The sequence below is a fragment of the Dokdonella sp. genome, from assembly GCF_051958935.1.
GTDB lineage: Bacteria > Pseudomonadota > Gammaproteobacteria > Xanthomonadales > Rhodanobacteraceae > Dokdonella_A.
Map to the genome: position 1 here is coordinate 1 of NZ_JBQCFP010000104.1, position 41,077 is coordinate 41,077.

The window sequence follows — 41,077 nt, forward strand, 5'->3', positions numbered from 1 at the left end:
TCGCCGCGGTCGAGCGCTTCTGCGACGGCCTCACGCGCTTCCTCATGACCGTGTCCTGGGGTGGCTACGAATCGCTCGCGTTCCCGGTGTGCGCGGTGTTCCCGCGCGACGCGGCGATGCGGCCGCCGCAGGGCGTGCCGCTCAACCTCGTGCGCCTCTCGATCGGCCTGGAAGAAGCCGACGTGCTCATCGCCGACCTCGACGCGGCACTGCAGCGCTTGTAGCGGCGACGCCGTGCCTACACGCCGAAAAGGCGCCAGCAGAGCGCGAACGTGGCGCCTGCGAACGCGAATAGCAGCAGCGATATCAGCTTGAGCAGCCGCGCCGTGCGAAGCGCCGCGTCGCCGGTGCGCACGGGCGTGTCGCGCAGCACGCGCGCCCCCGCGACCGGCCAGCGTTGCTGCGCCGCGGCGGCCCGCGCGCGAAGCAGCGCATGGATCGCGAGTGCGAGGAGACACGTCGAACCGATCGCCGCGGCGATGCCGATCCAGTGGCGCATCTGCACGACGAGCGCCTGCGTCGAGACGGCGGCGGCGCGCTCGGTCAGCCAGCGTTCCCCGAAGAACACGCACGCCGCCGCTGCGGGCACCGCGAGGGCCAGCACGATCGCGGTGGTTCGGCGCAGGCGTACGTCGGCGCGCTGGATCTCTCTCGTCATGCCACCCCCGGGAAGTGCGCGCACTATAGCGAGCGTCGCGGCCGCGCGATGCGCCGTCCGTCGCCGAATCGCCGCGCTGGTCGCGGCTGCTATCCTTGCGCGATGGACATCCGCCCTTCGCTCGCCGCGCTGCTCGCGCTCACGCTCGCTGCCTGCCACAGCCTCGGCCGCCCCTCTCCCGGCGCCGCTTCGGCGATCGCTTCGCCGATGCCGGGCACATACGACAACCACGAACAAGTCTGGAGCGCACGCGAGAATCCGTCGCTGATCGCGCCGCCACACGTGCTCGTCGCCATCGCCGATGCGCCGCGCGAAGGCTGGATGGTCTGGGATGTGCGCCTCGATGCGGCGACGCCGCTCGAGGCCACGTGGGCACTGCGCGAGACGGCGGATTCTGACGGCAGCATCACTTGGCTGCCGTACCGCACGACGGTCGCGCAGCCGGCGCGCGGCAAGGACTTCGACGCTGCGCAATGGGCGCCACTGGACGCATGCGCGCTGCGCGGCCGCAGCGGCGCACACGGCCTGCAGCTCGCCGCGGACGCGAACGCGTGCGCCGTGCTCGCGCCCGGTATCGGCACGGGCGCGGCGCTGTTGCCGCTCGGCGTCGAGCGCAGCGGTGAATGGCTGAAGCTGCGCCTGTACGTGGACCAGGCACGCGGCGCCGATGCGCGCGAAGAACTCCGGCGCGTCCATCGCTTCGCCGGCTGGGCCGCGCTCAACGGCGCCGGCCCGACCGCGGCTGCCGACAGCAGCGACTGGCACATGGATCGCAAGGTGGCCCTCGGCAGCGAGGGCGGCCGCTACGCGCTCGCCTATCGCGACGGGCGGCCGTCGGGCTATTCGCTCCTGCTCGAGCGCCTGACCTATCGCGACGGCAATGTGCCGGTGCTGAAGCTCTCGGTGGTCGACGACGCGGGTGGCCGCACGCTCGCCTATGCGTGGGCGAACCCCGAAGCGACGCGCATCGGCATCAACCTCGGCTGGGTGCAGGTCGGCCTGGAGCTCGGCGATGACGAACGCTGAAGCGGCCGCGACCACGATCAGTTGGGCGGACTTCGAAAAGGTGCTGATCGTCGCGGGCACGGTCACGCGCGTGGAGGCATTTCCCGAAGCGCGCTCGCCGGCCTGGAAGATCTGGGTCGATTTCGGCCCCTGGGGCGAGAAGAAGACCAGCGCGCGCGTCGCGCATCTCTACACGGCCGCGGACCTCGTCGGGCGCCAGGTGGTCGGCGTGATCAATTTCCCCGAGAAGCAGATCGGGCCGTTCCGCTCGCAGTTCCTGCTCACCGGCTTCCCGACCGAGGCTGGCGTCGTGTTGACCGCGATCGAGCGCCCCGTGCCGAACGGTACGCGCCTGGCTTGAGCGCGCGCCGGCGGAACCGGCAAACCGTATTTCCTCGATCATTCCTTCTCCGTCGAGGATTCGACCAAGGTGATGCGCGAATTGCAGAAGGCCGGCACGCGGCTGGCGGTGGAAGTGCGCTTCGTAGAACGGATGACCGATGGCCACCATAGTTCCGAACGCGGGCTGGTGCGCACGACGATGACCGAGGCGGGCAAGGACGCGCGCACGCGCTACAGCCGCTTCCACGCCATCTCGCGCCTCGAGGCAGGGCGCTGGCGCGTACTCACCGAGTACCGAACGCCCGCTGGATCGGACGCGGCGGAGGCTTTCGCCGCCGCGTTTCCGGTCGACAATGTCGCGGCCGCGCTGAAGGAGTAGCGCGGCCTCGTCGAGGGCCGGGCGGTGGATCAGAGCGCTTCGAAGATGCCCGCCGCACCCATGCCGGTGCCGATGCACATCGTGACCATGCCGTACTTCTGCTTCCGGCGGCGCAGCCCGTGCAGCAGCGTCGCGGCGCGTATTGCGCCTGTCGCGCCGAGCGGATGGCCGAGCGCGATCGCGCCACCGAGCGGGTTCACCTTGGCGGGATCGAGGCCGACGTCGCGGATCACCGCGAGTGCCTGCGCGGCGAATGCTTCGTTGAGTTCGATCCAGTCGAGCTGGTCCTGCTTCAGGCCCGCCTGCGCCAGCGCCTTGGGGATCGCCGCGATCGGGCCGATGCCCATGATCTCCGGCTTCACGCCTGCGACGGAAAAGCCGACGAAGCGCGCGATCGGCGTGAGGCCATGCTGCTTGATCGCCTTCTCGCTCGCGAGCAGCAGCGCGCCGGCGCCGTCGGACATCTGCGAGGCATTGCCCGCGGTCACGCTGCCGCCCATGCGGAACACCGGCTTGAGCTTGGCAAGCCCTTCAAGGCTCGTGTCCTTGCGCGGGCCTTCGTCGATCGCGATCACGCGCGCGTCGTCGCGGATCGCGCGCGCCGCAAGGTCGGGGTAGTGGTCGGCGAGCGTGAACGGCGAGATCTCGTCGGCGAATTCGCCGGCTGCGATCGCCGCGAGCGCTTTCTGGTGCGAGGCGAGCGCGAATGCGTCCTGGTCTTCGCGGCTGACCTTCCACTGTTCGGCGACCTTTTCGGCGGTAATGCCCATGCCGTAGGCGATCGCGACGTTCTCGTCGCTGAACGCGGCAGGGTTCATCGCGATCTTGTGGCCCATCATCGGCACCATGCTCATGCTCTCGGTGCCGCCGGCGAGCATGAGGTCGGCTTCGCCGAGGCGGATGCGGTCGGCGGCCATCGCGATCGCCTGCACCCCCGACGAACAGAAGCGATTGATGGTCACGCCCGGCACGCTGTCGGGCAGGCCCGCGAGCAGCACACCGATACGCGCGACGTTCATGCCTTGCTCGGCCTCGGGCATCGCGCAGCCGATGACCGCGTCGCCGATCGCCGCGGGGTCGATGCCGGGTGCTTTCTCGATCGCGGCGCGGATCACGTGCGCGAGCAGGTCGTCGGGACGGGTGTGGCGGAATACACCGCGCGGCGCCTTGCCGACCGGTGTGCGCACGGCGGAGACGATGTAGGCGTCCTGGATTTGGCGGGTCATGGGGAGGTCCTGAAGAATAGGGCTGAGGGCTGAGGGCCTGGGGCTGAAGAGCGGGGGATCGGGACGCTGCTGTGCAGCCCTCGGCCCCCCGGCCCTCGCTCGTTCAATTGCGCAACGGCTTGCCGGTCGCGAGCATGTGGGCGATGCGCTCCTGCGTCTTCGGCATCTGCGCGAGTTCGAAGAAGTGCTTGCGTTCGAGGTCGAGCAGCCACTGCTCGTCGACCTGCGACCCGCGCTCGATCGCGCCCCCGCACAGCACTTCGCCGATGCGCGTGGCGATGACGTCGTCGTGCGCGGAAATGAAGCGGCCCTCGAGCATGTTGACGAGCGCCATCCGCAAGGTCGCGAGGCCGACGTCGCCGGCGACCGTGACCGCGTTCGCCGGCAGCGGCGGACGGTAGCCGGCCTCGGCCATCGCCGCGGCGACCTGCTTGGCGACGTGGAGCAACTCGAAGGCGTTGAACACGACGACGTCGTCCGGGCGCAGCAAGCCAAGCTGCTTCGCCTCGAGCGCGCTGCCCGAGGTCTTCGCCTGCGCGACGGCCTCGAACATGCGCTTGATCTCCGGGAACACGTCGCCGTCGACGGGGCGCTGCGATGCGCGCACGGCGATTTCCTTGAGGCCTCCGCCCGCGGGGAGCAGGCCGACGCCCGCTTCGACGAGGCCGATGTAGCTCTCGAGCGCCGCAACCGTGCGCGCGCAGTGCATCTGGAATTCGCAGCCGCCGCCGAGCGCGAGGCCGCGCACGGCCGCGACCACCGGCACGAGCGAATACTTGATGCGCTGGCTCGTCTTCTGGAAGTTCGCGATCATCGACTCGAGCTTGGCGATCTGGCCCGACTGCACGAAGCGGAGCATGCCCTTGAGGTCCGCGCCGGCGGAGAACGCCTTGTCGCTGTCCTGCCAGATCACGACCGCGTCGAGGTTCTTCTCGGCGTAGTCGATCGCGCTCTGGATGCCCTCGAGCACCGCGTCATTGACCGTGTTCATCTTGGTCTTGAACGAAAGGATGCCGACGCGCTCGTCGCCGAAGCGCCACAGGCGCACGCCATCGTTCTCCCACAGCGTCGTACCGGTGTCGAACGTCTCGCCGACGAGCGCATCCGGGAACAGCTGGCGCGCGTAGACCGGATGCCTCGAGCGCGGTTCGTCCTGGCCGGTGCGCGGCGAATAGGAGCCGCCGGCGTGGTGCACGCCATCGACCTGGCCGACCCAGGCCGGCAGCGGCGCGCTGCTCATCGCCTTGCCGGCCGCGATGTCCTCGGCGATCCACTGGGCGACGTCGGTCCAGCCGGCGGTCTGCCAGGTCTCGAACGGACCGAGCTTCCAGCCGTAGCCCCAACGGATCGCGAAGTCGACGTCGCGCGCGGTGTCGGCGATGTCGGCGAGGTGATAGGCGGAGTAGTGGAAAAGGTCGCGGAACACTGCCCACAGGAACTGCGCCTGCGGATCGGACGACGCGCGCAACTTGCCGAACTTCTCGGCGGGGTTCCTGATCGCGAGGAACGCGGCGACTTCGTCGGACGGCTTCGCGCCCGTCGGCACGTAGTCCTGTCTGGCGAGATCCAGCACCACGATGTCCTTGCCGCGCTTGGTATAGATCCCGGCGCCGGTCTTCTGGCCGAGTGCGCCCTTGGCGATCAGCGCCGACAGCCAGGCCGGCGACTGGAAGTGCGCATGCCAGGGATCATCCGGCAGCGTGTCGGCCATCGTCTTGATCACGTGCGCCATCGTGTCGAGGCCGACGACGTCCGCAGTGCGATACGTCGCGCTCTTCGGTCGGCCGATCGCCGGGCCGGTCAGGGCGTCGACGAGGTCGAAGCCGAGGCCCGACTGGGCCGTGTGGTGCATCGTCGCGAGGATCGAGAACACGCCGATGCGGTTGCCGATGAAGTTCGGCGTGTCCTTCGCGTGCACGACGCCCTTGCCGAGCGTGGTGGTAAGGAACGCCTCGAGGCCGGCGAGCACGTCGCGGTCGGTGCGGCGGTCGGGGATGAGTTCGACCAGGTGCATGTAGCGCGGTGGGTTGAAGAAGTGGATGCCGCTGAAGCGCGGTTGCAGCGAGGCCGGCAACGCGTCCGCGAGCGCATTGATCGAAAGCCCGGACGTGTTGCTCGCGATTACTGCAGAATCAGAGACATACGGCGCAATCTTCTTGTAAAGGTCGAGCTTCCAGTCAAGGCGTTCCGCGATCGCCTCGATGATGAGATCGCAGCCGCGCAGCGCCTCGAGGTGCTCGTCGTAGTTCGCCGGCGTGATGCCCGCGACCTTCGACTTCTCCGCGAGCGGTGCCGGCGACAGCTTGGCGAGGTTCGCGACCGCCTTGAGCGCGATGCCGTTCTTGTCGCCGTCCTTCGCCGGCAGGTCGAACAGCAGCGTCTCGACGTCGGCATTGGCGAGGTGCGCGGCGATCTGCGCGCCCATGACGCCGGCGCCGAGCACGGCCGCCTTGCGGATACGGAGGGGCGGATGACTCATGGAAGACTCCGGATTCAAGAGTGAATGTCGATGTTGCCGGCAATGTGTCGCCGACGACTTGTTGCTGTCGATGAAAAGTGCGGCCGAAGCCGTGAATACGTCACGAGGCCAAGCGCGACGCCGAAGCGGCAATCAGGGAAGATTCCACAGCTACGCCCTCAACCCGGCAGCCGCGAACCGCACGAGATGCAACGCGGCCTGCTCGCGATGGCTGCGCTCGCTGACGTCGCTCTTGCGCTTGATCATGCCGAAGTCGGCCATCGCATAGGTGAGGGCGCCGGCGACGATATCGAGGCGCCAGTACAGTTCTTCCTTCTCCAGGTGCGGCAGCAGGCGCGCGAATGCGGTCGCGAAATCGCGCAGCACGTGGCCGTAGTTGTCGGAAAGGAACTTGCGCAGGCGCTCGTCGTGTTCGGCGTAAGCCCGTGCGAGCACGCGCACGAAGGCAGCGCCACCGGCGCTGTCCATCGATTGCTCGAGGGCGGGACGGATGAACGCGTCGAGCACGTCCTCGAGTGTGTGGTCCGCGCGCGCCTGCACTGCGGCGAGCGCCGCGAGGCGGTGGCGGTTGAGCTCGTCGAGGCGGCGCCGGAACACCTCTTCGATGAGGCTTTCCTTCGAGCCGAAGTGGTAGTTCACCGCGGCGAGGTTGACCTTGGCGGCCGCGGTCACCTGGCGCAGCGACGCGCCCGCGAAACCGTGCCGGGCGAACAGGGTTTCGGCGACGCCGAGGATGCGTTCCCTGGTGGAAAAGTTCGGGTTTGCGCTGCGCACGGTCCGGTCGAACATGTCAAACGATCGTTTGAATGTTAGGCGACTCGGCGCCGCCCGGTCAAACCTGCGAACGAGGCGGTGTCCATCGCGCCATTAATTAGCTAGAATCTTGCGCGATAATGTGAGCTAAGCCCGCGGATTGGCGCGGATTTGGCGATATAACGGCATCCGGGCGCCCGAACGCGGCCCGAGCCGTCCCCCAGAAAACCGACCTGACTGGAGAAACCGGCACATGGCGCTGGAGCGCACCCTTTCGATCATCAAGCCCGATGCAGTGGCGAAGAACGTCATCGGCGAGATCTACACCCGCTTCGAGAAAGCGGGCCTCAGGATCATCGCGGCGAAGATGAAGCATCTTTCGCGCAAGGAAGCCGAAGGTTTCTACGCGGTCCACCGCGAGCGTCCGTTCTTCAACGCGCTCGTCGAATTCATGATCTCCGGCCCCGTGATGATCCAGGCGCTCGAAGGCGAGGGCGCCGTGCTGAAGAACCGCGAGCTGATGGGCGCGACCAATCCGAAGGACGCGGCGCCTGGCACGATCCGTGCGGACTTCGCCAGTTCGATCGATGCCAATGCGGTACACGGCTCCGACGCGCTGGAAACCGCAAAGGTGGAAATCGCGTATTTCTTCGCCGATACCGAGATCAGCCCGCGCTGAAGGAAGCGATCGTGACGACGGCGAAGGCCAACCTGTTCGACTACGACCGCAAGGGGCTGCGCGACCTGTTCGCGCAGCTCGGCGAGAAGCCGTACCGCGCCGACCAGGTCATGAAGTGGGTCTACCACCGCCACGTCACCGACTTCGCGCAGATGACCGACGTCGGCAAGGCGCTGCGCGACAAGCTCACCGACGCGATCGAGATCACGCCGCCGAACACGCTGTTCGAGAAGCAGGCGAGCGACGGCACGCACAAGTGGCTGCTCGGCATGGACGGCGGCAACGCGATCGAGGCGGTGTTCATCCCGGAAACCTCGCGCGGCACGCTGTGCGTGTCCTCGCAGGTCGGCTGCGGTCTCAACTGCCAGTTCTGCTCGACCGCGACGCAGGGCTTCAACCGCAACCTGTCGGCGGCCGAGATCATCGGCCAGGTCTGGGTCGCGGCGAGGCACCTCGGCAACGTGCCGCACCACCAGCGCAAGCTCACCAACGTCGTCATGATGGGGATGGGCGAGCCGCTGCTGAACTTCGACAACGTCGTCACCGCGATGGACGTCATGCGTGACGACCTCGGCTTCGGCCTGGCCAACAAGCGCGTCACGCTCTCGACCGCCGGGCTCGTGCCGATGATCGACAAGCTGTCCGAGTCGAGCGACGTGTCGCTCGCGGTGTCGCTGCATGCGCCGAACGACGAGCTGCGCACCGAACTCGTGCCGCTCAACAAGAAGTATCCGATCGCCGAACTCCTCGCCGCGTGCGCGCGCTACGCCGCGCGCCGTCCGCGCACGACGATCACGTTCGAATACACGATGCTCAAGGGCGTCAACGACAAGCCCGAGCATGCGCGCCAGCTGATCAAGCTCATGCGCCGCCTGCCGGCCAAGGTCAACCTGATTCCGTTCAACCCGTTCCACGGCACTCGCTTCGAGCGGTCCGAAGAAGCGGACATCCGCGCCTTCCAGAAGATCCTGCTCGACGCCGACGTGTTGACCATGGTCCGACGCACGCGCGGCGACGACATCGACGCGGCCTGCGGCCAGCTCAAGGGCCAGGTGATGGACCGCACGCGCCGCCAGGCGGAATTCCGTCGCAAGCTCGAAGGAGGCGTCGCCGATGCGGCCTGATCGCGCATTTCCCGCGCTGGTCCTGCTGGTTCTGCTCGGCCTGCTCGTCGGATGCGAGAGCGGCCCTGCCGGTTCGGTCAAGAAGGAAGACGCCGCCACGCAGCGCGACGACGCCGCTCGGGTGCACACCGAACTCGGCCAGAAGTACATGCAGCAGGGCAAGCTCGAACTCGCCCTCGAGAAGTTGACCAAGGCGCTGCAGTTCAATCCCGATTACGTCGATGCGCACACCGTGATCGCGGTGCTGTACGAGAGCATCAACGACATGCCGAAGGCCGAAGAACATTATCGGCGCGCGGCGCAGCTCAAGCCCAAGAGCGGTGCGGAGAACAACAACTACGGCCGCTTCCTGTGCATGCAGGGACACTATGCGGAAGGGCAGGAGTACTTCACGCGCGCGCTCGCCGATCCGTTCTACCAGACGCCCGCGCTCGCGATGGCGAACTCCGGCGCCTGCCTCGTGAAGGCGGGCAAGACCGAAGAAGCCGAGAAGATGCTGCGGCAGGCGTTGGCCCTGAACCCGAACGACGCGGAAGCACTGCTCGCGCTCGGCACGGTGCTGTACGCCAAGGGCGACTACATGAAGGCGCGCGCATTCGTGCAGCGCTTCGAGTCGCTCGCCCCGCCGCGCGCGGATGCGCTCATGCTCGGCCGCAACATCGAACTGCGCCTGGGCAATGCGCGCGGTGCGAGCGATTACTCGCGCAGGTTGCTGCGCGGGTTCCCGGATTCGGCCGAAGCGAAGACGCTGAATTCGCAGGGGTAGCGTGGCAGTGATCGGTATCGAACACGGATCGGGGACGGCCGGGGTGGCCACCGGATCCCATGCAGCGAAGGGGAGCCCGCAGCGGACCTGCGGGCAGACGAAGCGGACGCGGAGTGCAGCCGGTAGACGCTGCCCCTGTCCAGAGGAATCCATGCGATGAGAGCCGAAGAGGCCACCGAAGTGAACGAGCATTCCGCATTGCAAGACGTTCATGCAGCAGCGGCGCCGATGGACCTGCGCGACCGTGTCGAAGTACCGCTGGGACAGCGGCTTGCCGCCGCGCGCGAACAGCGCGGCCTCACCGTGGCCGATGTCGCAGCCCGCCTCAAGCTTCCGCTCAGGCTCGTCGAACGCCTCGAACGCGACGACTACGCCGGCATCAGCGACGGCGTGTTCCTGCGCGGCTACCTGTCGAGCTACGCGCGCCTGGTCGGCGTGCCCGAGGAGCAGGCTATCCGCGTCGTGCAAGCGCATGCGCGCACGGCTCCGCTGGTCGCGACCGGTACGATTTCGCACACGCGATACCTGCTCGAACGCTACTCCGGCAGCGCGACCTACCTCGTGCTGACGGCGATCATCGTGGTGCCGGCCGTATGGCTGGCGACCCACGGCGGCACCGAGCAGACCCTCGTGCGCACGACGCCGCTCGATCCGCCCGCGCAGCACATCGCGCTCGCCGATCCCGCCGCGAGCGCGCCGGCGGCGCTGTCCGAAGCGTCCGCCGTTGCACCAGGCGCCGGGGCGCGTCCGGCAACCGCCACGCCGTACGCGGGCACCCAACCCGACATGAACGCCCAGGAGCAGGCGCCGGTGGTGGCGTCGATGACGCCGTTCCCGTCGGCGGCGCCGACCGTCGAGCCGCCGGCGGAAAGCCGCCCGGCGCCCGCGCCGGTCACCGGCGAAGGCGCGCACCTGATCCGCCTCAAGCTCGCCGAACAGAGCTGGGTCGAGATCGTGGCCGCCGACGGCCGCCGGCTCGAATACGGCATGCTCGCGGCCGGCAGCGACCACAGCTATCGCAGCGACGCGCAGGTGTCCGTGCGCATCGGCAATGCGCAAGGTGCCGAGGTCAGCGTCGACGGCAATGCGTTCGACCTCGCCCAGTACCAGCGCGGCAATGTCGCGCATTTCCGGCTGCTCGCGGACGGTAGCGCCGCGCGACCGGGACGCGTCGAGCAATAGCTCCTGCGCCGCGGGACCAGCCGCGGCCGCACGCGGCATCCGGTGAGCGCCCGCTGAATCGCGTCCTGGCTGCGGTCCGGCGCGGCGCCGCGGTTTCCTGCTAACCTTGTCCGCCTTTGGGCCGGTCGCGTGGCGACCGGTCTTTCCGCATCGATGTCCTTCCGGGTGAATGCATGTCTTTCGACGTTCTTGACGAACACGAGCAAGGGGAACTGGTCCAGAAGTGGCTGCGCGAGAACGCCGCGGCGATCGCCGCCGGCATCGGTCTCGGCCTCGTGCTCATCTTCGGCTGGCGCCAGTGGAACAGCCATCAGGCGAGCCAGGGCATCGCGGCCGCAAGCCAGTACCAGGCGCTCGCCGACGCCGTCGAGGCGAAGAAGAACGACGACGCGCTGAAGGTCGCCGACGCCTTGCGCAAGGATTTCCCAAAGTCGGCGTACGCGGTACTCGCGGCCCTGCAGCAGGCCGAGATCGCGGTCGGCAAGAACGACCTCGCAGGCGCCGCGAGCGCACTCGACTGGGCGCGTGACCACGTGCGCGACGACAGCCTTGCCCACCTCATCACGCTGCGCAGCGCGCGCGTGAAACTCGCGCAGGGTGATGCTGACGGTGCGCTCAAGCTCGTCGATGCCTTGCCCAAGGACAGCTTCGCATCGACCGCAGCCGAGATCCGCGGCGACGCCTACCTCAAGCTCGGGCGCAGCGACGATGCGCGCAAGGCCTACGAGGCGGCCCTCGCCGATCCCAAGGACACGCTCACGCTCGGGCAAAGCAACAGCCTCGTCAGGATGAAGCTCGACGACCTCGGTGGCGGCGCGCCCCCCGCGGCCGTGCCGGTCACGCCGGCGGCGGAGAAGCCGGCATCATGATGAAGCGCACGCTCCTGCTCGCCGCGGCCGTCGCCGTCGCGCTGTCCGGTTGCACCTGGCTCAAGAGCCTGGGCAAGAAGGACAATGTCCAGCCGCCGACCGAACTGGTCGAGTTCGCGCCGACCACCGAGGTCGATCGCGTCTGGAGCGAAGGCGTCGGCTCCGGCGCCGGTGCGTCGGGCGCGCGCCTGGCACCGGGCGCCGCCGACGGCCGCCTCTACGCCGCGGGCGTCGACGGCAGCATCGAAGCGATGGACGCGGCGACCGGCCGCACGCTGTGGCATGCGCGCCTGGGCGAACGTCGTGGCTGGCGCGTCTGGTCGCGGCGCGACAATTCGCTGCGCTGGGCCGGTGGCCCGACGGCCGCAGGCGACCTCGTCGTGGTCGGCGGGCTCGATGGCCAGGTCTACGCGCTGTCGGCCGCCGACGGCGCCGAGCGCTGGAAGGCGCAGATGAGTTCGGAAGTCATCGCTGCGCCGGCGATCGCCAACGGCATCGTCGTCGTGCGCAGCAACGACGGCCGCCTGGTCGGCCTCGATGCCGCCGACGGCAGCCGCAAGTGGATCTTCGACCAGTCGGTCCCCGCGCTCAGCCTGCGCAGCAACTCGGCGCCGCTGATCGCCAATGGCGTCGTCTACGACGGCTACGACAACGGCCGCGTGGTCGCGGTGCGCCTCGACGACGGCAACGAGCTGTGGTCGCAGACGCTCTCGGGCGGCGAGGGCCGCACCGAAGTCGAGCGCCTCGCCGATGTCGACGGCAACATCATTTCCGACGGCCAGGCGCTGTACGCCGCCGGCTACCGCGGCCAGCTCGCGGCGATCGCGATGGACAGCGGCCGTCCGGTCTGGCAGCGCGACCTGTCGAGCTACACCGGCACCGCGGTCAGCGGCAACACGCTCGTCGCCGTCGACGCGGACGGCAACGTGTGGGCGTTCGACCGAGAAACCGGCGTCAACCTGTGGAAGCAGGATCAGCTCAAGTACCGCTGGCTGACCGCACCGGCAATCCAGGGCAAGTACGTCGTCGTCGGCGACATCGAAGGTTACGTGCACTGGCTCAGCCTCGACGAGGGCAAGTTCGCCGCGCGCGAGCGCCTGAGCCGCAAGCCCATCGAAGGCGCGCCGCTGGTCGTCGACGACCTCGTCTATGTCGAGGACGTGAAGGGACACATCGGCGCCTACCGCGCGCGCCGGTGATCGGATGCGGACGATGCCCCGGGCATCGTCCACGCCGCGCATGGACGCAGCAGCAGCGTGGCGGGTTGCCAAGGCAATGCCTCACGGCACGCATGGCGTGCCGTATCCTGATATCCCCGTGCCGGCAGCGGCGCGGGGTTCGTTTTTTTTGCGGAGCGAGTGATGCTGCCCGTAGTAGCCCTCGTCGGGCGCCCGAACGTCGGCAAGTCGACCCTTTTCAACGTGCTCACGCGCACGCGCGACGCACTCGTGCACGACCTCCCGGGCGTGACGCGCGACCGCCACTACGGCGTGTGCCGGCTCGGCGCGACGCCGTTCGTCGTGGTCGACACCGGCGGCTTCATCGAGAACGCCGAAGGGCTCGACAGCCACACCGCGCGCCAGGCGCAATTCGCGATCGACGAGGCGGATCTGGTGCTGCTCACGGTCGACGCCCGCGACGGCGTGCTGCCGACCGATCGCGCGATCCTCGATCGCCTGCGCCGCGCGGGCAAGCCGATGCTGCTCGTCGTCAACAAGGTCGACGGCCTCGACGAAAACGCGGTGCTCGCCGAGTTCTCCGCGCTCGGCATCGCCGACCTGTTCCTCACCTCCGCGGCCCACTCGCGCGGCGTGACGCCGCTGCTTGCGACGGTGCAGTCGCTGGTGCCCAAGGTCGATGTCGATGCGCTCGCCGAAAGCGCCGACGACGGCATTCGCGTGGCGATCGTCGGCCGGCCGAACGCCGGCAAGTCCACCCTCGTCAACCGCCTGCTCGGCGAGGAGCGCGTGATCGCCTCCGACGTGCCCGGCACGACGCGCGATTCGATCCGCATCGCGCTCGAGCGCGACGGCAAGCGCTACACGCTGATCGACACCGCCGGCATCCGCCGCCGTGCGCGCATCGAGGACGCGCTGGAGAAATTCAGCGTTATCAAGTCGCTGCAGTCGGTCGAGGCGGCGCACGTGACCGTACTCATGCTCGACGCGCGCGAGGGCGTTTCGGAGCAGGACGCGACCCTGATCGGGCACGTGCTCGAGTCCGGCCGCGCGCTCGTCGTCGCGGTCAACAAGTGGGACGGCCTGGACAAGTACCAGCGCGAACAGTGCGTGACCTCGCTCGCGCGCAAGCTCGATTTCGCCGCGTGGGCGCGCCAGGTCTACATCTCGGCCCTGCACGGCAGCGGCATCGCCGAACTCATGAAGGCGGTCGATCGCGCCTGCGCGTCCGCCAACCACGTATTCACTTCGTCCGAACTCACGCGCGCGGTCGAGGCGGCGTACCAGGCCTACCAGCCGCCGCTCGTGCGCGGTCACACGCCCAAGCTCAAGTACGCGCACCCGGGCGGCACCAACCCGCCGACGATCATCATCCATGGTTCGCGCACCAAGCACATCGCCGAAGGCTACCGGCGCTACCTCGAGAACTTCTTCCGCAAGCGCTATCGCCTCGAGGGCACGCCGATCCAGATCGTGTTCCGCGACGGCGAGAATCCGTATGCGGGCAAGCGCAACGAGCTCACCGAAGGACAGCAGCGACGGCGCACGCGCATGATCCGCAACGCGAAGCGCGGCAAGCGCTGAGGTCCGGCTCCCGACCATGATCGGGCGACCGGCGATCACGGCGGCGATCCTCGCGGGCGGGGCGGGCCTCAGGCTCGGCGGCCGCGACAAGGGGCTCGAGCCGCTCGCGGGCACGCCCTTGGTGGAGCACGTACTCGCCGCGCTCCATGGCGTCGACGCGCTGCTGATCGTCGCCAACCGCAACCACGATGCGTATTCGCGTTACGCGCGCACGGTCGCCGATGCCGCGGTCGATCGGCACGGCCCACTCGCCGGCATCGCCGCGGCCTGCGCCGCGTGCGACACGCCTTGGCTCCTCACCGTGCCGGTCGATTGCCCGGATCCTCCGGGCGATCTCGCCGAGCGGCTGCTGCGCGGGGCGCTCCTGCACGATGCGCAGGCGGTCGTCGCCCATGACGGCACGACGCGGCAGCCGCTGTTCGCGCTCTACCGGCGCGAACTCGCCGGCGCTGCCGCGGCGGCGGCCGCGGCGGCGCAGGGCGTGTGGTCGTGGCAGGATGCGATCGGCGCGCGTGAACTTGATTTCGCCGATCGCGGCCAGCAGTTCCAGAACCTCAACACGCCGGACGATTTCCTCCCCCATGCCGCCAGGACACGCTTCAGAGGCTGAGTTCGAGTCCCGCCTGTCGGTTGAGCAGGCGCGCACGCGCGTACTCGCGCTGTGCGCCGAACGGCGGCTCGCGAGCGAGTCGGTCGCGCTCGACCATGCGCTCGGACGCGTGCTCGCCGTCGACCTCGTCGCGACGCACGACCAGCCGCCGTTCGCCAACTCGGCGATGGACGGCTTCGCCCTGCGCGGCGCCGAGCTGCCGCGCGAAGGCGAGCGACGCTTCCGCGTCGCCGCGCAGATGTTCGCCGGCGCACCGGTCGACATCGGCTTCGGCCCGGGCGAATGCGTGCGCATCACCACCGGCGCGCCGTTGCCGCGCGATGCGGACACGGTCGTGATCAAGGAGAACGTGCGCCTCGACGGCGACGCGATCGTCGTCGGCGCCGGCGAACGCGTCGGTGCGAACGTGCGGCCCGCCGGCGAGGACATCCGAGCGGGCGAGCAGGCGCTGTGCGCGGGCGACGCGCTCACGCCCGCGCGCCTCGGAGTGCTCGCCGCCTGCGGCCATGCGCATGCGCAGGTGGCGCGTCGCCCGCGCGTCGCCCTGTTCGTCACCGGCGACGAACTCGTGCCGCCGGACCAGGCGCTCGGCTACGGCCAGATCCACGATAGCAACCGCTACAGCCTCGGCGGCATGCTGCGCGGGCTCGGCATCGAACCCGAGCCGGTGGCGCATCTTCGCGATGATAAGGAGGCGTTGCGGGTGGCGCTGCTCGAGGCGGCGCGGCGCTGCGACCTCGTCATCAGCAGTGGCGGCGTGTCCGCCGGCGAAGCGGACTACCTGCCGGGCCTCGTCGCCGAAGTCGGTCGCGTGCATTTCTGGAAGGTGCGCATGAAGCCCGGGATGCCGATCCTTTGCGGCGAAATCGAAGGCGCACTCGTGTTCGCCTTGCCCGGCAACCCGGTGTCGACGCTCGCGACGTTCCAGCTGTTCGTGCGCCCGGCGCTGCTCGCGTTGCAGGGATCGAACGAGGCAGGCCTGCCGCCCCGCAAGGCGCGTCTCGCCATGCCCCACATGAAGCGGCACGAACGCGCCGAATACCTGCGCGCGCGCCTGGAATGGCGCGACGACGGCGCCTGCTGGGCGACGCCGCTCGAGAAGCAGGGCTCGGGCATGCTGCGCGGCATGGCCGATGCCGACGCGCTCGTCGCGCTGCCGGAAGGCGCGTGCGCGCTCGAGGCGGGCGCGGTCGTGGATATCGTGCCGCTGCCGGGCCTATGCTGAGCGCGATGAACGCGAGTTCCCAAAGTGCAGGCGATGCGTTGGAGATCGATCCGGCCGAGGCGCACCAACGCCAGCAACGTGGTGCGTTGCTGCTCGACGTGCGCGAGGACGACGAGCGGGCCGGCGGCTACGCGAGCGGATCGCTCGGCCTTCCGCGCGGCGAGATCGAGCGGCGCATCGCGGCCGTCGCACCATCGCGCGGGCGCGAGATCCTCGCGATCTGCGCGGGCGGCGCACGCTCGCTGCTCGCCGCGAAGACGCTGCGCGAGCTCGGCTACGCGAACGCGCGCTCCGTCAGCGGTGGTCATGCACGCTGGCGCCTCGAAGGCCTGCCGATGGAGGGCGGCGCGCTCGACGACGATGCGAGCGAGCGTTACGCACGCCATCTCGTCCTCCCCGAAGTCGGTGTCGCCGGGCAGCAGGCGCTCGCCCGCGCACGCGTCGCGCTGGTCGGCGCGGGCGGGCTCGGTGCGCCGATCGCGCTCTACCTCGCGGCGGCCGGCGTCGGCACGCTCACCCTCGTCGATGACGACGTGGTCGAGCGCTCGAACCTGCAGCGCCAGGTCATCCACGCCGACGCGCGCGTCGGCATGCCGAAGGTCGACTCCGCGCGCATCGCGCTCAATGCGCTCAACCCGGGCGTGCGCGTCGATACCGTGCACGAGCGGCTGCGCGCAGCGAACGTAGAGGCGATCGCGCGCGGGCACGATCTCATCGTCGATGGCGCCGACAACTTCCCGACGCGCTATCTGCTCAGCGCCGCGAGCCTGCGCCTCGGCTTGCCGCTCGTGTATGGCGCGGTGCACCGCTTCAGCGGGCAGGTCAGCGTGTTCGATCCGCGTCGCGCCGATTCGCCATGCTACCGCTGCCTGTTCCCGCAACCGCCGTCTGCAGCGGAAGCACCCAACTGCAGCGAGGCGGGCGTGCTCGGCGTGATGCCGGGCATCGTCGGCCTGCTGCAGGCTAACGAAGTGCTCAAGCTCCTGCTCGGCATCGGCGAACCGCTGGTCGGCCGGCTGCTCTGCCACGACGCGCTCGCCGGTACGTTCCGCGAACTGCGCCTGCCGCGCGACCCGGCGTGCCCTGGTTGCGGCGCGGGCGCGACGTTCGCGGGCTACGAGGACATCGCGCGCCTCTGCGCGGCCTAGGCCGGGCGAGACGCGTCGGCATCCGCGCTCGCGGCGCCTCAGGAGTGCTTCTTCTGCGCCTGTGCGAATGCGGCGAGCTGCTCGGGCGTCGCCTCCGGCTGGTGCTTCGCCTTCCACCCGGCGAACGGTTCGCCATAGATGCGTTCGCGCGCGGCATCCTTGCCGAGTTCGATGCCGCGCGCGGCGGCCGCTTCCCGGTACCAGTCGGCGAGGCAGTTGCGGCAGAAACCGCCGGTGATCATGAGGTCGATGTTCTGCACGTCGGTGCGCGCGCGCAGGTGTTCGAGCAGGCGGCGGAACGCGGCCGCTTCGAGTTCGGTTTCCAGGGTGGACATGGCGCCTCCGGTGCACCGCGCGGTTTGAGCCGCGCCGCGCGGGCGTGGGATAATGCCTGCTTTCGCCTGGAATCGAAATGACCGCGCGACTCCTCGACGGCCGCCGCATCGCCGATGACCTGCTCGACGGCGTCGCCGCGCGCGTGCGTGCGCGCGTGGCCGCGGGAAGGCCGGCGCCGGGGCTCGCGGTGATCCTCGTCGGCGCGGATCCGGCGTCGGCGGTCTACGTGCGCAACAAGCGCCGCGCCTGCAAGCATGTCGGTTTCCGTTCGTTCGACCACGATCTCCCGGCCGATACGAGCGAAGGCGACCTCGTCGCCCTGATCGACCGCCTCAACGCCGACCCCGACGTGCACGGCATCCTGCTGCAGTTGCCGCTTCCGGCGGGCATCAATCCCACCCCGCTGATCGATCGCATCGACGCGCGCAAGGACGTCGACGGCTTCCAAGCCGAGAACGTCGGCCGCCTCGCCCTGCGCCAGCGCGGCCTGCGGCCGTGCACGCCGAAGGGCGTGATGACCTTGCTCGCGCACACCGATCGTCCGGTGCGCGGGCGCAAGGCGGTGGTGGTCGGCGTGTCGAACCACGTCGGGCGACCGCTCATCCTCGAGCTGCTGCTCGCCGGCTGCACGACCACCGGCTGCCACAAGTTCACCCAGGACCTGCGCCACGAGGTCGCCGACGGCGATATCGTCGTCGTCGCTGCCGGCAAGCCCGGGCTCGTGAAGGGCGAGTGGATCAAGCCGGGTGCGGTCGTCATCGACGTCGGCATCAATCGCCTCGACGACGGCAGGCTCGTCGGCGACGTCGAGTTCGAGTCGGCGTCCGAGCGCGCGTCGTGGATCACGCCGGTGCCCGGCGGCGTCGGGCCGATGACGGTGGCGACGCTGATGGAAAATACGCTGGACGCGGCCGAGACCTTTTTTGACTGAAGCCCGCGCGGTGATCCGCGCGGGAAGCGAGACGCCCATGATGCCCATTCGAGTCCTTCTCCTCGGCGGCCTGCTGCTCCTGGCCGGCTGCGCCGGTGTCGTCAATCGCGCGAGCCAGCGCCTGGCGGACAGTCTCACCGCCGGCGTGCTCGACCAGGACGACGTCGAGCTCGCGCGCGACGGCATTCCGTCGTGGCTGCTGCTGGTCGATGGCGTGATCCATGGCGATCCGCAGAACACGGGCGCGTTGATGGCAGGCTCGCGCCTGTACGGCGCATACGCGGGCGGCTTCGTCGACGATCCGGTGCGCGTGAAGCGCCTCGCCGCGCACAGTTTCGACTACGCCAAACGCGCGACCTGCCTCACGAGCGAGGCGCTGTGCAAGGTGATCGACGCACCGTTCGAACCGTTCCAGGCGGAAGTCGCGCGCGCGAAGGACGCGGGCGTGCTCTATACGCTCGCATCGGCCTGGGCCGGCTGGATCCAGTCCAACAGCGACGACTGGAAGGCGATCGCCGACATTCCGAAGGTGCAGGCGTTGCTCGAGCGCGTGGTCGTGCTCGCGCCGGAACACGCGAACGGCGAGCCGTACATGTACCTCGGCGTGCTCGCGACGCTGCGCCCGGCGAGCCTTGGCGGCAAGCCGGAAGAGGGCAAGGCCGACTTCGAGAAGGCGCTTGCAATGTCGGGCGGCCGCAACCAGATGGTGCGCGTCCTCTACGCACAGCATTACGCACGACTCGTGTTCGACCGGGAGCTGCATGACGCACTGCTCCACGAGGCCATCGCGGCGGATCCGCACGCGCCGGGACTCACCCTGATCAATACGCTCGCCCAGCAGCGTGCCCGCGCACTGCTCGAATCGGGCAAGGATTTCTTCTGAGGGCGCTCGCCCCACACACGATGGAAACGACCATGAATCGCTTGAACAAGACCCTGCTCGCCGCCGCGCTCGCGCTCGTTGCCGGCGTGGCCGATGCGGCGACGTTGAAGATCGCCACGATTGCTCCGGACGGCACCGCCTGGATGCGCGAGATGCGCGCGGCCGGCGAGGCGATCAAGTCGAAGACCGAAGGCCGCGTCGAGATGAAGTTCTATCCCGGCGGCGTCATGGGCGACGACGCGACCGTGCTGCGCAAGATGAAGATCGGTCAGCTGCAGGGCGGTGCCTTTACCGGCGGCGAGGCCTCTATCATGAGCAAGGACGCGCAGATCTACAGCCTGCCTTTCATGTTCCGCAGCCAGGACGAAGTGGACAAGGTGCGCGCCAAGCTCGATCCGCTCCTGAAGCAGCAATTCGCGAAGGATGGTTACGAACTGCTCGGCATCAGCGGCGGCGGTTTCGCGTACCTCATGAGCACGCGCGTGATCAAGACGCGCGACGACCTCAAGGCCGCCAAGGTGTGGGTGCCGCAGGGCGACAAGGTCGCCGAACTCGGCTTCAAGGCGGCTGGCGTCACGCCGATCCCGCTGCCGCTGTCCGACGTCTACACGAGCCTGCAGACCGGGCTCATCGATTCCGCGGCGAACACGCCCTCGGGCGCGCTCGCGTTCCAGTGGCACACGAAGATCAAGCACATCGTGGACCTGCCCCTCAGCTACGTCGTCGGCGAAGTCGTCCTCGACAAGAAGGCGTTCGACGCGCTCGGCGCCGAGGACCAGAAGGTCGTCGAGGCGGAGTTCGCGGCCGGTTTCGCTCGCCTGGAAACGGGCAATCGCAACGACAACACCTCCGCGCGCGAGGCGCTCAAGCAGCAGGGCATCAGCTTCGACGCGCCATCCGAGGCCGAACGGAAGAACTGGCAGGCAGTCGGCGAGGCCGTGTTCAAGCAGCTCGAGGGCGAGGGCGCACTGTCGCCGCAGATGCTCGCGGCGCTCACCGCGGCGCTCGCCGAGGCGCGCGGCGGATCGGCCAAATGACGACCTCGGGCAGGGCCCTCGCGCGCTGGATCGAGCGCGTCGAGACCGGCCTCGTCGCCGTGCTCGTGCTCGCGATGGTCGTGCTCGCCGGCGCGCAGATCCTGCTGCGCAACGTGTTCGAAAGCGGCCTCTCGTGGGCCGATCCGCTGCTGCGCGCGATGGTCCTGTGGGCGGCGATGCTCGGTGCGCTCGCCGCCGCGCGCGACGACAAGCACATCGGCCTCGACCTCGTGACGCACTTCGTGCGCGGTCGCACGCGCCGCGTATTGCGCGTCGCCACCCTGCTGTTCGCCGCTGCGGTGGCCGCGGCGATGGCGTGGTATGGCGTTGCGCTCGTTCAGCTCGACATCGACTCCGGCGCGGCGACGGCGGGCGTTCCGAACTGGGCGATCGAGGCGATCGTGCCGGTCGGTTTCGGCCTGCTCGCGCTGCGTCTCGCCGTGCGTGCATTCCTGCCGCCGCGCAGCGATGCGCCCGCGCTCGCGCCGGAGCTGCCGTGATCTGGCTCGTCGCGGGTCTCCTGGTCGTCCTCGCGGCGCTCGGCGCGCCGCTGTTCGCCCTGATCGCGGCGGTCGCGCTGCTCGGCTTCCATGCGGCGGGGCAGGACGGCGTCGCGGTCGCGGTCGAGTTCTACCGCCTCGCCGACATGCCGGCGCTGATCGCGATCCCGCTGTTCACGCTCGCCGGCTACCTGCTCGCCGAGAGCCAGGCGCCGCAGCGCATGGTGCGCGTGACGAACGCGCTGCTCGGCTGGCTGCCGGGCGGCCTCGCGATCGTCGCGGTGATCGCCTGCGCGATGTTCACCGCCTTCACCGGCGCGACCGGTGTCACGATCGTCGCGCTCGGCGCGGTGCTGTACCCGGCGTTGCTGCAGCAAAAATACGGCGAGAAGTTTTCGCTCGGCCTGCTCACCGCGTCGGGCAGCCTCGGACTCATCCTCGTGCCCTCGATGCCGCTGATCCTCTACGGCGTCGTCGCGCAGCAGTTCCACACGACGCCGCCGGTGACGATCGACGCGCTGTTCAAGGCCGGCGTGCTGCCGTGCGCGTTGATGGTGCTGCTGCTCGGCATCTACAGCGTCTGGCATGCGCGGCGCGTGGGCGTGGTGCGCTCGAAGGTGTCCGGCGGCGAACTGCTCGCGGCGCTGCGCGGTGCGGCCTGGGACATCCCGCTGCCGTTCGTGATCCTCGGCGGCATCTATTCGGGCAAGCTCGCCGCGTCCGAAGCCGCGGCCGCGACCGCGTTGTACGTGCTGGTCGTGACCGTGTTGATCCGGCGCGAGATCCCGCTGCGCAAGCTCCCCGCGATCGCGCGCGAGGCGATGCTGCTGGTCGGCGCGATCCTCGTTATCCTCGGCTTCTCGCTCGCGCTCACCAACTGGCTCATCGACGCCGAGGTGCCGGAGAAGCTGTTCCAGGCGATCCAGGGCCACATCACGAGTCGCGGCACGTTCCTGCTCATCCTCAACGTGTTCCTGCTCGTGTTCGGCATGCTGCTCGAGGGTTTCCCGGCAATCATCATCCTCGTGCCGCTCGTGCTGCCGGTCGCGCTGCACTACGGCATCGACCCGATCCACCTTGGCATCGTGTTCCTCGCCAACCTGCAGCTCGGCATCTTCCTGCCACCGGTCGGCATGAACCTGTTCATCGCGAGCATGCGCTTCGACAAGCCGGTGATCACGCTGGTGCGCGCGAGCCTGCCGTTCTTCCTGATCTTGTTCGCCGCGGTACTCGCGATCACCTACTGGCCGGAACTCTCGCTCGCGCTCGTGCGCTGAGCCGCCCCGGCGGCGCGCCAGCGCAAGAGCGCCTCGTCGACGGCGCGCGCCTCGACCGGCAGCAGGCGCGGCCGATCGCCGGCCAGCGCGGCGATCGCCGCGGCCGCGCGGTCACGCTGCCCGGTGTCGATCCAGCACGCGGCGAGCGCCGCCTGTGCGTGCAGGCGCTCGCCGCGTTTCGCCGCCGCGTTGTCGAGCAGGGACACTGCGCGTTGCGCGTCGGCGCATTCGCGGTCGGCCGTGCCGAGCGCGATCGCGAGCCAGGTCTGCTCGATGAGCCCCGCGGCGACGGCGCCGCCCTCGGCGCCTTCGATGGATGCGAGCGCGTTGCGGTACGCGTCGAGCGAGGCACCCGCGTCCTCCAGGCGATGTGCATGGCGCTGCGCGCGCGCGAGCAGCAGCCACGCTTCGGCATGTTCGCCTGCGCTGACGCCCTCGATCGCGCGGCGTTCCCCGCGCATGCGCGCGAGCACGTCGATCGCCTCGGCGCTGCGCCCGGCCGCGTCGAGCGCGAGCGCCCAGCCGCGCAGTTGGTTGTCCGGCCGGCGCAGGCGCTTGCGCGTCGGGTTGGCGACGCGCCAGGCGATCGCGCGTGCATAGGCGTCGGCCGATTCCGTGGCCTCGCCGGCGCGATACAGTGCCGACGCGAGATTGACGAGCGCCTCGTTCGTGTTCGGGTGATCGTCGCCGTAGACGCGCTCGGCGATCGACAGCGCTTCACGCTGGACCGCGACCGCCTCGTCGTAGCGACCGGCCTGGGTCAGCGCGTAGCTGCGCGCGCGGAGCAGGTAGCTGCGGTCCCAGTCGCCTGCCGCGGTGCGCGCGGCGATCGCCTGCCAGGCGGGTTCGAGCAGCGCGAGCGCCTCGTCCGCCCGATCGCGCGCGGCGAGATTGAACGTCCACGGCACGAGCACCTGCCAGTACGGTTCGCTGTCACGGCCGAACAGCGTCGCGCGTGCCTGCGCGCTGCGGCGCAGGCGGGGCTCCGCCTCGTTCCAGCGTTCGAGGTTGGCCAGCTCGATGCCCGCATGCAAATCCGCCGTCGCGCGCAGCTCGGCCGCCTGGCGCGAATCGCCTGCGCCGAGCGCGAATGCGCGTTCGGCTTCGGCGAGCGCTTCTTCGTTGCGCGACTGTCGGCTCCACACGGTACCGAGCGCGAGTCGCACGCTCGCCTCGGCGAGGCGGTCGTCGCCGGCGACGCGCAGCGCAAGCGCCTCCTCGAGCAGCGGTCGCGCCTCGGCGAACGTGCCGAGGCCGTTGCGCGCGCGACCGAGCGCCTCGAGCAGCGCGGCGCGTTGGGCGGGTTGGTCGCCGAGCTTGCGGCGCACGGTGCGCACGCCTTCGTCGAGCAGATCGGCGGGCGTCACGGTCTCGCCGGGCCGCGACGCCGGGTTCGCGGCCTTGAACACGTCGACGAGCACGTCGACGGTACGACGCGCGGTTTCCGCCTCGCGTTGCGCGACGTCGCGCTGCTCGGCGGCGACGTGGGCCTGCCACGCGGCGAGTGTGCCGCCGGCGAGCACGGCCAGCGCGCCGAGCGCAGCGGCAGTCGCGGCTATCGCATGGCGGCGCAGGAAGCGGCCGGCGCGATAGCGCCAGTCACCACGGCGCGCGTGCACGGGTCGGCTCAGGAGGTGTCGTTCGATGTCGGCGGCGAGTTCGCCGACGCTCGCGTCACGCTGGCGCGGGTCGTCGCGCAACGCCTTCAGCACGATCGCATCGAGATCGCCGTGCAGGCGGCGGCGCAGGCTGCGCGGAGTGAGGCTGCGCCGTGCCGCGGCGCGCGCGGTGCGCACGCGGGTCGTGCGCGCGAGCGCAGCACTTGGTCGCATCGGTTCGAGCGTGCCGGTCGACGGCGTGGCAGCGTCCGCGAGCTCGCGCGCGCGGCGGCCGACGAGCACTTCGTAGAGCAGCAGGCCGAGTGCGTACACGTCGACCCCAGTCGTCACCGCTTCGCCGCGGAGTTGCTCCGGAGCCGCGTACTCCGGCGTGAACAGGCGCGTCGCCTCGACGCCTGCGGCGGGACCGTCGACCAGCTTGGCGATGCCGAAGTCGAGCAGCTTGGCGACGCCGTCCTGGCCGACGAGGATGTTCGAGGGCTTGAGGTCGCGGTGCACGACGAGGCGCTGGTGCGCATGGCTCACGGCCGAGCAGACGGTCAGCAGCAGGCGCAGGCGCCGTTCGATGCCGACACGGCGGCGGTCGCACCACGCGAGCAGGTCTTCGCCGTCGACGTATTCGAGTGCGAGCCATGGCTTGCCGTCCGCAGTGACGCCGCCGTCGACGAGATGGGCGACGTTCGGATGCTGCAGGCCGGCGAGGATCTGCCGCTCGCTGCGCAAGCGCGCGTGCGCTTCGTCCGCATCCCACGCGCCGCGGATGAGCTTGATCGCGACCTGCTGTGCGTACGCGCCGTCGGCGCGTTCGGCGAGCCAGACCGCGCCCATGCCACCGCGGCCGATTTCGCGCACCAGGCGGAACGGGCCGACCAGGCGACCGGCTGCGGCCCGGGCGCTGCGCGCTTCGTCGTCCGCAATGCGCTCGGCGAGGTCCTGCAGCACGAGTGGTGCATGCGCCGACACGTCGGTGCGCGGGCTCGCGGCCGCGTCCGCGCGCAGCATCGACAACACCTCGTCGCGCAGTTGCGCATCGTCGCCGCATTCGACGAGCAGGCGTTCATGCCAGGCCGATCCGGGCAGGTCGGCCAGGCGGTCGAACAGGTCCCGTGCGCGTTGCCAGCGCCGTGCGTCCATGGCTCCTCCTCGCGCGGATGCTACCTCGCGCCTGCCGCGGCGTCTGCCGTGCCGTTCATCGCGCCGCGGCCCAGGCGTCGCGGATTCGCGCGACGATGCGCGCGTAGTGCATTGCGAGCGGCGGTACCGGATCCGCCGGCGGCGCATGCCGTGCGCAGAGCGCGGTGAGGTAGGTCGCGAAGCGTGCATCGGCGCCGCTCGCCTGCGACGTGCGCGAGAACGCATCGGCGATCGCGTCCGTGTCCGCGCATGCCGGTGCCGTTGCTGCCGCAGGTCCGCGTTCGACGAGATCCGCCGCGAACGCGAGCGCGCGGCCGCGCAGCATCGCCTCGTCGCCAGGGGCATGACTCGGTGCGAGCACGTCGGCCATGCGCTTGCCATCCGCGCGCGCATCGGCGGCGCGGCCGGTCACGAGATGGACGACCGCGCGCCACCAGAGGCTGCGGCCGAGGTCGGCATCGAACTCGGCTTCGCGCGCGAGCTCGACCGCCTCGTCGAGCTTCGCCAGTGCATCGGCGTAGTGTTCCTGCTTCACGAGCAGAACCGCGAGGTTGCACAGCGCGCTCGCGAGTTCGGGGTTCCTGCCGCCGGCCTCGTTGCCGCGGTCGAGTTCCACCGCGCGCCGCATCGCGGCGACGGCCTCGTCGACCCGTCCGGCACCGTTGAGCGTGCGCGCGAGTGTGTTGTACGACTCGGCGACGGTCGGATCGTCGCGTCCGTAGAGTTTTTCGGCGACCTCGACCGCCTCGCGCTGCATCGCGATCGCCTCGTCGTGCCGGCCGAGCGCGCCGAGCGAACTCGACAGCGTGCCGAGCGTGTCGACCAGCAGCACGCGCTCGGTGTCGTCGTCGTGGCGGAGTTCCGCGAGCCACGGCGCGAGCACGCGTTCCGCCTCCGCGGGGCGGTCGAGCCGATTGAGCGCGAAGGCGAGGTGCGAGGCGAGTTCGACGCGCAAGTAGCGGTCCTCGCGGCGACTCCCGAGCAGGTCGAGGCCGCGTCGCATCGATTCGACGATCGCATCGTAGCGGTTGGCGAGCTGCAGGCCGTAGACGCGCAGCGCGAGCGAGTACGCGACGAGGCGTGCCTGCTCCGGCTCGCGCGGATCGAGCAGGCTTTCCGCGTGGTCGAGCAGGGGCGGGCAGTCGTCCGGGTGGTTGCCGAGGTCGCGCAGGCGGCACTGCTGGATGAGTGCCGCGGCGAGCTGCGGACGATCGCCACGCGCTTGCGCGGACGCGCGCACTTGGTCGATGAGCGGCGCTGCTGCGTCGAGTTGCTCTAGGCCGAGATAGGCCGAGGCCATCGTCAGCAGCAGCTCGCCGCGCGCGGCATCCTCGCCGGGCAGGGCGGTGCGCATCGTGCGCGTACCGGCGTCGAGCAGGTCGCGTGCGCTGAGCTGGTCACCCTTGCGATGCGCGGGATCGGCATTGTCGAACAGCGAACGCATGAACCCGAGCGCCGCGCGCGCGCTGTCGCGCTGCACGTTCGCCGCATGCGCCTGCCACAACGCGGCAGCGAGGCCACCGCACAGCGCGAGTACGGCAATCGCCGCGAGGCTCGCCGCGAGCGCATGCCGATGCAGGAAGCGCGCGCCGCGATAGCGCCAGCTGCCGCGGCGCGCCAGCACCGGCTGCCGCGCGATGTAGCGGCGCACGTCGTCGGCGAAGGCCTGCACGCTCGCATAGCGTTGGGCGGGTTCCTTGCGCAATGCCTTCAGCACGATCGCGTCGAGATCGCCGCGTAGTTCGCGGCGCAGCCGCGCCGGCGCGAGGTCGCGGCTCGCGGCAATCATTGCCGCGGTCGCCTCGTCGCGCGCGACCGCGAGGCTCGGCCGGGTCGGTTCCTGGTCGAGCACGGCGCGCTCGTAGGCAGCGGGCGTCGGATGGTCCGTATCGAACGGACGACGCCCGCACAGGAGTTCGTAGAGCAACAACCCGAGTGCATGGATGTCGACCGCGGTCGTCAGCAGTTCGCCGCGCACCTGTTCGGGCGCCGCGTATTCGGGCGTGAACATACGCGTCGCGCTGACGCCGCCGTCGGCCGCGTCGAGCAGCTTGGCGATGCCGAAGTCGAGCAGTTTCACGACGCCGTCGCGACCGACGAGGATGTTGGACGGCTTGAGATCGCGGTGCACGACGAGGCGCTGGTGCGCATGCGCGACCGCATCGCAGACGGTGAGGAAGAGCTGCAGGCGCTCGCCGAGGCCGAGCCGCCGGCCGTCGCACCACGCGCGCAGGTCCTCGCCGTCGATGTATTCGAGCGCGAGCCACGGCTTGCCGTCGGCGGTGACGCCGCCGTCGACGAGATGGGCGATGTTCGGGTGCTGCAGCCCGGCAAGGATCTGCCGTTCGGCGCGGAAGCGCGCGAACACCTCGTCGACGTCCCAGCCGCTGCGGATGAGCTTGACCGCGACGCGCTGGCGGAACGCGCCGTCGGCGCGCTCGGCGAGCCAGACCGCGCCCATGCCACCGCGGCCGATCTCGCGCAGCAGGCGGAACGGACCGACCAGGCGGCCCTCGTGCGCCGGCGATGCGTCGCCCGTGTGCGCGTCGGCCATGTGTCCGGCGAGTTCGGCGACGACGGCGGGGAGATGCACGTCGAAGTCGGCTTGGCCGCCGGTCGCCTGGTCCGCGCGCAGCATCGCCAGCACTTCCTCGCCGACGAGCGGGTCGTCCGCGCAGGCTTCGGAAACGCGCGTGCGCCAGCCGGCCTGCGGCGTGTCCACGAGCTCGTCGAACAGTTCGCGTGCGCGGCGCCAGCGTTGCGCGTCCATCGATCCCCTCCGCTTCCCCTCGTCCGATTCTACGTCGGCGTGTGACCAGTTCGAGCCGCCGACGGTGCCGCGATGCTGACGGCGGGCGTGCGCGGCATTACCATCGGCCCAGGAGGGGCCCATGAGCAGCGACAACCCGGAACTGACCCGCGTCATCGCCGCCAGCGCGAGCGACTCCGAGGCACGCGAGGAAGCGCTGCGGCTCGTCTACGACGACCTGCTGCGCATCGCGCGCGCCGAACTCGGTCGCCACCGGCGCGGCGACACGCTCAACACGCGCGTGCTCGTCAACGAGGCCTACCTCAAGCTGTTCGAGGGGCGTGCCGGCGTGTTCGAGAACCGCGTGCACTTCTTCGCGACCGCCGCGCGCGCGATGCGCCAGGTGGTGATCGACTACGCGCGTGCGCGCCTCGCCGAGCGCCGCGGCGCCGGCGCCGAGCACGTCTCGCTCGATGTGCTGGAGGGCGCACCGCTGCCGGTCGACGAACAGGCGGCCCAGCTGGTCGGCATGGACCGCGCGATGGAAAAGCTCGCGCTGCTCGATCCGCGCCTCGTGCAAGTGGTCGAGATGCGCTTTTTCGCCGGCCTCGAGGTCAAGCAGATCGCCGAACTCCTCGGCGTGTCGGAACCGACCATCAAGCGCGACACGCGCGCCGCGAAGGCGTTCCTGCAGAAGGAACTCGAGGCGGCCTGATTCGTTCACGGCGTCTCCATGCCGTTCTGGAAGATGCGATCGAGCGTGAAGGCGGCGACCGCGAAGTCGTAATCGTTCGTGTTCGCCTCGTACAAGGTCGCGCCGGCGACGAGGATGCGCCCGCCCTGGTAGGCGACCGCATGGCCGAAGTCCTGCTGCCCGAACGAGCCGAAGTCGTGCACGGCATAGCCCGCGGGTGCGGCGAACTCGAGCGCGTCCAGCGCGAGCGACGGGGTGAGCCGCGCGATGAACAGCTCGGATGGTGCGTTCTGCGCCGACACGTAGCTGCCTGCGACGAGCCAGCGACCGTCGGGCTGCGGCAGCAGCGCGGAGAACGTGACGCTGTAACCGAGGTTGTAGTCGCCGCTGTCATCGCCGTGCGGACAGCTGACGCCGCCACCGCTGGCGAAATAGCACTGCGAGAACCCGCGTGACGTGGGATTCATGTGGTTGCCGATCGCGACGTACTGGTTCCAGTGCGCGTTCCATACGACATCGGTGAATTCCGATTTCGAGCTCGGCGAACGCGCGTAGCCATGCCCCCCGCTGAACTCCGCATCGACGATGCCGTCGGCGCCGACATGGACGATCACGCCGAAATGCGCAGCGTCGACGTCGTAAGCCGAGCCCGCGGTGACGAACGAGCCGTCGGGATTGCCGCGGATACGCGTCGCGTCGAACGACACGAACGGCGCTCCCGTGAAGGTGGTCTTGCCGCCGTTGCCGAAACCCGCATCGAACGTGCCATCGGCGAGGAGGCGCACCACCGCAAGCGTCGTCCCCGTGTCGGTCGAGGCGTAGCCCGCGAGCACGATCTTGCCGTCCGGTTGCACGAGGATCGAGTTGGCGACGTCGGTCTTGAAGCCGCCGATATTGAAATCCGGGTAGGCGCACGGCGACTGGCCGCCGGCGAAGTCGGCGAGTTCGCCCGCGGGGTCGAAGCGGCAAACGAGGAAACTCGTGTCCGCGCCCGAGACCTGCGTGGACCCTGCGACGAGCAGATAGCCTTCCGCATCGAGCACGGCGCTCGTCACGTTGATCGACGTCTGGCCCGACGGTGCGACGACCTTTCCCAGGCCTTCGCTGCCGTAATCGTAGTCGACGTCACCATTCGCGAGCAGGCGCGCAATGCCGATCTTGCGGCCGCTCGCGCTGTCGACGTCGCCGACGAGATAGCTGCGCCCCCGTGCATCGACGACGATCGCGCGGGCGTAGTCCTTGTCGGTGTTGCCCTCGTCGAACGAGACGGTGCGCTGGCCGGCGGAACCAAAGGAGCCGTCGAGTTGGCCGTCGAGGGCCTGGGCGCGGGCGCCGCCCGTCGTGGCGAGGATGAGGGGCAGGGCGAGCAGCGGCGAGGTACGCATGACGATGGCTCCGAAGATGCGGCGAAGCGCCGCTCGTCTCCACCTACGCAAACCGGACGGGGCAGGGATCATCCGACGCTAGAATCGCGCGATGACCGCGCTCGCCTTGCTCCATGCCGACGACGACCTGCTCGCGATCGACAAGCCCGCCGGGCTTGCCGTGCATCGCAGCCGCCTTGTCGGCGCCGACGAGGATTACCTCATGGACCGCCTGCGCCTGCAGGTCGAAGGTCCGCTGCATGCGGTGCACCGGCTCGACCGCGCGACCAGCGGCGTGCTGCTCGTCGCGCGCCATGCCGCGGCAGCGGCCGACCTCGGCCGCCAGCTGATGGCGCGCTCGGTTGCCAAGACCTACCTCGCGGTCGTGCGCGGCTGGCCGGCCGAGCAGGGCGAAATCGACTACCCGCTTTCGGGATCGAGCCTCGCGGGCGAGGCAAAGCCCGCGCTCACGCGCTGGCGCCGGCTCGCGACGGTCGAGGTGCCGATCCCGCAATGGCGCTATCCGCAGCAGAGCTACTCCCTGCTCGAGGTGTCGCCGGAAACCGGTCGCTACCGGCAGATCCGCCGCCATTTCCACCACATCTCGCACCACCTGCTCGGCGACACGAGCCATGGCCGCGGCGACCACAATCGGCTGATCCGCCAGCATTACGGCGTGCATCGGCTGCTGCTGCACGCATGGAGGATCGAGGTGCGCCACCCGGCCACGGGCGAGCTGCTGCGCCTCGAGGCGCCGCTCGACGCCGCCTGGCAGCGGCTGCTGGCTGCGTTCGGCTGGGAAGCCGCGCTGGCCGGGCATGCGTGACACGCGACAGGACGGCGCAGCTCCGTAGCCTCTCGGATGGCATGCGCTGCCTCCAACCAGCCCTTGGATTCACTGGTTCCCGTGACCGGGCTACGAACCATGGGTAGCGAGGACGCCGCGACCCCTGTAAAATAGGGCATGCGCATACTCACCGACGCTCTCACGTTCGACGACGTCCTGCTTGTTCCGGCCCACTCGGCCGTCCTTCCGCGCGACGTCGACCTCTCCACCCGGCTCACCCGCAGGATCCGCCTGAACCTGCCGATCATTTCGGCGGCGATGGACACCGTGACCGAGGCGCGCCTCGCGATCACGATGGCCCAGTGCGGCGGCATGGGCATCATCCACAAGAACATGACGATCGAACGCCAGGCCGCCGAAGTGCGCCTGGTCAAGAAGTTCGAGGCCGGCGTGATCCGCGATCCGATCACGGTCGAACCGCTCACCTCGATCCGCGACGTCATGCAGCTGACCCGCCGCCACAACATCTCGGGCGTGCCCGTCGTCGAGGGCGAGCAACTCGTCGGCATCGTCACCAACCGCGACCTGCGCTTCGAGAAGAAGCCCGACGATCCGGTCAAGAACATCATGACGCGCAAGGAGCGCCTCATCACGGTCAAGGAAGGCGCCGAGGACGACGAAGTGCTCGCGCTGCTGCACAAGCACCGCATCGAGAAAGTCCTCGTCGTCGACGACGCGTTCCGCCTGCGCGGCCTCATCACGGTGAAGGACATCCAGAAGGCGCGCGACAACCCGAATGCATGCAAGGACGCGCACGAGCGCTTGCGCGTCGGCGCCGCGGTCGGTACCGGCGGCGACACCGAGCAGCGCATCGCCGCGCTCGTCGAAGCGGGCGTCGACGCGATCATCGTCGATACCGCGCACGGCCATTCGCAGGGCGTGATCGAACGCGTGCGCTGGGTACGCAGGCAGTTCCCGGACATTTCGCTGATCGCCGGCAACATCGTCACCGCCGATGCCGCGCGTGCGCTGGTCGACGCCGGCGTCGATGCGGTCAAGGTCGGCGTCGGTCCCGGCTCGATCTGCACCACGCGCATCGTCGCGGGTGTCGGCGTGCCGCAGATCTCCGCGGTCGCGATGGTCGCCAAGGCACTCGAAGGCAGCGACGTCGGCCTCATCGCCGACGGCGGCATCCGCTATTCGGGTGACATCGCCAAGGCGATCGCCGCCGGCGCGGACTGCGTGATGATCGGCGGCATGTTCGCCGGCACCGAGGAGGCGCCCGGCGAAGTCGAGCTCTACCAGGGCCGTTCGTACAAGAGCTATCGCGGCATGGGTTCGCTCGGCGCGATGGAGAAGGGTTCGAAGGATCGTTACTTCCAGGACGAGGCCGACTCCGACAAGCTCGTGCCCGAAGGCATCGAGGGCCGCGTGCCGTACCGCGGCCCGCTGCGCAACATCGTGCACCAGCTGTCCGGCGGCCTGCGCGCGTCGATGGGCTACGTCGGCTGCGCGACGATGGAGGAGATGCGAACGCGCCCGCAGTTCGTGCGCATCACCACCGCCGGCGTGCGCGAGTCGCACGTGCACGACGTGACGATCACCAAGGAAGCTCCCAACTACCGCCTGGATTGACCGTGCGCACCCCGCCGATGCTTCTCGCCGCGCTCATCGCCTCCACTGGGAGCGCGGCCAGCGACGAACCGCCGACGCAGCTGCGCGTCGAACTCGACGGCCGGCAGTACGTGACGACTGCGGGCGCCCCGCTCGACGTCGAGGTCGGCGGCACGAAGGCGAAGCTGCGCATCGACGAGCTGCCGTGGCGGCACTTCGCGCAAGGCTCGTTGCAGTTCGATTACCCGCGGCATTTCCCGTGGGAGAGCGATCCATCGCCGCCGCGCAGCTGGACGCTCGACGGCAACGACGCGGTGATCATGGTGTTCGAGCAGCCGCGCGGCCACGCGCGCACCGTGGACGACGTCGTGGCCGGTTTCGAGGAATCGCTCGGCTCGACCAAGCGCGCCGACCGCGCAAAGGCGGTGCTGCGCACCGAACGTGCCGGCACGCTGACCGGCGTCGCGTCGAAGGTGCGCGTCGCCGCGAGCACGATCAGCCACGAAGTCTTCGCGCTCGGCAAAGACGACCGCGCCTGGCTGCTCGTGCTGCAGGACGCGCTCGACGAGCAGGGCGACCACAGTTCCGAATACATCGAGATGCGCCAGCGTCTCGCCGCCACCTTGGAGTTCTGATCCTTGGACCGCATCCACCAGGACCGCATCCTCATCCTCGACTTCGGCGCGCAGTACACGCAGCTCATCGCGCGCCGCATCCGCGAACTCGGCGTCTACTGCGAGATCTGGGCGTGGGACCACGATCCCGCCGAGATCGCCGCTTGGGGCGCGAAGGGCATCATCTTCTCCGGCGGGCCGGAGTCGACCACGCTCGCGGGCGCGCCACGCGCGCCGCAGGAAGCGTTCGACAGCAACCTGCCGATCCTCGGCATCTGCTACGGCATGCAGACGATGGCCGCCCAGCTTGGCGGCGCGACCGAAGCGGCCGAGGCACGCGAGTTCGGTCATGCGCGCGTCGAGGTCGTCGCGAAGGACGCGCTGCTCGCGGGCCTCAGCGCCCATGCTCCCGCACCGGTGCTCGACGTGTGGAAGAGCCACGGCGACCACGTCGCCGCGGCGCCGCCCGGCTTCGTCGTGACCGCGAAAACCGATCGCATCCCGGTCGCCGCGATGGCGCACGAGGAGAAGCGCTGGTACGGCGTGCAGTTCCATCCCGAAGTCACGCATACCAAGCAGGGCAATACGCTGCTCAAGCGCTTCGTGACCGAGATCTGCGGCTGCGAAACCCTATGGACCGCAGCCAACATCATCGAAGACCAGGTGGCGCGCGTGCGTGCGCAGGTCGGTGAGGACCGCGTGCTGCTCGGTCTCTCCGGCGGCGTCGATTCCTCGGTCGTCGCCGCGTTGCTGCATCGCGCGATCGGCGATCGCCTCACCTGCGTGTTCGTCGACACCGGGCTCCTGCGCTGGCAGGAAGGCGACCAGGTCATGGCAACGATGGCCGCCGCTTCGAATGAACGCGGAATGGGCGTGCACGTCATCCGCGTCAACGCGGCCGATCGCTTTTACGGTGCGCTCGCCGGCGTCGAGGATCCGGAAGCCAAGCGCAAGATCATCGGGCGCCTCTTCGTCGAGGTGTTCGACGAGGAGTCGCACAAGCTCGAAGGCGTGAAGTGGCTCGCGCAGGGCACGATCTATCCCGACGTGATCGAGTCGGCCGGCAGCAAGACCGGCAAGGCGCACGTGATCAAGTCGCACCACAACGTCGGCGGCCTCCCCGAGCAGATGAAGCTCAAGCTCGTCGAGCCGCTGCGCGAGCTGTTCAAGGACGAGGTGCGCCGCATCGGCGTCGAACTCGGCCTGCCGCGCGCAATGGTCTACCGCCACCCGTTCCCGGGCCCCGGCCTCGGCGTGCGAATCCTCGGCGAAGTGAAACGTGAGTACGCCGAAATCCTCGCGCGCGCCGACGCGATCTTCATCGAGGAACTGCGCAAGGCCGACCTCTACGACCGCACGAGCCAGGCCTTCGCCGTGTTCCTGCCCGTGAAGTCCGTCGGCGTGGTCGGGGATGCGCGCGCCTACGAGTGGGTGATCGCACTGCGCGCGGTCGAGACGATCGACTTCATGACCGCGCACTGGGCGCACCTGCCGTACGACTTCCTCGGCTTGGTCTCCAACCGCATCATCAACGAGATCCCGCACGTCTCGCGCGTCGTCTACGACATCAGCGGCAAGCCGCCCGCGACGATCGAGTGGGAGTGAGCGCCGCGGCGATGACGCGACGCGATGCGAGCGCGGCAGGTCAGGCGGATGCCGACGTCGTCTGGATGCGGCGCGCGCTCGAGCTCGCGCGCCATGCCGAGGAGCACGACGGCGAAGTGCCGGTCGGCGCCGTGCTCGTGCTCGACGACGCGATCGTCGGCGAAGGCTGGAACCGCAACATCACGCTCGACGACCCGACTGCGCATGCAGAAGTGCAGGCGCTGCGCGATGCCGGCCGGCGCCTGCGCAACTACCGCTTTCCCGGTTCGACGCTGTACGTCACGCTCGAGCCGTGCGTGATGTGCGCGGGCGCGATCATCCATGCGCGCGTCGCGCGCGTCGTCTACGGCGCGACCGACCCGAAGACGGGCGCCGCGGGCAGCGTGTTCGACACGCTCGTCAGCGATCGCCACAACCATCGCACCGCCGTCGCCGGCGGCGTGCTCGCCGAGGACGCGTCAGGAATGCTCACGCGCTTCTTCCGCTCGCGGCGTTGAGCGTGCTACGGCGGCGGATACACGACCGTGCCGTCGGCGCGCACGGGCGCGCCCGGCGTGAGCTTCGCATGATCGATGCGGCCCTGGCCCATGATGTGTTCCACCGTTTCGCCTGCCGCAATCAAGTAATCGGTGATGATGCGCCGATGGCAGCGCCACCACACCGCTTCCGAACACATGATCGCGCAGCGCTCGTCGCGACCCGCGGCGATCAGGTATTCGAGGCCCGCGCGGAATTCAGCGGAGAGTGCATGGTCGGCGTAGTTGTGGAAGCTGCGGTGGGTCCAATATGCATTGAGCTCCGGCGGCACGTCCGTGCGCTTGCCGCGGCGGCCTCCGAGCGCGTCGACGTGCTCGTACGCGATCTCAGCATCCGCGAGCGCCGCGGGCAGCGTGTCTTCGTTGAACTGCGGATTCGTCCGCGATCGCGGCAACTTGCGCACGTCGACGATGCGCGAGACCCGTGGGCCGCGCAGCAGTTCGACGAACGCCTCGAGGCTGCGCGTGGAATGGCCGATCGTGAAGTAGGGCAGGCGCACGCAGCACGCTCAGCGCACGTGTTCGAGCACGCGGCCCTTGTGCGCGGCGACGTGGTCGGTGCGGTCGCTCCTGATCTCGTACTGAGGTTCGTCGGCGCTCGCGCGGTGGCGGTGGCCCTTGTAGTCGAAATCGTGCGTGTGCACGGCGATGATCGTGCCGGTGACGTGGCCGGCTTCGAAATTCCAACGGACGTGATCGCCGACCTTGAACGTCTTCTTCATCGCACGCCTCGTTCCGATACGGCCGTGACCGGCCGCATGTGGCGATACCATAGCGCCATGCACGTGAACGGTTCGCATCGTCGCCGGTCGCGCTCGCTCCGGTCCAACGTGCCCGGCATCCGATGAGCACCCGAGCCGCCCTCGACGCGCTCGGGTCGCTGCTCGCGGAGATCCGCGCATGCCGCGCCTGCGCCGCGAACCTGCCGCTCGGGCCACGCCCCGTGCTGCAGGCGCAGGCCGGCGCGCGCATCCTCATCGTCGGCCAGGCGCCCGGGGCGCGCGTGCATGCGAGCGGCATCCCGTGGGACGACGCGAGCGGAAAGCGCCTGCGCGAGTGGCTCGGCGTCGACGCAACCACGTTCTACGACGCGTCGAGGTTCGCGATCGTGCCCATGGGTTTCTGTTACCCGGGTCGTGACCGTGGCGGCGACAATCCGCCGCGCCCCGAATGCGCGCCGCTCTGGCTCGACCGTTTGCTCGCGCAGCTGCCGGCGGTCCGCCTGACCCTGCTCATCGGCCAGTACGCGCAGCAGCGTTTCCTCGGTACCACGCGCAAGCCTTCGCTCACCGATACCGTGCGCGCGTGGCGCGACTACGGCGCGGCCGTGCTGCCTCTGCCACATCCGTCGCCGCGCAACCAGGCCTGGCTCAAGCGCAATCCGTGGTTCGAAGCGGACGTGGTGCCGGAGCTTCGAGCGCGCGTGGCGACCCAGCGCTAGGCCGGATGCAGCTGTTCCGCGACCGTACGCGTCGGCGCCCGCCACTGCGTGCCCTGTCCCGGCTTCTAGGGTCGAATCATGCTCGGTAGCGCGAGCAGCGTTCCGTCAGGCGGGAAGCCGTTTTTCGCTCAATGCGATCACGCGTGATGCCGGGGCGGCGCAGGCCGGTCGTCGTTCGACCGGGGGCGCGTGATGCTCCGGCGCACGAGTACGCCGATGGTCGCGGCGACGATGAGGATCGTCAGGACGGAATTTTCGGGCCCGAATGCGCCGCCGGTGAGCCAGGTCGGTCCGTGGTCGACCGTCAGCAGCGGGGCGGCGTCGAGCCATTCCTCGAGTCCCGACAGCGGAGCGCCGCTGAGCACGATCGCGAAGTTCCACGTCGCGTGATGGAACGTGACGAACCAGAGGTTGCGCGTTCGCGCGAACAGCAGAGTCCAGAAGCCGCCGATCACGCCGACCGAGACGAAGGTCGTCACGAGCGCCGGCATGGTGCTGCCTTCGCCGAGGTTCGACAGATGCACGACCGCGAACACGAGCGCGGTGGCGACGATCGCGACCGCCGTTCCCAGGGCGCGCTCCAGCTGGCGGAACAGCACGCCGCGGAACACGACTTCTTCCAGCATCGCCGCGATGAGGATGACGACGGCGTCACCCGGCAGCGCGTCCTGCCATCCGCGCCATGTCGCCTGGTACGCGCCGGTTGCGAACAGCACGAGTATGGGCGGCGCGATCATCGCGACTCCCGTGACGATGCCGCCGCCGATCGCGCGTGGGGCAGGCGACAACTCGGTCGCCACGCGCCGTTCGCGTAATGTCACGAATGCCCAGTACGCGAACAGGATGCCGAACGCCGCGCCGCCGCGACGCAGGAAGGCTGCAGCGAGCGAATCGGCAGCGAGGCCGAAGGGCCCGGTCAGGGCCGGTACTACCGCGAATCGGATCGCGCCGAACGCGAGCGCGATGAGGCCGAGCCCGAGCACGAGATCGGCAGCCGACTGAAGCAGGGAACGTATTCTCGACAAGGCATTCTCCGGGCGTTGTGACGGCCGCGCTGTGGATGCGCGTTGCGGCGCCACGCTAGTCGATCGGCGCGCAGGCTTGGAATCGCCATGGACGAATGATGCTCGTGCATAATTGCATGGCCGCTCATGCATCCGAGGCATTGCGTGGAATGGAATGACCTGCGCGTGTTCCTCGCCGTCGCGCGCGAGGGTTCGCTCGGCGCGGCCGCGCGCAAGCTCGGACAGAGCCAGCCGACGCTCGGGCGGCGGCTGCGCGCGCTCGAATCCGCCACGGGCCACAGCCTCTTTCAGCGCACGCCGAAGGGCTTCGTGCTCACGCACGAAGGAGGGGCCGTGCTCGCCAGCGCGCAGCGCATGGAACAGGAGGCGCTGACGATCGAGCGCACGCTCGCCGGAGCAGGGCAGGAGCTCGACGGCTTCCTGCGCGCGACCTCGTCGGAATGGTTCGGCACCACCGTGCTCGCGCCGGTCTTCGCGGGGTTTGCGCAGCAACACCCCGGTGTCACGATCGAACTCCTGACCGAGGGGCGCCTGCTCAGCCTGACCCGGCGCGAGGCCGACCTCGCGTTCCGCATCCGCCCGTTCGACGAACCGGACGTGGTATCGCGCCGACTGTTGCGCACGAGCTATCGCGTATACGCCAAGCGCGGCCTCCAGCGACCGCGAGCGGGCGACGGCGCCGGCACCGACCTCATCGTCATGGACACCTCGTTCAACGGCATCCCCGACGACGGCTGGCTCCCGGCCATGTTGCCGCGTGCGAAGATCGCTTTCCGGAGCAACAGCCGCGACGTGCAGGCGCGCATGTGCGCGCTTGGCTGCGGCCTCGCCGTGCTCCCGCAATCGCTCGGTGATCGCACGCCGGGCATCGCGCCCGTCGACCTCGGCGAAGCGCCGCCAAGTCGCGACACCTGGATGGGTTATCACCGAGACTTGCGCAAGCTCAAACGCCTGCGTGCGTTGATCGACTGGGTGGTTGCGCACCTCGCGACGCCGGGCGCCTGAAGCCGCGCCGCGTGTCCTGATCGCGCGACGAACGGGGACAGGGCTCGACGCGGCCGAGCGCCACGTCGATCCAAACGGCACGAGCGCGGTCGACTTGACGCAGGTCAATGAAGCGCGACCACAGCGGCGTAGCGTGGATTTGCCGGCGAGCCCGCTGTTCGCCATTCGGAGAAGCCCGCCATGTTCCAGCGCATCCTCGTTCCGACCGATGGTTCCGAGCTGTCGAACAAGGCCGTACGCGCCGCGATACGCCTTGCGGCTGGCACGGGCGCGCGCCTTGTCGCGTTCCACGCGATCCCGAAGTTCCGCACGTTCACGTTCGATGCGCAGATGCTCGAGGGCACCGCCGGCGAATATCGTGCGGCAGCGGTCGCGCGCGCGCGCACCGTGCTCGCCGGCATCGCCACGGAGGCGAGTAAGGCGGGCGTACCCTGCGACACCGCGCACGTGTCGAGCGACCAGCCGTGGGCGGCGATTATCCGCGAGGCGAAACGCAAGCGTTGCGATCTCGTCCTCATGGCCTCGCATGGGCGCAAGGGGTTGCAGGGCGTGCTGCTCGGAAGCGAGACGCAGAAGGTGCTCACCCACAGTACCGTGCCCGTGCTCGTCTACCGCTGAGCAGGTGTCGCCGTGTTCGAGCACATCCTCATTCCGACCGACGGCTCGAAACTGTCGCAGAAGGCCGTGCGCAAGGGACTGCGCTTCGCGCACGCATTGAAGTCGCGCGTGACGGTGTTCCATGCGATCCCGAGGTTCCACGCGAGCGACGTGATGATGGGCCTGCTCGGCATCGGTCGCGGCGACTACGCGAAGGCGGCGCAGGCGTACGCGAACCGGCGCCTCGGCTTCGTGCAGAAGGCAGCGCGCGCGCTCGACGTACCGTGCAATACGCGCCATGTGACGACCGACGACCCGGCCGGCGCGATCATCGACGCCGCGAGGGCGAACGGTTGCGACCTGATCCTGATGGCGTCGCATGGACGGCGCGGCCTTGATGCGCTGTTGCTCGCCAGCGAAACGCAGAAGGTGCTCACGCACAGCACGGTTCCGGTACTCGTGTACCGGTGAGTGCTCGCGCAGATTGCGAGAAGCGCGATGGTTGCCGGCAGCGGCGATACCCTGGGTAATTACAATTTAACGACTGTGCCGGCTGGCGGTCGATGGAGTCGCGCATGTGCGACTGCTACGCTTGCGTCATGACGTTCATGGTGAAATCCAGGCAGAGTCTTCTCGTCGCGGCCTCGCTTGCTGCCACGCTCTTTCACGGAGCCTCGAGTGCAGCGCGACTCGAAACAGTCCGCGGGGACGCGGACATCGCGGAGGCGGCGACCGCGCTTTGGCATGCCGCGCCGGCGGCCAATCCACGTGTTCTCGAAATGGCGACCAGTGCGTTGGCGTGCCGCAACAGGCAGGCAGACGAGGTCGACCGCATCCTCGCAATCATCGACTACTCGCGCCCATCGACCGAGCGGAGGTTGTGGGTGTTCGACGTCACTACGCGGCATCTCCTGTTCGAGGAACATGTCGCGCACGGCCGCAACAGTGGAGGGGATCTCGCCGAGCACTTTTCCAACACGCCTGGCAGTCTTGAATCGAGCATTGGCGTGTTCGAGAACGCGGGCAGCTATTCGGGCCGCAATGGCTATTCCTTGCGACTGCGCGGTCTCGAGCCGGGGTTCAACGATCAGGCGATGGAGCGCGCGATCGTCATCCATGGCGCGGACTACGTGAATGACGGGATCATTCGCGCCCAGGGACGCTTGGGCAGGAGTTTCGGCTGCCCGGCGGTGCGCCCCGCCATCGCTCGTGCCCTCATCGATACGATGAACAAGGGCTCGTTCCTTTTTGCGTACTATCCCGACCCGGCTTGGCTGACGAAGTCGCAGTATCTCGGCGACTGCAGCCCCGTTGGTCGCGCGTTGCCGTCGTCGCCCGGGCCATCGGGCTAGACGCATCCGGCCGCGCCGAGGCACGAGGACGCGCTCGAACGGAAGGTGCATCGTCCGAGCCGAGGCGGGCACCCGTCATGATGGATGCCCGCCCCAGCGCTAGGGATCGCCATCGTGCGCGTCGGGATGGGCACGCGACGATATCGTCATGTACGCTGCTGAGCGCGCGGCGCGGATCACGCCACCGGGCGGCTGCCACGGCGGTCCCGTGGTGCGCGCGGTCTGCGCCACGCGCGCACCGATTGCGCGATGAGGGCACCCAGCAGCGCCAGGGCCATGTCCCACTGCGCGTCCCAGTTGTCTCCCTGCGTGCCTAGATACGCTTCGCCCAGGTCGCCTCCGAACAGGAGCGCCGCGGCCCATTCGATCAGTTCGAAGATCGCGGAGGAAGCTTCGATGACGAGAACAGGCAGCACGAACGCCCATGCGCCACGCATGCGCACGCGTGCGTTCAACACTTCCGCCGTGGCCGGCAGCAGAAGCAGGCCGAACAGGAAGTGGACGAGGCGATCGAAGTGGTTGCGGTGGAAGCCGAGCAGTTCATTCAACGAGTGCCCGCACAGCGCGCGGAGCGTCCCGTCGTAGGGAACCATCGAATACGTGTAGTGGGCCCCGATCTCGTGGGCGCAGAGAAACACGAAGAGACAGCTATAAGCGGCATGCGACAGTCGCAAACGGGACGCGCCGGCGACGAGCAGTGGCAGCGCGAGAAGGACCAGCACGTTCTCCAGCAGCCAGTCCTGGCGGTACCAAGGGCGCCAGGCGAGGGC

42 protein-coding genes are annotated in these 41,077 nt (G+C 69.3%); 30 read left to right on the top strand and 12 right to left on the bottom strand.

Annotated elements, in window-relative coordinates:
• Positions 1-224 (top strand): PLP-dependent transferase (locus tag ACTHK2_RS09410; protein ID WP_440245449.1); only part of this gene is annotated, 224 nt, incomplete at its 5' end.
• Between the two features lie 14 nt (positions 225-238).
• Here the strand turns inward: ACTHK2_RS09410 and ACTHK2_RS09415 are convergent.
• Positions 239-658, bottom strand: a complete 420-nt coding sequence (locus ACTHK2_RS09415) for a hypothetical protein (protein ID WP_440245450.1) — start codon at positions 656-658, stop codon at positions 239-241.
• A 102-nt stretch (positions 659-760) separates the two neighbouring features.
• On the opposite strand from ACTHK2_RS09415, the gene ACTHK2_RS09420 reads away from it, so the two are divergent.
• From ACTHK2_RS09420 to ACTHK2_RS09430, 3 genes are all read left to right on the top strand, one after another.
• Entirely contained in the window at positions 761-1,684 is a 924-nt protein-coding gene (locus ACTHK2_RS09420; RefSeq protein WP_440245451.1) for a hypothetical protein, read from the top strand.
• Positions 1,671-2,024, top strand: coding sequence for a tRNA-binding protein (locus tag ACTHK2_RS09425; RefSeq protein WP_440245452.1), 354 nt, complete (start codon positions 1,671-1,673; stop codon positions 2,022-2,024). The genes ACTHK2_RS09420 and ACTHK2_RS09425 overlap by 14 nt, the downstream gene beginning before the upstream one ends.
• A gap of 81 nt (positions 2,025-2,105) precedes the next feature.
• Positions 2,106-2,384 (top strand): hypothetical protein, encoded by a 279-nt coding sequence (locus ACTHK2_RS09430; protein ID WP_440245453.1) that lies wholly within the window; start codon positions 2,106-2,108, stop codon positions 2,382-2,384.
• A 29-nt stretch (positions 2,385-2,413) separates the two neighbouring features.
• Here the strand turns inward: ACTHK2_RS09430 and ACTHK2_RS09435 are convergent, their stop codons facing one another.
• From ACTHK2_RS09435 to ACTHK2_RS09445, 3 genes are all read right to left on the bottom strand, one after another.
• Complete coding sequence (locus tag ACTHK2_RS09435; protein ID WP_440245455.1) at positions 2,414-3,610, bottom strand: acetyl-CoA C-acyltransferase; 1,197 nt, start codon at positions 3,608-3,610, stop codon at positions 2,414-2,416.
• A 103-nt stretch (positions 3,611-3,713) separates the two neighbouring features.
• Positions 3,714-6,089, bottom strand: a complete 2,376-nt coding sequence (locus ACTHK2_RS09440; RefSeq protein ID WP_440245456.1) for a 3-hydroxyacyl-CoA dehydrogenase/enoyl-CoA hydratase family protein — start codon at positions 6,087-6,089, stop codon at positions 3,714-3,716.
• A 150-nt stretch (positions 6,090-6,239) separates the two neighbouring features.
• The gene (locus tag ACTHK2_RS09445; RefSeq protein WP_440245457.1) at positions 6,240-6,878 is read right to left on the bottom strand and encodes a TetR/AcrR family transcriptional regulator; all 639 of its coding nucleotides are present in this window, start codon (positions 6,876-6,878) and stop codon (positions 6,240-6,242) included.
• 217 nt (positions 6,879-7,095) lie between these two features.
• On the opposite strand from ACTHK2_RS09445, the gene ndk reads away from it, so the two are divergent.
• From ndk to moeB, 10 genes are all read left to right on the top strand, one after another.
• Positions 7,096-7,521 (top strand): nucleoside-diphosphate kinase, encoded by a 426-nt coding sequence (ndk, locus tag ACTHK2_RS09450; protein ID WP_440245458.1) that lies wholly within the window; start codon positions 7,096-7,098, stop codon positions 7,519-7,521.
• Complete coding sequence (gene rlmN / locus ACTHK2_RS09455; protein WP_440245490.1) at positions 7,518-8,645, top strand: 23S rRNA (adenine(2503)-C(2))-methyltransferase RlmN; 1,128 nt, start codon at positions 7,518-7,520, stop codon at positions 8,643-8,645. The genes ndk and rlmN overlap by 4 nt, the downstream gene beginning before the upstream one ends.
• Positions 8,635-9,411 (top strand): type IV pilus biogenesis/stability protein PilW, encoded by a 777-nt coding sequence (gene pilW, locus ACTHK2_RS09460; protein ID WP_440245459.1) that lies wholly within the window; start codon positions 8,635-8,637, stop codon positions 9,409-9,411. Before rlmN ends, pilW begins: the two co-directional genes overlap by 11 nt.
• A 156-nt stretch (positions 9,412-9,567) precedes the next feature.
• Entirely contained in the window at positions 9,568-10,593 is a 1,026-nt protein-coding gene (locus tag ACTHK2_RS09465; protein WP_440245460.1) for a helix-turn-helix domain-containing protein, read from the top strand.
• A gap of 173 nt (positions 10,594-10,766) precedes the next feature.
• A complete protein-coding gene (locus ACTHK2_RS09470) occupies positions 10,767-11,462 on the top strand; it encodes a YfgM family protein (protein WP_440245461.1) in 696 nt (231 codons plus the stop codon).
• Positions 11,459-12,661: an outer membrane protein assembly factor BamB gene (gene bamB / locus ACTHK2_RS09475; protein ID WP_440245462.1), complete on the top strand. Its 1,203-nt coding sequence runs from the start codon at positions 11,459-11,461 to the stop codon at positions 12,659-12,661. Before ACTHK2_RS09470 ends, bamB begins: the two co-directional genes overlap by 4 nt.
• A gap of 162 nt (positions 12,662-12,823) precedes the next feature.
• Positions 12,824-14,224, top strand: a complete 1,401-nt coding sequence (der, locus tag ACTHK2_RS09480) for a ribosome biogenesis GTPase Der (RefSeq protein WP_440245463.1) — start codon at positions 12,824-12,826, stop codon at positions 14,222-14,224.
• 16 nt (positions 14,225-14,240) lie between these two features.
• Positions 14,241-14,834, top strand: coding sequence for a molybdenum cofactor guanylyltransferase MobA (mobA, locus tag ACTHK2_RS09485; protein ID WP_440245464.1), 594 nt, complete (start codon positions 14,241-14,243; stop codon positions 14,832-14,834).
• Positions 14,806-16,059 (top strand): molybdopterin molybdotransferase MoeA, encoded by a 1,254-nt coding sequence (locus ACTHK2_RS09490; RefSeq protein ID WP_440245465.1) that lies wholly within the window; start codon positions 14,806-14,808, stop codon positions 16,057-16,059. The genes mobA and ACTHK2_RS09490 overlap by 29 nt, the downstream gene beginning before the upstream one ends.
• 5 nt (positions 16,060-16,064) lie before the next feature.
• Positions 16,065-17,207 carry a molybdopterin-synthase adenylyltransferase MoeB gene (gene moeB, locus ACTHK2_RS09495; protein ID WP_440245466.1) on the top strand — a complete coding sequence of 381 codons (1,143 nt, stop codon included), beginning with the start codon at positions 16,065-16,067 and terminating at the stop codon, positions 17,205-17,207.
• Between the two features lie 38 nt (positions 17,208-17,245).
• Here moeB and ACTHK2_RS09500 read toward each other — a convergent pair whose 3' ends face one another.
• Positions 17,246-17,542, bottom strand: coding sequence for a DUF1244 domain-containing protein (locus ACTHK2_RS09500; RefSeq protein ID WP_440245467.1), 297 nt, complete (start codon positions 17,540-17,542; stop codon positions 17,246-17,248).
• A 77-nt stretch (positions 17,543-17,619) separates the two neighbouring features.
• Between ACTHK2_RS09500 and folD the strand changes: the two genes are divergently transcribed.
• The 5 genes from folD to ACTHK2_RS09525 are packed head-to-tail and all read left to right on the top strand — an operon-like array spanning position 17,620 to position 22,171.
• The gene (gene folD / locus ACTHK2_RS09505) at positions 17,620-18,474 is read left to right on the top strand and encodes a bifunctional methylenetetrahydrofolate dehydrogenase/methenyltetrahydrofolate cyclohydrolase FolD (RefSeq protein WP_440245468.1); all 855 of its coding nucleotides are present in this window, start codon (positions 17,620-17,622) and stop codon (positions 18,472-18,474) included.
• Positions 18,475-18,511: 37 nt separating this feature from the next.
• Positions 18,512-19,357: a TRAP transporter TatT component family protein gene (locus tag ACTHK2_RS09510; RefSeq protein ID WP_440245469.1), complete on the top strand. Its 846-nt coding sequence runs from the start codon at positions 18,512-18,514 to the stop codon at positions 19,355-19,357.
• 32 nt (positions 19,358-19,389) lie between these two features.
• Complete coding sequence (locus tag ACTHK2_RS09515) at positions 19,390-20,394, top strand: TRAP transporter substrate-binding protein (protein WP_440245470.1); 1,005 nt, start codon at positions 19,390-19,392, stop codon at positions 20,392-20,394.
• Positions 20,391-20,894: a TRAP transporter small permease gene (locus tag ACTHK2_RS09520; RefSeq protein ID WP_440245471.1), complete on the top strand. Its 504-nt coding sequence runs from the start codon at positions 20,391-20,393 to the stop codon at positions 20,892-20,894. The genes ACTHK2_RS09515 and ACTHK2_RS09520 overlap by 4 nt, the downstream gene beginning before the upstream one ends.
• Positions 20,891-22,171, top strand: a complete 1,281-nt coding sequence (locus tag ACTHK2_RS09525; RefSeq protein ID WP_440245472.1) for a TRAP transporter large permease — start codon at positions 20,891-20,893, stop codon at positions 22,169-22,171. Before ACTHK2_RS09520 ends, ACTHK2_RS09525 begins: the two co-directional genes overlap by 4 nt.
• Here the strand turns inward: ACTHK2_RS09525 and ACTHK2_RS09530 are convergent.
• Together ACTHK2_RS09530 and ACTHK2_RS09535 are read right to left on the bottom strand one after the other, a co-directional pair.
• Entirely contained in the window at positions 22,135-24,924 is a 2,790-nt protein-coding gene (locus tag ACTHK2_RS09530; protein WP_440245473.1) for a protein kinase domain-containing protein, read from the bottom strand. The genes ACTHK2_RS09525 and ACTHK2_RS09530 overlap by 37 nt on opposite strands.
• 55 nt (positions 24,925-24,979) lie before the next feature.
• The gene (locus ACTHK2_RS09535) at positions 24,980-27,694 is read right to left on the bottom strand and encodes a protein kinase domain-containing protein (RefSeq protein ID WP_440245474.1); all 2,715 of its coding nucleotides are present in this window, start codon (positions 27,692-27,694) and stop codon (positions 24,980-24,982) included.
• A gap of 121 nt (positions 27,695-27,815) precedes the next feature.
• Here ACTHK2_RS09535 and ACTHK2_RS09540 point away from each other — a divergent pair, with 121 nt between their 5' ends.
• Complete coding sequence (locus ACTHK2_RS09540; RefSeq protein WP_440245475.1) at positions 27,816-28,388, top strand: ECF-type sigma factor; 573 nt, start codon at positions 27,816-27,818, stop codon at positions 28,386-28,388.
• A 5-nt stretch (positions 28,389-28,393) separates the two neighbouring features.
• On the opposite strand, the gene ACTHK2_RS09545 is transcribed toward ACTHK2_RS09540, so the two are convergent.
• The gene (locus ACTHK2_RS09545) at positions 28,394-29,752 is read right to left on the bottom strand and encodes a hypothetical protein (RefSeq protein WP_440245476.1); all 1,359 of its coding nucleotides are present in this window, start codon (positions 29,750-29,752) and stop codon (positions 28,394-28,396) included.
• Positions 29,753-29,843: 91 nt separating this feature from the next.
• Here ACTHK2_RS09545 and ACTHK2_RS09550 point away from each other — a divergent pair, with 91 nt between their 5' ends.
• From ACTHK2_RS09550 to tadA, 5 genes are all read left to right on the top strand, one after another.
• Positions 29,844-30,557 (top strand): pseudouridine synthase, encoded by a 714-nt coding sequence (locus tag ACTHK2_RS09550; protein ID WP_440245477.1) that lies wholly within the window; start codon positions 29,844-29,846, stop codon positions 30,555-30,557.
• A 138-nt stretch (positions 30,558-30,695) separates the two neighbouring features.
• Positions 30,696-32,153: an IMP dehydrogenase gene (gene guaB / locus ACTHK2_RS09555; protein ID WP_440245478.1), complete on the top strand. Its 1,458-nt coding sequence runs from the start codon at positions 30,696-30,698 to the stop codon at positions 32,151-32,153.
• A 2-nt stretch (positions 32,154-32,155) separates the two neighbouring features.
• The gene (locus ACTHK2_RS09560) at positions 32,156-32,767 is read left to right on the top strand and encodes a hypothetical protein (protein ID WP_440245479.1); all 612 of its coding nucleotides are present in this window, start codon (positions 32,156-32,158) and stop codon (positions 32,765-32,767) included.
• A gap of 3 nt (positions 32,768-32,770) precedes the next feature.
• Complete coding sequence (gene guaA, locus ACTHK2_RS09565) at positions 32,771-34,351, top strand: glutamine-hydrolyzing GMP synthase (RefSeq protein ID WP_440245480.1); 1,581 nt, start codon at positions 32,771-32,773, stop codon at positions 34,349-34,351.
• Positions 34,352-34,362: 11 nt separating this feature from the next.
• A complete protein-coding gene (gene tadA / locus ACTHK2_RS09570) occupies positions 34,363-34,848 on the top strand; it encodes a tRNA adenosine(34) deaminase TadA (protein ID WP_440245481.1) in 486 nt (161 codons plus the stop codon).
• A gap of 5 nt (positions 34,849-34,853) precedes the next feature.
• Here tadA and ACTHK2_RS09575 read toward each other — a convergent pair whose 3' ends face one another.
• The gene (locus ACTHK2_RS09575) at positions 34,854-35,387 is read right to left on the bottom strand and encodes a DUF488 domain-containing protein (RefSeq protein WP_440245482.1); all 534 of its coding nucleotides are present in this window, start codon (positions 35,385-35,387) and stop codon (positions 34,854-34,856) included.
• 9 nt (positions 35,388-35,396) lie between these two features.
• Positions 35,397-35,609, bottom strand: coding sequence for a DUF2945 domain-containing protein (locus tag ACTHK2_RS09580; protein ID WP_440245483.1), 213 nt, complete (start codon positions 35,607-35,609; stop codon positions 35,397-35,399).
• Positions 35,610-35,731: 122 nt separating this feature from the next.
• Between ACTHK2_RS09580 and ACTHK2_RS09585 the strand changes: the two genes are divergently transcribed.
• Positions 35,732-36,328, top strand: a complete 597-nt coding sequence (locus ACTHK2_RS09585; protein WP_440245484.1) for a uracil-DNA glycosylase family protein — start codon at positions 35,732-35,734, stop codon at positions 36,326-36,328.
• 137 nt (positions 36,329-36,465) lie between these two features.
• Here ACTHK2_RS09585 and ACTHK2_RS09590 read toward each other — a convergent pair whose 3' ends face one another.
• On the bottom strand, positions 36,466-37,353 hold the full coding sequence (locus ACTHK2_RS09590) for a lysostaphin resistance A-like protein (RefSeq protein ID WP_440245485.1): 888 nt from the start codon (positions 37,351-37,353) through the stop codon (positions 36,466-36,468).
• A gap of 144 nt (positions 37,354-37,497) precedes the next feature.
• On the opposite strand from ACTHK2_RS09590, the gene ACTHK2_RS09595 reads away from it, so the two are divergent.
• The 4 genes from ACTHK2_RS09595 to ACTHK2_RS09610 all read left to right on the top strand — a co-directional run bounded on the left by ACTHK2_RS09595 (position 37,498) and on the right by ACTHK2_RS09610 (position 40,307).
• On the top strand, positions 37,498-38,358 hold the full coding sequence (locus ACTHK2_RS09595) for a LysR family transcriptional regulator (protein WP_440245486.1): 861 nt from the start codon (positions 37,498-37,500) through the stop codon (positions 38,356-38,358).
• Between the two features lie 180 nt (positions 38,359-38,538).
• Positions 38,539-38,976, top strand: coding sequence for a universal stress protein (locus ACTHK2_RS09600; protein WP_440245487.1), 438 nt, complete (start codon positions 38,539-38,541; stop codon positions 38,974-38,976).
• Between the two features lie 12 nt (positions 38,977-38,988).
• Complete coding sequence (locus tag ACTHK2_RS09605; protein WP_440245488.1) at positions 38,989-39,426, top strand: universal stress protein; 438 nt, start codon at positions 38,989-38,991, stop codon at positions 39,424-39,426.
• 137 nt (positions 39,427-39,563) lie between these two features.
• A complete protein-coding gene (locus tag ACTHK2_RS09610) occupies positions 39,564-40,307 on the top strand; it encodes a murein L,D-transpeptidase catalytic domain family protein (RefSeq protein ID WP_440245491.1) in 744 nt (247 codons plus the stop codon).
• 176 nt (positions 40,308-40,483) lie between these two features.
• Here the strand turns inward: ACTHK2_RS09610 and ACTHK2_RS09615 are convergent.
• Positions 40,484-41,077: DUF2238 domain-containing protein (locus ACTHK2_RS09615; protein ID WP_440245489.1), on the bottom strand; the 594-nt coding region annotated here is incomplete at its 5' end.

Bases quoted from the DNA above. Each gene is read 5' to 3' on its own strand.
- tadA (WP_440245481.1), top strand. From the start codon at position 34,363: ATGACGCGACGCGATGCGAGCGCGGCAGGTCAGGCGGATGCCGACGTC.
- ACTHK2_RS09500 (WP_440245467.1), bottom strand. From the start codon at position 17,542: ATGTCCACCCTGGAAACCGAACTCGAAGCGGCCGCGTTCCGCCGCCTG.
- folD (WP_440245468.1), top strand. From the start codon at position 17,620: ATGACCGCGCGACTCCTCGACGGCCGCCGCATCGCCGATGACCTGCTC.
- ACTHK2_RS09490 (WP_440245465.1), top strand. From the start codon at position 14,806: ATGCCGCCAGGACACGCTTCAGAGGCTGAGTTCGAGTCCCGCCTGTCG.
- ACTHK2_RS09420 (WP_440245451.1), top strand. From the start codon at position 761: ATGGACATCCGCCCTTCGCTCGCCGCGCTGCTCGCGCTCACGCTCGCT.
- der (WP_440245463.1), top strand. From the start codon at position 12,824: ATGCTGCCCGTAGTAGCCCTCGTCGGGCGCCCGAACGTCGGCAAGTCG.
- guaB (WP_440245478.1), top strand. From the start codon at position 30,696: ATGCGCATACTCACCGACGCTCTCACGTTCGACGACGTCCTGCTTGTT.
- ACTHK2_RS09465 (WP_440245460.1), top strand. From the start codon at position 9,568: ATGAGAGCCGAAGAGGCCACCGAAGTGAACGAGCATTCCGCATTGCAA.
- ACTHK2_RS09580 (WP_440245483.1), bottom strand. From the start codon at position 35,609: ATGAAGAAGACGTTCAAGGTCGGCGATCACGTCCGTTGGAATTTCGAA.
- ACTHK2_RS09530 (WP_440245473.1), bottom strand. From the start codon at position 24,924: ATGGACGCACGGCGCTGGCAACGCGCACGGGACCTGTTCGACCGCCTG.
- ACTHK2_RS09515 (WP_440245470.1), top strand. From the start codon at position 19,390: ATGAATCGCTTGAACAAGACCCTGCTCGCCGCCGCGCTCGCGCTCGTT.
- bamB (WP_440245462.1), top strand. From the start codon at position 11,459: ATGATGAAGCGCACGCTCCTGCTCGCCGCGGCCGTCGCCGTCGCGCTG.
- ACTHK2_RS09550 (WP_440245477.1), top strand. From the start codon at position 29,844: ATGACCGCGCTCGCCTTGCTCCATGCCGACGACGACCTGCTCGCGATC.
- pilW (WP_440245459.1), top strand. From the start codon at position 8,635: ATGCGGCCTGATCGCGCATTTCCCGCGCTGGTCCTGCTGGTTCTGCTC.
- ACTHK2_RS09445 (WP_440245457.1), bottom strand. From the start codon at position 6,878: ATGTTCGACCGGACCGTGCGCAGCGCAAACCCGAACTTTTCCACCAGG.
- ACTHK2_RS09470 (WP_440245461.1), top strand. From the start codon at position 10,767: ATGTCTTTCGACGTTCTTGACGAACACGAGCAAGGGGAACTGGTCCAG.
- mobA (WP_440245464.1), top strand. From the start codon at position 14,241: ATGATCGGGCGACCGGCGATCACGGCGGCGATCCTCGCGGGCGGGGCG.
- ACTHK2_RS09415 (WP_440245450.1), bottom strand. From the start codon at position 658: ATGACGAGAGAGATCCAGCGCGCCGACGTACGCCTGCGCCGAACCACC.
- ACTHK2_RS09585 (WP_440245484.1), top strand. From the start codon at position 35,732: ATGAGCACCCGAGCCGCCCTCGACGCGCTCGGGTCGCTGCTCGCGGAG.
- ACTHK2_RS09540 (WP_440245475.1), top strand. From the start codon at position 27,816: ATGAGCAGCGACAACCCGGAACTGACCCGCGTCATCGCCGCCAGCGCG.
- moeB (WP_440245466.1), top strand. From the start codon at position 16,065: ATGAACGCGAGTTCCCAAAGTGCAGGCGATGCGTTGGAGATCGATCCG.
- ACTHK2_RS09440 (WP_440245456.1), bottom strand. From the start codon at position 6,089: ATGAGTCATCCGCCCCTCCGTATCCGCAAGGCGGCCGTGCTCGGCGCC.
- ACTHK2_RS09425 (WP_440245452.1), top strand. From the start codon at position 1,671: ATGACGAACGCTGAAGCGGCCGCGACCACGATCAGTTGGGCGGACTTC.
- ndk (WP_440245458.1), top strand. From the start codon at position 7,096: ATGGCGCTGGAGCGCACCCTTTCGATCATCAAGCCCGATGCAGTGGCG.
- ACTHK2_RS09520 (WP_440245471.1), top strand. From the start codon at position 20,391: ATGACGACCTCGGGCAGGGCCCTCGCGCGCTGGATCGAGCGCGTCGAG.
- ACTHK2_RS09600 (WP_440245487.1), top strand. From the start codon at position 38,539: ATGTTCCAGCGCATCCTCGTTCCGACCGATGGTTCCGAGCTGTCGAAC.
- ACTHK2_RS09545 (WP_440245476.1), bottom strand. From the start codon at position 29,752: ATGCGTACCTCGCCGCTGCTCGCCCTGCCCCTCATCCTCGCCACGACG.
- ACTHK2_RS09610 (WP_440245491.1), top strand. From the start codon at position 39,564: ATGGTGAAATCCAGGCAGAGTCTTCTCGTCGCGGCCTCGCTTGCTGCC.
- ACTHK2_RS09510 (WP_440245469.1), top strand. From the start codon at position 18,512: ATGATGCCCATTCGAGTCCTTCTCCTCGGCGGCCTGCTGCTCCTGGCC.
- ACTHK2_RS09535 (WP_440245474.1), bottom strand. From the start codon at position 27,694: ATGGACGCGCAACGCTGGCGCCGCGCACGCGAACTGTTCGACGAGCTC.
- ACTHK2_RS09435 (WP_440245455.1), bottom strand. From the start codon at position 3,610: ATGACCCGCCAAATCCAGGACGCCTACATCGTCTCCGCCGTGCGCACA.